This window comes from Ruegeria sp. CK3 (genome assembly GCF_056536565.1).
The window spans coordinates 335145-391171 of record NZ_JBQFPV010000001.1 but is presented as its reverse complement, the minus strand read 5'-3'; the positions used below and the strand labels follow the sequence as shown (position 1 = coordinate 391171).

Genomic DNA, 56027 nt, shown 5'->3' with positions numbered 1-56027 from the left:
TCATCGGTGTGGTCGAGCAGGCCAACGGCGCCAATGGTCGGGGTCGGCAGGATCGCCTGACCATCGGTCTCGTTGTAAAGCGAGACGTTGCCGGACACGATGGGTACGTCCAGCGCGCCAACGGCAGCTCCGATGCCTTGGATGGCGCCCACGAACTGGCCCATGATCTCGGGCTTTTCGGGGTTGCCGAAGTTCAAGTTGTCGGTTGTGGCCAGTGGTTTGGCCCCGACAGCGGTCAGGTTACGATAAGCCTCGGCCACCGCTTGTTTGCCACCTTCGACCGGGTTGGCGCGGACATAGCGCGGCGTTACGTCCGAGGTGAAGGCCAACACCTTGTCGGTGCCATGAACACGCACCATTCCGGCACCCAGACCTGGGGTGCGGGCGCTGTCAGCCATGACCATGGTGTCATACTGCTCATAGACCCACTGCTTGCCCGCGTAGTTGGGCGAAGAGAGCAGGGCGCGCAGACCATCAATCGGGTCGATCTGCGGGACGTCGGCCAATTCCTCAGCCTCGGGCGTCGCAACCCATGGGCGGTCATATTCCGGCGCGGTCGAGGAGAGTTTCGACAGGACCAGATCAGCTTTCACCTCGCCATTGTGCATAATCAGGAAACGGTCTTCGGCGATAGTCTCACCGACGATTGCAAAGTCGAGATCCCACTTTTCGAATACGGCGCGAGCTTCGGCCTCAAGCTCGGGCTTCAGTACCATCAGCATGCGTTCCTGAGACTCGGACAGCATCATCTCATAGGCTGTCATGTTCTCTTCGCGCTGCGGTACGTTTTCGAGGTCCAAACGGACACCTAAGCCACCCTTGTCGCCCATCTCAACGGCCGAGCAGGTCAGGCCTGCCGCGCCCATGTCCTGGATCGAGATCACGGCGCCAGTTTTCATCAGCTCCAGCGTCGCCTCCATGAGGCGCTTTTCGGTAAAGGGGTCGCCAACCTGAACGGTTGGGCGTTTCTCTTCGATGGTATCGTCGAATTCGGCCGAGGCCATGGTCGCACCGCCAACGCCATCACGTCCGGTCTTGGCGCCCAAATAGACGACAGGCATGCCTACGCCAGAGGCCGCCGAGTAGAAGATTTTGTCGCTATCAGCCAAACCTGCGGCGAAGGCATTGACGAGGCAGTTGCCGTTATAGGCCGGATGGAAGCGGACCTCGCCACCGACGCAGGGCACGCCGAAGCAGTTGCCGTAGCCGCCGATACCTTCGACCACGCCGTTGACCAGCTGGCGGGTCTTGTGGTGGCCGGGCTCACCAAAGGACAGGGCGTTCATCGAGGCGATCGGGCGCGCGCCCATGGTGAAGACGTCGCGCAGAATGCCACCAACGCCGGTCGCCGCGCCCTGATAGGGTTCAATGTAAGATGGGTGGTTGTGGCTTTCCATTTTGAAAACAACTGCTTGCCCGTCGCCGATATCGACCACGCCCGCATTCTCACCCGGGCCGCAGATCACCTGAGGTCCGGATGTAGGCAGGGTGCGCAGCCATTTCTTGGAGGATTTATAAGAGCAATGCTCGTTCCACATGGCCGAGAAAATGCCTAGCTCGGTAAACGTCGGCTCACGCCCGATGATCTCGAGGATCATGTCGTATTCCTCGGGCTTCAACCCGTGGGCGGCAATCAGATCAGGTGTGATGGCTGGCTCTTGCATCCTGTTTCGGTCCCCGAGATGGCAATGTTTGGCGCCTTTTAGGGGAAGGGAACGCCGGGGGGAAGAGAAAAGGCACTTTCCGCGCGTTGTCCTGTTGCAAACCGGACAAAGGTGCAAATTGCGGGGATCGGACAGAGCCACAAATAGGGTTCCGGCACGCGACAGAGACAGCCGCGTGCCGGATGAGTTTACTTCTGCTGATCCTGTTGCTGCGCCTGCTGCGCGACGGCACCAGCGGCGGCCCCGACGGCTGCTTTTTGGTCTTCACTCAGGTGTTCCGCATCATCCAGACCGGGAATGGCGACACGCACTTCGCGGCGTGCGAAGTCGATGCCGTTTTCTTTGAAGGCGGCTTTGACGCGGTTGAAGATCTCTTTGCGCAGGGTGAACTGCTTGCCGGGTTTGGCCATGAACTTGCCCCGGATGATCATGCCGACATCGTCAAAGTCGAACACACCCTGAGACTTGAACGGCTGCAGGAAGCCATCCTTGTGGGTCTCGTCCTCCATCATCTCAGCGCCGATCTTCTTGAAGATCTTCTTCACCTTGTTGGGATCGGTGTCGAACGGCACTGTGAACTTCAGCTTCATGATGACCCAGTCGCGGCTGTAATTGGTCAGCTTCTGAATCTCACCATAGGGAATGGTGTGCACCGGCCCGCGATGGTGACGCAGTTGCATGGAGCGGATCGAGATCTTCTCGACTGTCCCTGTGGTACCGCCCACATCGACATATTCGCCCACGCGGAAGGCATCGTCGATAAGGAAGAAAATCCCGCCAACGATGTCAGACACCAGCTTTTGCGCACCGAAACCGATGGCCAGACCCAGGATACCGGCACCAGCCAGAAGCGGTGTGATGTCGAGCCCAAGGGCGCCCAAGGCCAGCAAAACGAAGATCACGGCAATCGCAACCTGAGCCGTCACGCGCAGCAGCGGCAGAACCGTTGCCAGACGCGAGCCACCAGCACCGCCGCCTTCGCCGGCTTCTTCGTCCGGGCTTTGCGCGGCGGTCATCTCTTTCGCCAGTCGGCGGTTGATCCAGAGCGAGACGACCTCGTTCAGGATGTAGCCCACGGCGATGATGATGAAGAACTGCACCAGTTTGCTGCCGGAATCCGCGTCTCCACCAGCGATTTCCTGCAGATCAAGATCCCAGGCATTGGCGATCATCAGGATGACCAGAATACCGGCTAGAACCCGACCGATACGGATGTAGCTGCGCTTGGTTGATTTATAGGCGCGTTCGGCTACCGACCCTTCGCCCTGCATCGGCGGTTGCAGATGCCGGACAAGCCCTCGGATCAGTGTGTCGAGCGCCGGGGCGATCAACAGCCAGAACATGGTGGTGAAATGCGCCCCCTGAACCAGCAGAGCCAGTGATGCCGGGTTGCGCTGAGCCACCAGAAACTCGACCAGCAGCCATGTCGCAGCCGAGACCGCAATGGCGAAGTAGGGGTAATAATGTGCCACTTCCTCGTCGAACTTGGTGTGGTCCGGGTCAGTTCCCAGCATCATCTGCGACAGACCTTCGCGCGCTTTCCATGCGATCAAGCCGATATAGATGTGGATGCCTGCGTTCAGCCAGAAGCCGATACGCGTATCATCCCCCGTGATGCCGTTCAGGCTGTTGAAGTGCAGCAGGAACAGGGTGAAACCGATTAGGATCAGCAACCCGATCAGGTTGCGATGCAGGTATTTGGCCCAGTGATCGTCGATATTTACCAGACGGTAATGGGGTTTGTTCGGCGCCAGTACAAAGCGCGAGGCAGCGGCACCCAGCCGTGGCACCCAGATCAGGTAGAACACAAACGGCCCGGCATAGGTGATTTGCTCGGGCGTCAGCAGGCCGCGCCCAACCGCGCGGATGACCACGTAAAAGACTACAAGCCCTGCGATTTCCCGACAGAAACGACCGAAAAGATACCGGGCAGCGCCCCAGAGATCGCCTTCGGCTTCGGCCTCGGTCTGGACATGCCAGCGGCGGGTCAGAATCTCGAACAGTTTTTCGGCGATGAAGCCCACAACCAGAACACTTGCAACCAGCCCCATCAGAACCAAAGCACCGAATGAGGTGAAGGTGGTTGCAAAATTCTTGATGGCGGTGGCTTGCGCGCTGAAGAGATTGGGGACGGTCGTTATGACATGCGTCCACGAGGCGACCATTTCGCTCCAGACTTCATTCAACTCGGTAATCGGATCCTCGCGATCCTCTGCAGCGGCCGCGTTTTTCTCGGCCACCGCGTCCAGACGTTCTAACAGGATTGAGCGGACCTGATCATCCGACATACGGGCGACCAGATCGTCCACTTGTTCGGGTGTCAGGTCCTCGGGGATATCGACGGTGGCAGGCGCGTTGGAGGTCGACGAGCCCGCAACTTGGGCATGCAGGGGGCCGACCAGTAAAAATAGTGAAAAAATCGCCGCCAGAAGGCGGAGGGGGCTTATCATGGTTCTGTCCTCGAACACGAATTTTTAAACGTTTTTTCGGATCATAGGCAGGTGTCGGAGATTTTCCCAGAAATTTCATCGCTCTGGACGATGAGTTTGGGCAAAACTAAAAAATGAATTCGGGAGAAGCCAAAAAAAAGGCCGAGCACTAAGCTCGGCCATAGTCCAACAGGGAGGTATGAAGATGATGAGCGTTTCAGCATCACCGCCTTCGAGTGCTCATTTAGGGGTCGGTTTGTGAACGTTCAAGAAGTTTTAATCTGATCGTTCAGCATTGCTGCTATGCTTCGAGTGCATAGCTAGAGTTTACCCATCATTTTCAGTTGTTTGCGTTGCGCGATGATCTCGTCCTGAACGAAGTCGCGGAACGCTCCGACCCGCTTGGAATGGCGCAATTCTTCCGGATAAGCGAGGTATACGGGAACGTCCGCGTTTTCGATTTCCGACAGGATCGGAACGAGGTGCGGGAAGTCCTGCGTTACGTAGTCGGGCAGGACGCCAATTCCCAAATTGTGCAACACGCCCTGAAGAACGCCGAAATAGTTGTTCACTGTCAGCAGGGACCCCGGATTGAAGGTCATCAGATGACGCACCATCGCCGCACTTGCGCCCACTTGCGGGGCAGAAGGGGTCTGGCTGATCAGACGGTGTTCTTTGATCTCTTCCAGCGATTTCAGCATCCCGCCATGGGATTCTAGATACTCCTGCGTGGCATAGAGCTTCATTTGGACGGTCATCAGGCGTTTGCGGATCAGATCGGCCTGGCTGGGCTCCTTCATGCGGATGGCAACATCGGCCTCACGCATGGGCAGGTCCAGAACACGTTCCTCGAGCATCAGGTCGATGTTCAGATCAGGGTACTGTTCGTAGAGTTTGGGCAGGCGCGGGGCGAGCCACAGGGTGCCGAAGCCGAATGTGGTGGTCACGCGCAGGACGCCGAACACTTCCTCTTCGCTGTCGCGGATGCGGGCGGCGGCGGCGTCCAGACGTTTGGACATGGCCGAGGTGGCATCAAACAGCAACTCACCCTGTTCGGTTAGAATCAGACCGCGGGCGTGGCGGTGAAACAGGGTTGCATCGAGCGATTCTTCCAGCGCGCGGATCTGACGGCTCACGGCGGATTGAGATAAATTGAGCCTATCCCCCGCATGGGTCAGGCTGCCGGCATCTGCCACCGCGTGAAATATTCTAAGCTTGTCCCAATCCATCGTCGCAACTTTCGTTATCCTCGTGAAGCCCTATATGAAATAGGTAACAAGTACCACAATCAAACCATGAAATCCTTGGGATTCAGGGGATAATGGCTATACAGGTCAATAATTATGACCTAAAATGCGTGAATATAAAGCACACTGATCTGACGAGGGGAGACGTCTGATGAGTCAGCCACACATAACGCTGAACGACCGCTTCGATCTTGAGAAATCACCCGTTCTTTTGAACGGAACACAGGCGCTTGTGCGTCTGATGCTGATGCAGAAGGCCCGCGATCAACAGGCCGGGTTGAACACCGCCGGACTGGTGACCGGCTATCGTGGCTCACCTCTGGGTGCGGTGGATCAGCAGATGATGCGTGCCCAGCGCTATCTGGCTAGCAGCGACGTTACCTTTCAATACGGATTGAACGAGGATCTGGCCGCCACTGCGCTTTGGGGCAGCCAGCAGGCGGGCCTCCGCGGCGATGGCCGGTATGACGGCGTGTTTGGTCTTTGGTACGGCAAAGGGCCGGGGGTCGACCGGTCTGGCGATGTGATGCGCCACGCTAATATGGCGGGCACCGCGCAATATGGCGGTGTGCTGATGGCGATGGGTGACGACCACACGGGTGAAAGCTCAACCGTATTGCACCAATCGGAATGGTCTTTGGTCGATATGTATATGCCCGTGGTCAGCCCTGCAGGCGTGCAGGAGATTCTGGACTACGGCATTTACGGCTTTGCGCTCAGCCGGTTCGCGGGTGTCTGGGTTGGTCTTAAAACGATGAAGGACACGATCGAGGTGACCTCGGTCGTCGATGGCAGGCCCGACCGGATGGGCGTCGTGATCCCCGAGTTCGACATGCCCGAGGGTGGGTTGAACATCCGCCTTGGTGATACGCCGCATCTGCAAGAGGCCCGCGTAATCGACTACAAGCGTTTCGCGGCCGAGACGTTCTCGCATGCCAACAAGCTGGACAAACGTGTCTGGGGCAAGCCGGGGGCCAAGATCGGGTTCGTTGCGGCGGGTAAAAACTGGCTGGACCTGACCCACGCGCTGTCTTTGCTGAACATTGATGAAGCCGAGGCGGAACGGCTGGGCATCACGACTTACAAGATCGGGCAGACGTTCCCGCTGGATATGGCCGGGTTCCATGATTGGGCTGAAGGACTGGACCTGATTGTGATCGTTGAAGAAAAACGCAAGCTGATTGAGGTGCAGGTCAAAGAGGCAATTTTTGACGACCGCCGGGGTCGCCGCGTTTATGGCTGGTACAAGGGCGGCGCCGGAACGCTGCATCGTGAGGAGTTGTTCCCCACACGCGGCGCATTGGACCCTATCATGATTGCCGAAAAGCTGGGTGACATCCTGATTGAAGAGGGGCGCGAAACGGATGGCGTCCGCGCAGGCCTCGCCAAACTGTCAGAGGCGCGGCGTGCAGACAACGCGCAAGAAATCGCGACGCGGTTGCCCTATTTCTGCTCGGGCTGTCCGCACAACAGTTCAACCAAAGTGCCAGAGGGTAGCCGCGCCTATGCAGGCATCGGATGCCACTACATGGTGCAGTGGATGGATCGGGAGACGACCGGCTTCACTCAGATGGGCGGCGAGGGTGCGAACTGGATTGGTGAGGCTCCGTTTTCGACCACCAAACACGTGTTTCAGAACTTGGGTGACGGTACGTATAACCACTCCGGCGTGCAGGCGATGCGCGCGGCGCTGTCGGCGGGCACCAACATCACCTTCAAAATCCTGTTCAACGATGCGGTTGCGATGACTGGCGGGCAGGGGAACGAAGGTGATTTGACCGCTGAACGGATCGTGGACGAGGTGAAGGCCATGGGCGTGCAGCATGTGGCTCTGGTCTATGATGAAAAGGAAGACGTTAGCCTTGGGGCTCTGCCGTCGGGTGTAGAGAGCTTTGAACGCGCTGAGTTGATGAAAGTGCAGGATCGGTTCCGCGAAATCGAGGGCGTCTCGGTCATCGTCTATGTCCAGACCTGCGCGGCCGAGAAACGCCGTCGCCGCAAGCGCGGTGAGTTTCCGGACCCGGACAAGCGTGTCTTCATCAATACCGATATTTGTGAAGGATGCGGTGATTGCGGGGTGCAGTCAAACTGCGTCTCAATCGTGCCCAAGGAGACCGAACTGGGCCGCAAACGCGCGATTGATCAATCCAGCTGCAACAAGGATTTCTCGTGCCTGAACGGGTTCTGTCCGTCCTTTGTTTCCTTGGGAGGGGCAAAGATCCGGAAAGAGGCGACCAAACAGCTTGATCTGCCCGATCTGCCGATGCCTGATCTGCCGCAAATCAAGGGTACGCATAATGTGGTTATCACCGGAATTGGTGGCACAGGTGTTGTGACCCTCGGGGCGATTCTGGCGCAAGCGGCACAGATTGACGGCAAAGGCGCGGGTATGATGGAGATGGCCGGCCTCGCCCAAAAAGGCGGCGCGGTGCACATCCATTGCCGTCTGGCGAACAGACCGGAAGATATTAGCGCCATTCGCGTCGCAACCGGCGAGGCGCATGCGCTGATCGGCGGCGACCTAGTGGTTTCGGCCGGGGCAAAAACTCTGGGCCTGACACGGGCCGGACAGACCGGCGCGGTGGTCAACAACCACAACACGGTGACCGGCGATTTTACCCGCGATACAGAATTCCGTATTCCGGGCGACCAGTTGGAGCTGGCGCTGAAAGCGCGGCTGAAGAACGGGGTGAGCCTGTTCGATGCGACCGATCTGGCCAAGATCGTGATGGGCGATTCGATCTACTCCAACATGATGGTCTTCGGCGCGGCATGGCAGCGCGGTACTCTGCCTGTCAGTCATGAGGCGATCATGACCGCGATTGAGCTGAACGGAACCGCCGTGGAACGCAACAAACGGGCTTTTGATGTGGGTCGCTGGGCTGTTCTACACCCGGAGGAGGCACAGGCGATACTGGCACCTTCCGTCTCGGAATTGCCCAAGACCCTGGACCAAATGATCGACTTCCGGGCGCAGCACCTGACCGACTACCAGTCGGCCCGATTGGCGAAACGCTACCGCAAGCTGGTGGACGGAATAGCAGAAGAAACGCTGCGCGAGGCTGTGGCAAAAGGCTACCACAAGCTGTTGTCCTACAAGGATGAATACGAAGTCGCGCGCCTGCTGCTGACCAGCCGGGACAAGGCCGCAGCCGAGTTCGACGGCGATTTCAACATGACTTTCCATCTAGCCCCGCCGATTTTTGGTGGGGAGGGTAGCAATGGCAGACCGCGCAAGCGCGCCTTTGGGGAATGGATGCTTGGGCCTCTTAAGCTGTTGGCCAAATTAAAGACCTTGCGCGGCACGCCTTTGGATGTCTTCGGCTACTCGGCCGAGCGACGGATGGAGCGCGCGCTGATCAAACAGTACGAACAGGACATGAAAGAGGTACTGCCACTGAGAACGGAAGACACACAGGATGCGATTGTTGCACTGGCCCGTTTACCACTGGATATCCGTGGCTTTGGCCCTGTTTTGATGCAAAACGAAGCCAAAGCTGCAAAACGGCGCGAGGAGCTACTGGCGACGATCCGCAGCGGCGGGCCCGAGATGCGCGCTGCGGCGGAATGAGGCGTCACAAACCTGTCACCTTCGCTAGGCAAAATCTCCGCTTAACGTATAATGCAGGCAGTTAGTTCCGGAGTCCTCAGATGCCCTCGCGCCGTCATGTCGTTCGAGACATTTCTTATGCCCATTCCGCCGAAACCAAGGGCGGTCGGATGGTCATCAAGCTGATGGAAAACACCACAGGCCGCATGCGCCTGATCAAGCGTGCGGACGGGTACGAACAAGACGTCGCCAAGGGGCGCGATTTCTGGGATGTCATGGTCGAACGCTACGGTTTGACGCTGGATGTTGTGGGCGGGGCGCTGTCGAATATCCCGAAGGACGGCCCCCTGATCCTGATTGCCAATCACCCTTACGGCATTCTGGACGGATTGATGATGGGGCATATCCTGTCTGAAACGCGCGGCGATTTCCGGATTCTGGCCCATCGCGTGTTCCGCAAGGCAGAAGATCTGAACCGCATCATCCTGCCGATCTCTTTTGATGAGACGAAAGAGGCGATGAAGCTGAACCTTGAGACCCGCAAGACCGCCTTGAACTATCTTGGCGAGGGTGGGGCGATAGGGATTTTCCCGGGTGGAACCGTCAGCACGGCCCTTACGCCGTTCGACCACCCGATGGACCCCGGTTGGCGGGGTTTTACAGCTCGGATGGTTGCCAAATCGAACGCGACCGTGGTGCCGGTTTTCTTTGACGGCCACACGTCTCGTTTGTTCCAGATCGCCAGCCACTTGCACAACACCCTGCGGATGGGATTGCTGATCAAGGAGTTCAAGAAACGCGTTGATACGCCTGTAAGAGTGGTTATCGGCGAGCCGATTACCCGTGATGTTCTGGACCCACTCAGCAAGGATACGCGCAAGATGATGGATTTCCTGCGCAAAGCCACGTATGAGCTGTCTCCGACACCGCTGAAGTCTTTTGACTACGGCTATGAATTTGAGGAACGGCATCGCGCCTGAAGGGCTTATGGCAGTAGGTATCTTTGATTCCGGTTTGGGCGGTCTGACCGTCCTGAACGCCGCGCAGCAACGGCTGCCCGACGTGGATTTCCTGTATTACGCGGACAGTGCGCATGCGCCTTATGGCGTGCGCGATGCCGAGGATATCTATCAGCTGACCCGAAAGGCGGTTTACGACCTGTGGGATCGCGGCTGCAATCTGGTGATTCTGGCCTGCAATACCGCCAGCGCGGCTGCCCTGCGTCGGATGCAAGAGGAGGGCGTGCCGGAGGGCAAACGCGTTCTGGGGGTCTTTGTCCCCTTGATCGAGGCGCTGACCGAGCGGCAATGGGGCGACAACTCGCCTCCACGAGAAGTTGCCGTCAAGCATGTGGCCTTGTTTGCAACGCCCGCCACAGTCTCCAGCCGCGCCTTCCAGCGGGAACTGGCGTTTCGCGCGATTGGTGTGGATGTCGAGGCACAGGCCTGCGGCGGCGTTGTCGATGCCATTGAAGACGGAGATTTGATTCTGGCCGAGGCACTGGTGCGAAGCCATGTGGATGCGTTGAAACGCAAGATGCCCGAACCTCAAGCTGCCATTCTCGGCTGTACGCACTACCCATTGATGGCCGAGACGTTTCAGGCCGCTCTGGGTGCGGATGTTCAGGTGTTCAGCCAGGGCGATCTGGTGGCCGAAAGCCTGGCCGATTATCTAGAACGCCATCCGACCATGCTGGGTGAAGGGGAAGGTGGCTATCTGACCACCGGCAAGCCCGGTTTTGTCAGTGATCGGGCGACACAATTCCTCCGACGACAAATCTCGTTTGAGGCGGCCTGATTTAGGTCAAGGACGCCTCCCTTCCGATTTTCTAAATCCAAGACCGTCACAGTGGCGGTCATGATATGTGACACATGCAAAGAAGAGGTCTGACATGACCCATAAAATCGCAATTCTGGGCGCCTCGGGCTATACTGGCGCTGAACTGGTGCGTCTGATCGCCGAACACCCGAACATGGAGATCGTGGCTCTGGCGGCGGAACGTAAGGCGGGCCTGTCGATGGCACAGGTTTTCCCGCATCTGCGCCATATTTACCTGCCGGATCTGTGTAAGATTTCTGAGATCGACTTTTCCCAGATCGACCTGTGTTTCTGCGCTTTGCCGCATAAAACCAGTCAGGAAGTGATCCGGGACCTGCCGAAGAATCTGAAGATCATCGACCTTTCAGCCGATTTCCGGCTGCAGGACGCCGATGAGTATAAAAAATGGTACGGCAACCCGCATAGCGCGTTGGAGCAGCAGGAAGAGGCGGTTTATGGCCTTACCGAGTTCTATCGTGACGACATTCGGACCGCACGGCTTGTGGCCGGTACGGGCTGCAACGCGGCAACCGGACAATATGTGCTGCGGCCGCTGATTTCGGCTGGGGTTATTGATCTGGACGACATCATCCTCGACCTGAAATGCGCCGTTTCGGGCGCTGGTCGGTCGTTGAAAGAAAACCTGCTGCATGCGGAACTGAGCGAAGGCGCGAATGCCTATGCCATCGGTGGCACGCACCGGCATTTGGGCGAATTCGATCAGGAGTTTTCGAAACTGGCCGGGCGCACGGTGCATATCCAATTCACACCGCACCTGATCCCGGCGAACCGGGGTATTCTGGCAACCTCCTACGTGAAGGGCGACCCGCAGAGCGTTTACGAAACGCTGGCAAAAGTCTATGCTGAAGAGCCTTTTATCGAGGTTCTGCCGATGGGCGAGGCGCCCTCGACCCACCATGTGCGGGGATCGAATTTCTGCCACATAGGTGTTGTTGCGGACCGGATCGAACGGCGCGCGATTGTGATCGCCGCTTTGGATAACCTGACAAAAGGTAGCAGCGGGCAGGCCTTGCAGAATGCCAACCTGATGTTAGGTGAGGATGAAACCCGAGGGCTGATGATGGCCCCCTTGTTCCCGTGAGGACGGCATGAAAACGCTCAAGAAACGTCGTCGAGTTCAGATCATTCTGGTGGCCGTAGCGGCCCTGGCGGTGTCGACGGCGTTGATTGGGTATGCAATGCGCGATGGCATCAACTTCTTCCGCTCGCCCAGCCAAGTGATCGCAGAGCCGCCCGCGCCGACCGAGGTGTTTCGAATTGGTGGTCTGGTCGAAGAGGGCTCGATCGTGCGGGGGCAGGGCGAAACGGTGCGCTTCGTGGTCACCGATGGCGGAGAGAGTGTTCCCGTGGCCTTTACCGGGGTTCTGCCGGATCTCTTCTCGGAAAATGAGGGCATGGTTGGGACGGGTCGCTACGTGAACGGTGTATTTGAAGCGACTGAAATCCTTGCTAAACATGATGAGACTTACATGCCGAAAGAGGTCATGGACGCCTTGAAAGAACAGGGCGTTTACAAGGATCCTGGCGAAAGCTGAACGCAGCTGCGCTGCGTGCCTCCGGCGGAGGTATTTTTGAACAGAAGAAGTAGGGGCGTTGCGTGCGGATGGCAGGCGGCGCTCTGTTTCGTTTGGGGTTGTTAAGGAGTTTGCAGGATCGTTCCCTCGACTGATGCAGGTGGGGGTCGTGATGCAGACGGTTCGACAGATTGCCGAAGAGATTGTACGTCGGGAAGGCGGGTTTGTGGATGATCCGGATGATCCGGGAGGAGCCACAAATTTCGGCGTGAACATTCACACGATGCGGCGTTTGAGCTTGGATTTGACGCGGGACGGGGTGGTTGATGCCGCGGATGTAAGGGTGCTCAGCCGCGCGCAGGCGGTTGATATCTTTGTGCAGCATTATTTTGAGAAACCGGGGATCGCCGCTTTGCCCGAGGCGATGCAGGCCAGTGTGTTCGACATGTATGTCAATGCGGGCGCGCAGGCAGTGCGCATTTTGCAATCGCTGTTGGTGAAGATGGGTTTTGGCGTTGTGGTGGACGGGGTTATCGGCCCACAAACCATAGGCGCCAGTCAGGACGCAGCGCACCCGAACCCGGTTCAGTTGCGGGACGCTTATGGGGTGGCGCGGCGGAACTATTACTTTCGGCTCGCAGATCGGCGTCCCGCGTCGCGAAAGTATGCGCGTACCCGTGCGGGCGGTAAAGGCGGTTGGATCAGACGGGCGGAAGAGTTCCTGTCTGATCGCTATCACTTGAGCGATGAGGCGTTTCAGAGGAGGGTTGCGAGATGGGATTGATCTCGGGTGTTTTGGGGTTCTTGTTCGGTGGCGGGCGCAACGTGGTGCGCGAAACCGTGGAGGTCTTTCGGGAAAACGCCGATTCGGGTGCCCAGCGCCGAATGGTGGCGCAAACTCAGGCCATGACACAGTTCGGGGCTGAATTTCAGAGACCACCCAAAGGAATGTTCGACCGGTTCATGGATGGGTTGAACCGTCTTCCGCGTCCGGCCTTGGCGCTGGGAACGTTGGGCTTGTTTGCAGCCGCCATGATCGATCCAATCTGGTTTTCGGCGCGAATGCAGGGGATCGCGCTCGTGCCCGAGCCTTTGTGGTGGTTGCTGGGTGTGATTGTCTCTTTCTATTTCGGGGCGCGGCATCAGGCGAAATCGCAGGATTTGCAACGCGAGATCTCAGGCGTGATGGCGCGGACTCCGACGGTTTTGGCTAATCTTGATGCGCTTGGAAATATGCGCGGTGACCGACCCGGTGTGGCAGATACGGGGCCGGATGCCCGCTTGTCGCAAGAGAGCTCGTTGGCTGATGTGAACCCGGCTTTAGAGGATTGGCGACGCGAGCGGGGCTAAGTTGCGACACTATGTGCCCAGAAATCAAACGAAAGTGGTTGGCGATTGCCGTGCCTCCGGCATATATCCTGCCCTATGGTTACAGAGCTAGGTCACTTCGCGCTAATCCTCGCCTTCTTCGTCGCTATCGTGCAAAGCGTGGTGCCCCTGATCGGGGCATCGAAACGCTGGGCTGGATGGATGGCGTTTGCGGAACCGGCGGCAATCTCACAATTCCTGCTGACGGCATTTTCCTTCGGAGCGCTGGTCTGGGCGTTCACTACGTCGGATTTCTCGCTGAGGATCGTGGTTGAGAACAGTCATTCGGCGAAACCTATGATCTACAAAATCAGTGGGACATGGGGGAACCACGAAGGCTCGATGCTGTTGTGGGTGCTGATTGTGACCCTATTCGGTGCGATGGCTGCGTTTTTTGGAGCTGGCCTGCCGCCGACGTTGAAAGCGCGGGTGTTGGCTGTGCAGTCGGCTGTGGCCGTGGCGTTCTTCGCCTTCATCCTGTTTACCTCGAACCCGTTCGACCGGCTGGCGATTGCTCCGTTCGATGGGCGAGACCTGAACCCGCTGCTGCAAGACCCGGGATTGGCGTTCCACCCGCCGTTTCTGTATCTGGGCTATGTCGGCCTGAGCATGGCGTTCAGCTTTGCCGTGGCCGCGTTGATCGAGGGACGTATTGATGCCGCTTGGGGCCGTTGGGTACGGCCGTGGACGCTGGCCGCTTGGGTGTTTCTGACCATCGGGATCGCGCTGGGGTCGTGGTGGGCCTATTATGAGCTTGGCTGGGGTGGCTTCTGGTTCTGGGATCCAGTCGAGAATGCCTCGTTCATGCCATGGCTGCTGGCGGCTGCATTGTTGCACTCGGCCATCGTCGTGGAGAAGCGCGAGGCGCTGAAGAGCTGGACAATCCTGCTAGCGATCATTGCCTTCGGGTTCTCGCTGATTGGGACATTTATTGTGCGCTCGGGGCTTCTGACCTCGGTACATGCCTTCGCAACAGATCCAGAGCGGGGCGTGTTCATTCTGTTGATCCTTGTGTTCTTTATCGGCGGTGCGCTGACGCTGTTTGCGGCGCGGGCGCAGGCGATGGAGGCGAAAGGCGTCTTTGGCATGGTCAGCCGTGAGAGCGCGCTGGTCGTGAATAACGTTCTGCTGGCCGTTAGCTGTTTCGTGGTGTTCGTAGGCACCATGTGGCCGATGGTTGCCGAGATGATGTTTGACCGGAAGCTCTCGGTCGGACCGCCGTTCTTTAACGCGGCCTTCACGCCATTCATGGTGCTGTTGGGGCTGGTCCTGCCGGTTGGCGCGATGTTGCCGTGGAAGCGCGGCAAACTGGGCAAGACAGCGTGGTCGTTGCGCTATGCGTTTGTGTTGGCTGTCGCCCTTGGCGTGCTGGTCTGGGCAATGCAGACGGGACGCAGTGCTTTGGGGCCAATTGGTCTGTTTCTGGGCGCATGGATCACCTTCGGCGCCGTTCTCGATTTGTGGAGCCGGACGGGACGCAACGGCAGCGTGAAACGCCTGTTCCGCTTGCCGGGGGCCGATTGGGGCAAGGCGGTTGCCCACACGGGTCTGGGTGTGACCATCTTCGCCATCGCCGGTCTGACCGCGTGGGAGGTTGAGGATATCCGCGTCGCCCAACCGGGTCAGCCTTTTGAGGTTGGCCAATTCACCTTGACGCTGGAGGATGTCAATCGCGTTCAAGGGCCGAATTATTTCTCGACCATGGCGGATGTGAAGGTGGAGACCAACGGGCGCATGGTCGGGACGCTGCATCCCGAAAAACGCGACTATCCGGTTGCGCGTATGCCCACCACCGAGGCGGCGATTGACTACCGGATCATGCGCGATCTCTATGTGGTGATCGGGGATCAACAGGCGGATGGGGGCTGGGTCTTGCGGACCTACATTAAACCCTTCGCCAACTGGATTTGGGCCGGATGCCTCATGATGGCTTTGGGCGGCGTCCTCAGCCTCTGCGATCGTCGATTCCGTGTAGCGGCTGGCGCACGCAAAGCGCCTTCGGCCGGAGTACCCGCAGAATGAAACGTCTGATCCTGATCCTTATGCTGTTGGCGGCGCCGGGATTTGCCGTGCAGCCCGACGAAGTTCTGGACGATCCGGTCCTGGAACAACGCGCCCGCGACCTCAGCACCGGGTTGCGCTGTCTGGTCTGTCGAAACGAGAGCATCGACGAAAGTAATGCCGATCTAGCGCGCGACCTGCGCTTGCTGGTACGCGAAAGGCTGGTGGCCGGGGATACGGATGAAGAGGCAATTGCCTTCATTGTTGACCGCTATGGTGAATATGTGCTGCTGAAGCCGACGGTTACGGGCTCGAACCTGATGCTGTGGCTAGCCGGGCCGATCATGTTGCTGATTGCGGCCGGTGTCGGCTTGGTCTTTCTGCGCAACCGCGCCAAGGCGCAAGCGCTGGGTGAAAGCGACGGGCTGAGCGACGCCGAAAAAGAGCGCCTGCGCCAAATTCTGAAAGACTGACGCGTGGTTCTGCTTTTCCTCGGCCTGTGAATGCGGCAGTGTCCGCTCACGCACAGGCGCGAGGGAGAGCTTTAATGGATTACGAAACGATCCTGCTGGACATCACGGACGGGCTGGCGGTGCTGACGCTGAACCGCCCCGACAAGATGAACGCGCTGACCACGCAGATGCGGGCCGAGATCACCCACGCGATGAAACACGCGGCCCGAAATGCGCGGTGCATCGTGTTGACCGGGGCCGGGCCGGCCTTTTGTTCCGGGCAGGATCTGGGTGATGCGTCCTCGACCGGAAAGATCGACCTGGAACGCTCGCTGCGCGATGAATACGAGCCGATGCTCGAGACCATCCATGACAGCCCCGTACCTACCATTGCCGCCGTCAATGGACCGGCTGCCGGGGCAGGGGCCAACCTTGCGCTCTGTGCAGATGTGGTGATCGCGACCGAGAGCGCTTATTTCCTGCAGGCCTTTTCCCGCATCGGTTTGCTGCCGGACGCTGGCGGCACATGGTTCATGCCGCGTCAGATGGGGCTGGCCAAGGCCATGGGGGCCGCGTTGTTTGCTGACAAGATCACTGCGCGCCAGGCCGATGATTGGGGGCTGATCTGGGAAGCGGTCGCCGATGGTGCATTTGATGCCCATTGGCGCAGCCGGGCTGCGCATTTGGCCCAAGGGCCGACGGCGGCCTATGGCGCGATCAAACAGGCGCTCCGCGGTACTTATGAGAAGACCTTGCCGCAGCAATTGGCGACCGAGGCACATTTGCAGGGTGAATGTGGACGCTCACGCGACTTCGCCGAAGGTGTGGTGGCCTTCATGGAAAAACGCCCCCCGAAATTCGAGGGGCGTTAACTCAGGCGCGGCGGCGGCGTCGGGCGCGGCGCTCAGGCGCGGCATCGTCGCCGGTACCATCCGAGGCGGATGAGAACGGTCCAAGCGCATCGGTGATCTGATCAAGCGTCGGGCGTGCGCCACGTTCTGTGCTGTCCAGCGCAGCACGCATTTTCTCAAGATGCGCGGACATGGTGCCACAGCAGCCACCGATAATCTTTGCACCTGCGTCGCGGGCCATCACGGCATAGTCGGCCATCAGATCAGGCGTGCCGTCATAGTGGATATGACCATCGACATATTTCGGAATTCCGGCATTGCCTTTCGAGATCAAGGGCCGCTCGGTCCCTTGCGCGGTGAACCCAAGTACAGTGCGCAGGATGTCCGACGCTCCGGTGCCGCAATTCGCGCCAAATGCAATCGGAGGGTTGGGCAGCGTTTCGACCAGAAGGGCCAGATCCGCCGAAGTGACACCCATCATTGTGCGCCCGGCAGTGTCAAAGCTCATGGTGCCGCACCAAGGCATATCGGCCAGAGCGAAGGCCTCGGCCGCTGCGCGGAATTCCTCGGGCGCGCTGATCGTTTCGACCCACAGAACATCGACGCCGCCCTCTTTGAGGGCCTCGGCCTGTTCATGAAATATCTCTACCGCCTCGGAATGCGACAGGCTTCCGACTGGCTCCATGATCTCACCGGTGGGACCGACCGAGCCGGCAACCACGATGGTGCGTCCGGATTTGTCCGCGACCTCACGACCCAACTCAGCACCAATGCGGTTCAGCTCACCAACGCGGTTCTGCGCATCATGCAGCTTGAGCCGGGCTGAGGTGCCACCGAAGGTATTGGTCAGAAACAGATCGCTGCCCGCATCGACCGAGCCCTGATACAGCGCGCGGATCTTGTCCGGCGCATCCACATTCCAAAGCTCGGGTGCGTCGCCCGATTGCAGACCCATGTTGAACAGATTGGTTCCGGTCGCACCATCGGCCAGAATGGCCTCCTTGGTCTCGAGAAGCTGGGTCAACGCGTTTGTCATGGGCTTGGTCCGACGTGTTTGGCGCAAAGCGCCAGTATGAATATGAGACGCCCCGTGTCTCATGACCGGGGCGTCAAATCAAATTCATATTACTCATGAAGATCATGAGGTGGCCGGTGGCTTAGTCCGTCTCGCTCATGACCTGAGCTTTGGCTTCGGGCAGAAGCTCAGCCATTTTGGCACGGATTTCGTCATCTGAGGATAGACCGCCCAGATCGGCAGAGACCTTGCGCACGACGTCTTCGTGACCTGCCTCTTCCATATCGGCGATCACGACGGTTTTGGCGTAGTCGTCCGCTTCAGAGCCGGTTTTCCCCAGCTTTGCCGCCGCCCAAAGGCCCAGCAGTTTGTTGCAGCGGGCCTGGGCCTTGAACTGCATTTCTTCGTCATGGGCAAACTTGGCTTCAAAGGCGTTTTCGCGTTCGTCGAACGTGGTCATTTTATTGGGACCTCATAGCGTGGACATTCCTCATCTAGATAAGAAACGAATTTCGGAATGTATAGCGAAAATGGGCCTTGCGCGACCAAATGCGCTGTGTTGCTGCACGCAGGCTTCGTTGGCAGGTCTTAAGGGTGCGCAATACCTATGAGGAACCTTTCGAAAGCGGATGCTCTGATGGAATGCAACCAGACAACTTGCGGGTTGGGGCGGGCTGTTCTATGAGGGCCGCAGCCGCGCGATCTGCGCGTATTGCCGATATGGAAGGGGCCCCGATGGCGCGTCGCAAGAAAATCTACGAAGGCAAAGCCAAGATTCTGTATGAAGGCCCTGAGCCGGGCACAATCGTGCAGTACTTCAAGGATGACGCCACCGCGTTCAACGCGGAAAAGAAAGACGTGATCGACGGCAAAGGCGTTCTGAACAACCGCCTGTCCGAGTTCTTCATGAATGGTCTCACTCAAATTGGTGTTCCGAACCACTTCATCCGGCGCCTGAACATGCGCGAGCAGTTGGTGCGGAATTGTGAGATTGTCCCCCTCGAAGTGATTGTGCGCAACTATGCCGCCGGTACGATGTCCAAACGTCTGGGCATTGCCGAGGGCACGCAGTTGCCGCGTCCGATTGTCGAATACTGCTACAAGGACGACTCTCTGGGTGATCCGCTGGTCACCGAAGAGCATATTGCGGCCTTTGGCTGGGCCAGCCAGCAGGACATGGACGATATCCTCAGCCTCGCACTGCGCGTGAACGACTTCATGAGTGGTGTCATGCTGGCCGTGGGCATTCGACTGGTTGATTTCAAAATCGAGATCGGCCGCGTATTCGATGGTGATTATCAGCGTCTGATCGTCGCTGATGAGATCAGCCCCGACAGCTGCCGCCTGTGGGATATCGAAACCGGCCAGAAGCTGGATAAGGATGTCTTCCGCCGCGATCTGGGTAACTTGACCGATGCCTATTCCGAGGTCGCGCGCCGCTTGGGTGTTCTACCGCAAAGCAATGTGACCAAGCCGACGCTAATCAACTGATCTCTGCATCTACCTGACGGAATTGCAAAGCGCCGCTCTCATCCGGGCGGCGTTTTTCGTACGAGCGCAGGGTATGTCGTTCGACCCGCAACACCCGTCCGGTCCGTTTTGGGTCACGCCCTTTCATAGCTTTTCAATCTTCGCCGCAAACAGGGTTGTCCCAAAGGCACAACCGCGCTATCCCCCGCGCAACGAAATGGGCCGGCGATCGTGGCCCTCAGGTGGAGTTGCGAAGATGAAGGCACGGGTGCATGTGATGCTCAAGAATGGGGTGCTGGACCCTCAGGGTGAGGCGGTCCGCCACGCATTGGGTGCCATGGGCTTTGATAAGGTCGAAGGTGTGCGCCAGGGCAAGGTCATTGATCTGGAACTCGCAGAAGGCGCGACCGAAGCGGACGTGACCGAGATGTGCGAAAAGCTGTTGGCCAACACTGTCATCGAACGCTACGAGATCGAACTGGTCTGATTGGATGCGGGCGGCGCGTTTGATCACCTATCGCCAGCCGCTGGAGCTGACCACCATTCCCGACCCTGAACCGGCCGAGGATGGCGTTGTCGTCCGAGTGCTGGCCTGTGGCGTCTGCCGATCAGATTGGCATGCGTGGTCGGGGTCGGACCCGGATGTGATCCTTCCGATGACTCCCGGCCACGAGTATTGCGGCGAGGTGGTTGCGGTGGGCAGCCGTGTCCGCCGTTGGAAGATCGGTGATCGGGTGATTGCGCCTTTCATTCTGGCCTGTGGTCATTGCCAGGACTGTGCCCAAGGCAACCAAACCACCTGTGCAGATCAGATCGTGCCGGGATTTACCTGTGATGGTGCTTTCGCCGAGTACATTGCGGTTGCGCATGCGGATGCCAATCTGACGGAATTGCCTGAGACACTCGCGCCCGAGATCGCGGCGGCGCTTGGATGTCGGGTCACGACCGCGTGGCAGGCGTTGGTTGGACGCGCGCAGTTGCAGGGCGGCGAATGGCTTGCCGTGTTCGGCGGTGGCGGAGTAGGCGTCTCAACCCTGTTGTTGGGCAAGGCGCTTGGCGCACGGGTGGTTGTCGTCGATATTTCGGAAGACAAGCTGAGCTACGCCAAATCTCTGGGCGCGGATGCGATTGTAAACGCGGCGACATGCGATGCGCCTGAAGCAGTGAAAGATATCACTGGCGGTGGTGCCCATGTGGCAATCGAGGCGCTGGGGATTGGAGCCACGACCGTGGCGTCGATGCGGTCCTTGCGCAAACTGGGCCGAATGGTTCAGATCGGCATGCCTGCGGGCGATCATGCGGCTATGACGCTGCCGATGGATGTGCTCTATTCCGGCCAGCTTTCTGTATATGGAACACGAGGGATGCCCAGTTGGCGCTATCCGTCGCTTCTGTCGCTGATCACGGGTTCAGATCTTGATCTCAGCCCGCTCGTGACACGACACGTATCTCTGAACCAGGTGAGTGAAGAACTTGCCGCTTTCGACGCTCCTGCACCTCCGGGTGTGGCGGTTGTCACTGATTTTACTTGCTAGGAGGGTCCGCCATGCGCGCAGCCGTCATCGTATTCCCCGGATCAAACTGCGACCGGGACCTTGCCGTAGCCTTTGAACAGGCCGGCTTCGCCGTTGACATGGTCTGGCACAAGGATGCCGCGCTGCCTGAGGGGGTCGACATTGTCGGCGTTCCCGGTGGCTTCTCTTATGGCGACTACCTGCGCTGTGGGGCCATCGCCGCACAATCGCCGATCTGCAAGGCTGTGGTCGATCATACCGAGCGTGGCGGTTATGCCGTTGGTATCTGTAACGGTTTCCAGATCCTGACTGAGACCGGGATTCTTCCCGGCGCGCTGCTGCGCAATGCCGGTCTGAAATACATCTGCAAGACGGTTGGCCTGAAGGTGGAAACCAGCGACAGTGCCTTCACGCAAGGCTACAATGCAGGCGACGTGATCGGCATTCCGATCGCCCACCATGACGGCAACTATTTCGCCGATGACGCCACCTTGTCCGCGCTGAAGGATCAGGACCGGATCGCGTTCACCTATACCGAGAATCCAAACGGGTCGGTCGGGGATATCGCGGGCATCTTGTCGGAAAACCGTCGCGTTCTTGGCATGATGCCGCACCCCGAACGCGCAGCGGATGAGGGGCATGGCGGTACCGACGGGACGGCATTGTTCCGCGCATTGTCCGGCGTTCTGGCCCCGGCGTGACTTGAGGTCGCCGCTCAGCCCGCGTAACTTTCGGGAATGAGTTCAGGCCTTCACTCGATCAAGGACAAAATGACCCGTCCATTTCGCGGCGCCCCGTTGGGGTGGCGGCTGCGGGTGGCCGTTATTTTGGTCCTTCTGACTGCCGTTGCGACGATCTGGGTGACGAACCGGTTGCTGACTGACCGGTTCACCGAGTCGACCCGCAACCGCGCCGAGCTGCGCCTAGCGTTATATTCCGGCAACCTCCTCAGCGAATTGCGACGCAACGCGATTGTGCCGCAGCTTCTGTCTCGGGACCCGACTCTGATCTCGGCGCTGCAATCCAGTGACTATCTGTTGTCCAGCCAACGGCTGATCTCTTTCGTTGAAGAGATCGGGGCAGCGTCCCTGATGCTGATGGATGGAGATGGCGTGACGGTGGCGGCTACTGATCGTAACCGCCTGCTCGAAGGGCATCGCAATGCGCCATATTTTGTGGACGCAATCCGCTCGAACGCGACGATATTTACGGTCAGCCCGCGCGAAACCGGCAACTACAGCTTTATCTACTCCCGCAGGATCGAGGCGAATTCCGAGATCCTCGGCGTGATCGTGGTAGAGGTTGACCTGCAGAAATTCGAACGCGCCTGGGCGGGGATTTCTGATGCCGTGCTGGTGCGAGACAGCACCGGCAACATCATTCTGTCGACCGAGCCGCAATGGCGTGGGCTGGACGAAAGCTCGGCCATGCTGCGGCAGACGCCGGAAAGTGCGATCCAGCGCGCGCTGAGGGCGACGGCCGACTGGTCTGCATTGCCGCCGGATGGTTATCTGGAAGGTGAGGCCGTCATTCGGCTTGAGACACGCATACCGTTCCGCGGTTGGCAAATGGCCTCGTTCACCACCTATGACTCAATCCGCGAGAAGGTGAACAGTGTCCTGGCGCTGGAAATCATGGGCTTTGCGATTCTCCTGGCGGCGGCGTTCTATCTGCTTAGTCGCCGCGCCGCTTCGCGCGTGGTTCTGTTCCAGCGCGAGTCGGCAGAGCTTCGCGCATTGAACGCAAGGCTACAGCGGGAAATCGCTGAGCGCGAACGGGTTGAAAAGACGTTGGATTTGGCGGAACAGACGCTTGCGCAAAGCTCGAAACTGGCGGCCTTGGGTGAGATGTCGGCGGCGGTAAGTCACGAGCTTAATCAACCTCTGGCTGCAATGAAAACCTACCTTGCCGGGGCGCGTTTGCTGCTGCGTAGAAACCGACCGGAAGAGGCCCTTGCCAGCTTTGGTCGCATTGATGGTCTGATCGAACGGATGGGCGCTATTACTCGGCAGCTGAAGTCTTACGCGCGTAAGGGGGCGGATGCGTTTTCGCCAGTAAACCTTAGCGAAGCGCTGGCCTCGTCGCTGTCGATGATGGAGCCTCAGCTGCGGCAGCGCCATGTTAAGATCACGCAGATCCTCCCCGAAGACCCTGTCATTGTGATGGGGGACCGGATGCGGATTGAACAAGTGATGGTCAACCTCTTGCGCAACGCGCTGGACGCCACCAAATCTGTAGCAGAGCCGGATGTCGAGATCATCCTGGCGGCGGGCGATATGGCGGTGCTGACCGTGCGCGACAACGGGTATGGTATTAAGGATATCGAGAGCCTGTTTGAGCCCTTCTACACCACCAAGCAACCTGGTGACGGGGTCGGGCTGGGGCTTGCTATCTCGTCGGGGATCGTAAACGACCATGGCGGACGGCTAACCGCACGTAACGGCCAGAAGGGTGGCGCGGTCTTCGAGATGCAACTGCCACTGGGAAGCGACGGCCTCCAGGCCGCTGAATAACACGAGGGAATAATATGGCACAGGCCATGAAAATCGCCATTGTCGATGACGAACAGGACATGCGCCAGTCGATCAGCCAATGGCTGGCACTGTCGGGATATGACACCGAGACCTTTGCCAGCGCAGAAGACGCGCTCAAGGTTCTGGGGCCGGATTATCCGGGGATCGTAATCTCGGACATCAAGATGCCGGGCATGGATGGCATTCAACTGCTGAAAAAACTGATGGGGGCCGATAGCACGCTGCCCGTTATCATGATCACCGGTCACGGCGATGTGCCGATGGCGGTTGAGGCGATGCGCGTTGGCGCATTTGATTTCCTGGAAAAGCCCTTCAACCCAGATCGCATGTCGGAACTGGCCAAACGCGCCAGCAACGCGCGGCGTCTGACGCTGGACAACCGCGCCCTGCGGCGCGAGTTGTCGGGTGGTACGCAGATCATGAACAAACTGATCGGCGCAAGCCCGGTGATGGAGCGTCTGCGTGAAGATATCCTCGATCTGGGACAGGCGGACGGCCATGTGCTGATCGACGGAGAGACGGGTACCGGAAAGACGCTTGTCGCACATGCTCTGCACGCGGTGGGCAGCCGCGCGGGCAAGAAATTCGTTCTGGTGTCCTGCGCGGCGCTTGAAGAAGAAGTGCTGTCGAAACGCCTGTTCGGCCCGATGATGCCCGAGGATGCGCAGCTTCCCGCGATTGAAGAGGCGCGCGGTGGCACGCTGGTGCTGGAAGACGTTGAAGCGTTGAGCGACACATTGCAGGCCCGCTTGCTGAGCGTGATGAACGAGCAGGGCACCCCTGCGGAAACGCGGATCGTCGCAATCTCGAACCTGCAAGAGGCCGGCAAGACCTCCGAAGACGTTCTGCGTCCGGACCTGTTCTACCGTCTGGCCGCTCTACGCATAACCATGCCGCCTCTGCGACAGCGAGGTGAGGATATCCTGACGCTGTTCACACGCCTTAGTGAGCAGTTCGCAGAGGAATATGGCTGCGACGCCCCTCAGGTCAGTGCGCAGGAAGCGGCGCAACTGTTGCAAGCCCCTTGGCCGGGCAACGTGCGGCAGTTGATCAACATTGCTGAACGCGCGGTGCTGCAATCGCGGCGTGGTTCCGGGACGATTGCGTCCTTGCTGATGTCCGATCACGAGGAAATGCAGCCGGTCATGACCACCGAAGGCAAACCCCTGAAGGAATACGTGGAAGCGTTCGAGCGGATGCTGATCGACAACACCATGCGCCGCCACAAGGGTTCGATCGCGTCGGTGATGGATGAGCTTTGCCTGCCGCGCCGGACGTTGAACGAGAAGATGGCCAAATACGGTCTGCAGCGGTCCGACTATCTTTAAGAACCATGCAGGCGCTTATTCAACGCTCCGATCACTCAGGTGGTCGGGGCGTTTTTTATGGTGAAAAGGCTCGCGCTGGGTTTTTGAACGTATCTTAAAGAGATTTTAACCCGTTATAGGGGAAATCTGTTATACTGCATTCACTTATCGTTGATGCAGATTTGAATCTAGCAGTGGCGTTCCTAGGTTAAACACTCAAATACGCGGGTGTTTGGTCCGCAAAAAAACCGGCGATGCGCCTAATTTGGAGACGTGTATGAAGCCCCTCTCGGCCCTTATTGTCGCTGCGACGATAGCGATGACTGGTCCGGCCTCGGCCGAGGACTGGACGGGGGCCTATGCGGGGTTCAGCTTTGGCTATGCGGATGCGGACGGGTCCGGCGGCGCAGGTGGCAACGATACCGTTTTCGGACCCCATGTCGGGTATGACCGCGATTTCGGCGCCTTCGTTCTGGGCGGTGAGCTGGAGTATAACCGCCTGTCCCTCAACCTTGGTCAGGATCAAGGCAGTGTAGATAGTATCACCCGGCTGAAGTTGCGGGGTGGGTATGATTTTGGCGCGGCAATGGGTTATGTCGTGGTCGGTGCGGCGCGTGTTGAAACCTCGGAAGAGAATGACACAGCGGCGGTTTATGGCATCGGCATTGCCTATCCCATCGGAGACAACTTCGTGATCAGTGGCGAAGCGTTGCGGCAGGATTTTGACGATGTCACCCGCTCGGGCGGTGGGTTGGACACGAATATCTTCAACCTGCGTACAACGTTCCGGTTCTAAGCGCCTTCACTCAGCGGCTTGCTGACCTGCCATTTCGGACGCGAAAGCACAGATCGTCTTCAGAGCCGTTTCGAAGCGGTCATCATCGATGGTCATGGCAACCCGCACGTGTCCTGCAGCGGCTGTACCGAAGCTCTCTCCGGGCATGACGGCAATCGCGTGTTTATCGAGAAGGGCATTTGCAAACCCCTCACCGGTCAGACCGGTCGCACGGATATCCAACATCAGGTACATGGCGCCATCTGCAGGGACGAGGCCGATGGTATTCTGTTCGGCCAGCACCTGTAGCGCGCGGGTCCGGCGACGACGGAAGGGGGCTGCTATTTCATCTTCGAGTGTTGTGCCCGCGTTCAGGGCAAAGCGCGCGGCATCCTGAATGAAGCCTGGGACGCCATAGGTGGTGTGGGTGGCGAGATTGATGAGGTGGCTGATGACCTCTTCCGGGCCAATAACCCAGCCGCAACGTGATCCCGTCATGGCATGGGATTTCGACATGGACCCGACGACCAGCGTGCGGTCGGCCATACCGGGCAGGGCACGCGGAGACAGATGCGCGCCCTTCCATACCTGCGTGTCGTAAACCTCATCCGAGATCAGCCATAGGTCGCGCCTCTGGCACAGCTCAGCGATGTCCTTCAGTGTCTCGGGTGAATAAACCACTCCGGTCGGGTTGTTCGGCGTGTTGATCAGCAACGAGACCGCACCATCGGCCATGGCCTCGATCTGTTCGGCACGCGGTTGAAAGGCATCTTCAGCCGTGGTCTGAACCGCCCGCGCCACAGTGCCGGTTCCGCGAATGGTGCCGGGATAGGTGGCGTAGTAGGGGTCAAGGAACAGCCCGACATCGCCGGGGTTGCACACAGCCATATGAGCCGCAAACAACCCCGCCTGTCCGCCCGGAGTGATCAGGACATTGTTTCGGGTGGTTGATACTCCGGTCCGGGTCTGAACCCGTGCGGCAACCGTGTCGCGCAGCAGATCGGTGCCGGGTACCATGGCATAACCGGTATGGCCGTCGCGGGCCGATCGGTTCATCGCATCCAGGATCGAGGCATCGGTGCCGATGTCATGTTCGCCGATTGTCAGCTGCGTCACGGCGTGGCCTTCGGCGACCATGCGGCGCGCGCGATAGAACACATCCCACCCGTCGCTGCCGCCACCGGTGATCTGCGTGATGCGATCTGACAGTTTCATGATCTTGCCTCGGTTTGTATTTGTGGCGACAGGGGCAGAGCGATCCGAAATTGTCAATCAGCTTCGCGCAGGAAGGGTGGCCTGAACCTTTTTCGTGAGCGATGCACGCACCAGATCGTAAGAGGCGGCAAGGCGGTAGCGCATTTCGTCCTCATTCGCGTCAAAGGGCAGGCGAACCCAGCTGCGGTGGAAATACGGGGCTTTCACACCGACACCCGCATCGATCAGCATCTGCGCGGTTTCGAAATCGGGTGTTTTGACCGACACGCCATCATTGGCGGTCCCGATACAGGCGAACATCTTATCGCCGACCTTCCACGCATCATGCCCGCCGCCCCAGGGGTCCGACCATTCGGCCCCCGGCAGGTCGCGACAAATAGAGTTGACGAAATCCCGGCTCATGCGCGCAGAGTGCTGGAGAAGACGCGCGAACTCAAGCCTTGGCTTGGCGCGTGACGCATGTTATGCCCAGCGGATGGACCGGATGATCTGCACCATTATCTGCTGCATTACCTGCTGAATTCTCAAGCGGGCCGGTTTCTTTCGTTTTCATCCCTGAGACAAGTTGCTAAGCCCGCGCCAACGCGCAAGCTTTAGGAGCCCGAGTGATGACGACAATCAAGCTGCACAACACGCGGACGCGGACGAAGGAGGATTTCGTTCCGATCAAGGCCGACGACGTGCGGATGTATGTCTGTGGACCCACCGTTTATGATCGGGCCCATCTGGGCAATGCGCGACCGGTGGTTGTGTTCGACACGCTCTATCGGTTGCTGCGCCATGTCTACGGTGCGGATCAGGTCACTTATGTTCGTAACTTCACCGACGTGGATGACAAGATCAATGCCACAGCTTTGGCCCGCAAACAGGCCGGGGCCGAGGGGTCCTTGGAGCAGTTGGTGCAGGAACGATCCGATGAGACTATCGGCTGGTATCTGCATGACATGGGCGCGCTTGGGGCGTTGGAGCCGAACGCGATGCCGCGCGCGACCGAGTATATCGCGCAGATGATCGAAATGATCGAGGGGCTGATCGCGAAGGGCCATGCCTACGCCGCGGAAGGTCATGTGCTGTTTGCTGTCGATAGCTGGAAATCGGGGTATGGCAAGCTTTCCGGTCGCTCGGTCGATGACATGATTGCCGGAGCGCGGATTGAGGTTGCGCCTTACAAAAAGAACCCGATGGATTTTGTGCTGTGGAAGCCCTCGACCGATGAGCTTCCGGGGTGGGATTCGTCTTGGGGTCGGGGCCGTCCGGGGTGGCATATCGAATGCTCGGCCATGAGCTACGAACTGCTTGGGGCAAGCTTTGACATTCACGGCGGCGGCAATGATTTGATGTTCCCGCACCATGAAAACGAGATCGCTCAAAGCTGCTGTGCCCATCCCGAGGGTGAGTTTGCGCGCATCTGGTTGCATAACGAGATGCTGCAGGTCGAAGGCAAGAAGATGTCCAAGTCGCTGGGCAATTTCTTCACTGTGCATGACTTGCTGGAACAGGGCGTCCCCGGTGAGGTGATCCGCTTTGTTTTTCTACAGACCCATTATCGCAAACCGATGGACTGGACCGAGAAAAAAGCGCGAGAGGCGGAGGCCACTTTGCGCAAGTGGCGGGCGCTGACAGCGGGCATCGAGCCCGCCGCCAGCGCGGCACCCTCGGTCATCGAGGCGCTAGCGGATGACCTGAATACGGCGGGTGCCATCGCCGAACTCTACCGTTTGGAACGCCAGATCAGCCGGCAAAAGAACGCGTCGAATGAACCTGTGAATATGCACGATGGACTAGTTCAAAATTTCTTGGCGTCTGCACAATTGCTTGGTCTTCTGTTGCCTGAAATGGGCGCTTGGGCGGACACAGCGTCTGTTGATCTGACCTCTCATTCGGATCGACTGGCGACGGCGCGGAACTCTGCGATGCAGAGCAAGGATTTCTCGGAGGTTGATCGGTTAAAGTCAGCCTACGTTGCCGCTGGCCTAGAGGTTCGTATGAGCAAAGAAGGCGTTGAACTTGTCCCTGGTCCGGGTTTTGATCCTTCTAAGTTGGAGGCAATATAGATTACCGTCTCGTCCGGGGCCCACCCGGGCAGCGCCCGACCGCCCCCATGGGCGGGCGCTTCGCACCCAACTGCGGTCGGGCACTGCCCGCACAAGCCAAAGAGCCAGTATGATGACCAAAGAACGCCTCTATCTCTATGACACGACCCTGCGTGACGGGCAGCAGACGCAAGGTGTGCAGTTCTCGACGGCGGAGAAAGTGCAGATCGCGCAGGCTTTGGATGCGCTGGGGGTGGACTATATCGAAGGTGGTTGGCCCGGTGCGAACCCCACGGACAGCGCGTTTTTTGAGGTCGCTCCGAAGACCACCGCACGGTTGACGGCCTTTGGGATGACCAAACGCTCTGGACGGTCGGCCGAGAATGACGATGTCCTGGCTGCCGTTATGAATGCCGGGACGCAGGCCGTTTGTTTGGTGGGCAAGTCCCATGACTACCATGTGACCCATGCGCTTGGCATTTCGCTGGAGGAGAATGTCGAGAACGTCCGCGCCTCGGTCGCGCATCTTGTGGCACGGGGGCGTGAGGCGCTTTTCGATGCCGAGCATTTCTTTGACGGCTACAAGGACAACCCGGTCTATGCAACCGAGGTCTGCCGAGCCGCCTTGGACGCGGGCGCGCGTTGGGTGGTGTTGTGTGACACGAATGGCGGTGCTTTGCCATCCGAGGTCGGGCGCATCGTGTCCGAGTTGGTCGCCGCAGGCCTGCCAGGGGATCGACTGGGTATTCACACTCACAACGACACAGAAAACGCCGTGGCGTGTTCACTGGCAGCTGTCGATGCAGGCGCACGCCAGATTCAGGGCACTCTGAACGGGTTGGGAGAGCGCTGTGGCAATGCCAACCTGACCGCTCTGATCCCGACCTTGCTGTTGAAGGAACCCTATGCCTCGGGGTTCGAGATTGGTGTGAACCCGAACGCGCTGGCCGGTCTGACGCGGGTGAGCCGGATGTTGGACGATATCCTGAACCGTGTGCCGAGCAAGCAAGCGGCTTACGTAGGGGCCTCGGCCTTTGCGCACAAGGCGGGGCTGCATGCGAGTGCGATCCTCAAGGATCCATCGACCTACGAACACATCGACCCGGCGACGGTTGGGAACACGCGGATCATCCCGATGTCGAACCAGGCCGGGCAGTCGAACCTGCGCAAACGGCTGACCGACGCGGGCCTGATGGTTGAAAAGGGGGACCCCGCCCTTGGCCGTATCCTCGACCGGATCAAACAGCGCGAGGCTGAGGGGTATTCATACGATACCGCTCAGGCGAGTTTCGAACTGCTGGCGCGTGATGAGCTGGGGCAGATGCCCGAGTTCTTTGAGGTCAAGCGCTACAAGGTTACCGTTGAACGCCGCAAGAACAAGTACAACAAAATGGTCAGCCTGTCCGAGGCCGTGGTTGTAGTGAAAGTGGACGGTGAAAAGAAGCTCTCGGTCAGTGAATCGGTGGATGATCAAGGCAGCGACAGAGGGCCGGTGAACGCGTTGTCCAAGGCGCTTGCAAAGGATCTTGGGCAGTATTCGCAGGTGCTGTCGGATATGCGTCTGGTGGACTTCAAAGTGCGGATCACCCAAGGCGGGACCGAGGCGGTGACCCGCGTCATCATCGACAGCGAAGACGGGCAGGGGCGGCATTGGTCGACTGTAGGTGTAAGCGCCAACATAGTCGACGCCTCGTTCGAAGCGCTGCTGGAGGCGATCCAGTGGAAGCTGGTCCGCGATAGTGGACGTCGGAAAGCGGCGGCCGAGTGACTGCCGTCTTTGACGACGACGTAAAGGCTTGTGCGGCCCTTGTGCAAAAGGCCGATCCGGACCGGTTTCTTGCCACCATGGCATCCCCCGTCGAAGCGCGGGCCGTTCTGTTTCCGATCTATGCGTTGAATGCCGAAATTGCGCGCGCACCATGGGTCACACAAGAGGCGATGATTGCCGAAATGCGCCTGCAGTGGTGGCGCGATGCGTTGCAGGAAATTGCGGAAGGGCAACAGGTGCGGCGGCATGAGGTGGTGACCCCTCTGTCCCGTGTATTGTCGTCACACTTGGCCGGTTTGCTGGATGAATACGTGGCTGTCAGGCGGTGGGATATCTACCGCGATCCGTTCGAAGATACCGAGCATTTCGAGAATTACATCGATCAAAGCGCTGGCACATTGATGGTGGTCGCTGCGCAATCCCTCGGGGCTGCGGATGAACGTGTTTTGCGCGATTTCGGTTATGCGGTTGGCGTCGCGAACTGGTTTCGGGCCATTCCAGAACTGGAGGCCCGAGGGCGGATTCCGCTGCTCGATGGCACTGAAGACGGAGTACGCGCGTTGGCGGACACTGCGCTGAGGCGGCTGAAATCGGCGCGCAGCAGGCGATCGGAGGTTTCCCGCGCCGCTCGCCCGGCGCTCTATGCCGGATGGCAGGCCGAGTGGGTTTTGCGGAAGGTTCTTACAAACCCTGCGCGGGTCGCGCGCGGGGATCTGGCGCAGGGGGAACTCGGGCGCAGAATCTCTCTGATGTGGACGGCCAGCACGGGCCGCTGGTGATCAGGCGGTGTCCGGCTCGGCCGGGCGCATGACCAACCACAACAGCGCGCCTCCGGCCAATGTGAGCAAGGGAACCATGGCAAGGTTCACAGCCGTCCACCCCTCGACGGGGGACCCACCCGAACAGTTCATCAACCCGCCCGAGGCCAGTGAGGCAAAGGTCACGCCGCCAAACACCAGAAGGTCGTTCATGCCCTGCATCCGGCCACGCTCGCTGACGTCGTGTGAATCGGCCAGCATAGAGGTCGCGCCGATGAAGCCGAAGTTCCAGCCGATCCCAAGCAGGATCAGCGCGATGAAAAAGTTGCCAAGCTCCACGCCCTGAAGGGCGACAACGCCTGCGGCACCGAGAATGGCAAGGCCAAGCGCAACGATCTTTTCAACGCCGAAACGGGCGATCAGGTGGCCGGTGAAAAAGCTGGGGATATACATAGCCAGTACGTGGCCGGTCACTACATCCGCGGCATCATTGGCCGTGTATCCGCACCCGACCACAGCCAGAGGGGTCGAGGTCATTACGAGGTTCATCAGCGCGTAGGACACCATGGCGCAAATGATGGCGACGGCGATCCGAGGTGTCTTCAACATCTCGATACGCGACCGGCCTTTGGGGCTGTCTTCGCTCGCGCGCGGAGGTGTGGGGATGTCCAGAAAGAAGAACAGCGCTGAGCCTATAACGTTGATGCCGATCACGGCCAGATAGGTGCCCAGAAACGGAATGACATAGGCCGTTGAGGTCAGTTTAACGATCTGCGGGCCAATAATGGCAGCCGCTAGTCCGCCCGCCATCACATAGGAAATAGCTTTGGGCCGAAACGCGTCGGATGCGGTGTCCGCCGCCGCAAAACGGTAGAACCCGTGTGCGCTCATGTAGATACCGGTCAGCAGGCTGCCGATCAGGAAGATCGGGAAAGAGCCCAGATACAAACCATATGCTCCGATCAAACCGCCAAGTGCACCGGCGGTTGTTCCGACCAAAAACCCGGCGCGGCGGCCCCAGCGTTGCATGATCGCAGAGATTGGCGTGGCCGCCAGCATCGATCCCAGAACGATGAGCGATATTGGCAGCGTCGCAAGGCAGGCGTTTGTGGCCAGAGATTGGCCGGCCAGCCCTCCGACAATGAACATCATCGGCATTTGCGCGCCCAGAACAGCTTGCGCTGCCACAAGTACGGCAACGTTGCGCTTGGCTTGATAGTCGTTCGGAGTCTCTGAAATCACAGTCATGACGCCATGCGTATCGGCGATCTGCGGCTTGCACAAGCGGGTTGCATACGCGGCAAAGCACCCTAACGTGCGAGTGACTAAGAACACCGGAGCGCACATGTCCGTCGGACGCATCATCGAAACCAACGCCTGTGTGTCCGAAGGGGCCGAGTGGCTGGCCCAAACGTGTCCACGTATGGCCTATGCGATGGAACAGACGGGGCCTCTGCCGCTGCGTCGCAAACCGGATGGTTTTGCACAATTGTTGAGTGCAATCGTCAGTCAGCAGGTCAGCGTGGCCTCGGCCAACGCGATCTGGAAACGGATGCAGGAGGCGAAACTGACCGGCCCGCGCAAGATCATGTGGGCGTCTGATGAGGATTTGCGGGCCGTCGGGCTAAGCCGACAGAAGATCCGCTATGCTCGTGCTCTGGCCGAAGCACGTATTGATTACAGAGCGTTACGCGATGCTCCTGATGCAGATGTTATCTCGACCCTGACCGAAGTGTCCGGAATCGGTGTCTGGACGGCCGAGATTTACGCGATGTTTTCACTTGGCCGCGCCGATGTGATTGCTCCGGGTGATCTTGCCCTGCAAGAGGCTGCGCGGGTTCTCTACGACTTACCCAAACGTCCAACGGACAAAGAGCTGCGACAGATGGCCGAGGCATGGTCGCCGTGGCGGTCGGTTGCGGCGCGGGTTTTGTGGGCCTATTACCGGGTGGCCAAGCAAAGAGAAGGGATCAGATGACACGGGTTTTGAACGCGCTCAGGAAAGAGCCGGTTTCGGGCGACACACGCTCGGTCGTGGTGTTCGTACACGGCTACGGGGCGAACGGGGCCGATCTGTTGGGCCTTGCCGACCCACTGGGCGAGCATTTGCCCGACACGTTGTTCGTAGCCCCCGATGCACCGGAACAAATCCCTGGAATGCCGAACGGGTTTCAGTGGTTCCCGATCCCGTGGATCGACGGCTCGTCCGAGGAAGAATCCCGACGCGGCATGGAGATGGCAAGCGACGACTTCAACGCCTTCCTCGACGCGCTGATGGTGGACGAAGACGTACTGCCTGAGCAGGTCGTTCTGTTCGGGTTCAGCCAGGGCACGATGATGAGCCTGCACGTCGCCCCACGCCGTGAGGACCCTGTGGCCGGGATCGTCGCGTTCTCGGGCCGTTTGCTGGAGCCAGACTTGTTGCCGGACGAAACCGTCAGCCGGATGCCGATCCTGTTGGTCCATGGGGATGCCGATGACGTTGTGCCTCCGCAATCTTTGCCCGAGGCGGCAGAAGCCCTGCAAGCGGCGGATTTCAAAGAGGTCTACGCCCATGTCATGAAAGGCACCGGCCACGGTATCGCGCCGGACGGCCTGAGCGTGGCGCTGGCCTTCATGCGCGACAAGCTGAGCCTGTAGGCGTGATTGCGGTTCGCCCCATGATGCCCGAGGATGTGGCCGACGCCTGCCGCATCCTCAACGATATCATCGCCGCAGGCGGGACGACCGCGCATGAAATTCCCTTTTCAGAGGCGTTGTTTTCACAGAGCTATCTAACCGGGGCCGATAAGATTTGCTGCCACGTCGCATTGGACGACCAAGGCGCGGTGGCCGGGTTTCAGTGGTTGGGAACTCACGATGCCTTGCCCGAAGATTGCGCGGATATTGCCACCTTTACCCGGCGCGATCCTCCGTTGCGCGGCGCAGGGCGTGCGTTGTTTCAAGAAACCTCGAAAACTGCGGCGGCCGTGGGGTTCAAGGCGATCAACGCTACCATACGTGCGGACAATTCGCCGGGCCTCGGCTACTACGAAAAAATGGGGTTCGTTGACTATTCTGTGGACTATGGCCGCCCACTGCGGGATGGCACACCGGTCAATCGAATTTCGAAACGCTTTGATCTTGGAAAGGGCAACGCATGTTGATTGTCACCGGAACCGTCGAAGTCTCGGCCGATCATGTGGAAAAGGCGGCCGAGGCTGCAAAGGTGATGGTCGCAGAAACGGTGAAAGAGCCGGGCTGCCTGATCTATGAGTTCAGTCAGGTACTCGGCCACGCGAACCTCTTCCGGGTCTATGAAGAATGGCAGGATCAGGCGTCGCTAGAGGCGCATTTCGCCGCCCCGCATATGGCGGCGTTCCAAGCCGTATTGGCTGAGGTCGGTGTGATCTCAAGCGAGATCTATCGCGTTGTGAGTGGGGAAAAGCAGTCCTTGCGCTGACGGTTTCAGGCCCAAAGGTGCCCTTCGGCAAATTCGACCGAGTTGCCAGAAGGATCCCGCACGTAAAGGGACCGCGCGCCGTTTGGCCAATCGAACTCGGCATCCAGGGGGATGTTCCAATCCAGCAGATGCTTTCGCATTGCAGCCATCTCATCCCGCGTCAGGACGAGGCACACATGCCCTGGCCCTAGCGCGCCGTGCGGAGGGACAGGCAGGTCTGGGTTTAGCGGTGGCAGCTGGGTATTTTCAGGATTGAATATCAGCAGAACAGAGGCTCCGACCCGATAAAACACGTGGCGGTCCTCAATGCGCTGTATCTTTTCCAGCCCCAGAACCTCACCGTAGAACCGTTCGGCGGCGTCCAGATCATCGACATAAAGCGCCGCTTCCAAGATGGCAGAGGGGGCCGGTATCTCGGGTGTCACCTTCATGCGGTTCAGTTTAGCCCGGCGCGTGCGGTCTGTCACCGTCGGGGGCGTCGATCCCGTTTGCGCTGTGGAGTGGCCTGAATCTGCGGTAACGGTAGGCTGTCCCACTGACCCGTCTTGAGCCCTTCAAGCGTCCAGTCTCCGATGCGACAGCGGATCAGGCGCAGGGTCGGCAGACCAACCGCCGCTGTCATCCGGCGCACCTGCCGGTTTTTGCCCTCGCGAATCGTCAGCTCAATCCAGCTGTCCGGCACGGTCTTGCGTTCGCGGATTGGAGGCATACGGGGCCAGAGGTCCTCGGGCTCATCAATCTGACGTACTTTGGCGGGGCGGGTCAGGCCATCCTTCAACTCGACCCCATCGCGCAGGGCCTTGAGGGCCGCCATATCCGGCTCGCCCTCGACCTGCACCCAATAGGTTTTGGTCATCTTGTGTTTCGGGTCTGATATCTGCGCCTGCAGCTTGCCATTGTCGGTCAGCAACATCAGCCCTTCGCTGTCACGGTCCAGACGACCGGCGGGATAGACGCCGGGCAGGTCGATGAAATCCGACAGGGTGCTGCGCGGCGACTCGGCGTTTGCGCGGTCGGTGAACTGCGGCAGCACATCAAAGGGTTTGTTGAATCGAATGAACCAGCTCATACCTCCGCCATAGCCTGCAAAACACGCTGTGTGCAACCTGTGGATAACTGTCATCTGGCTGTTACGGATTCGGCTTACCCAGTCTGCGACATATTGTGGAAACTCAGGGCTTGTCAGAGTTTTAACACGATATATAGTTATCTTAAGGCCGGGGCGGGTGCTCCCCGCTCTGGTGTCACAAACGGGCAGCTGAGAGCGAGGAGCGATTCTGTGATGGACGGAGACTTCAGGACCGATTTTGTAAGAGAACCGGGTATGCTCAAACAGCATCCGGCCTTGGTTTTGAATGCCGATTACCGCCCTTTATCCTACTATCCCTTGTCTCTGTGGCCGTGGCAGGAGGCGGTCAAGGCGGCCTGGTTGGACAGGGTCGATATCGTGGCTGAATATGACGAAGTGGTCCGCAGCCCGAGCACCGAGATCCGAATACCGTCGGTGGTTGTCCTCAAAGACTATGTAAAACCCAGAAAGCGCGTGGCCTTCACGCGCTTTAATTTATTTCTGAGGGATGAATTCCGCTGCCAGTATTGCGGAAGCCGGGACAACCTGACCTTTGACCACGTTGTGCCGCGCGCCGCCGGAGGGGTGACGAGTTGGCAGAACGTGGTTGCTGCGTGCAGCCCGTGCAACCTGCGCAAAGGCTCCAAATCGCTACGTCAGGCAGGAATGAACCTGCGCAAACCGCCGCGTCAGCCCGATGCAGAGGCCTTGCGCAATATCGGACGGAAATTCCCGCCGAACCACCTGCATGACAGCTGGATCGACTTCCTCTATTGGGACGCGGAACTGGACGAGGCTTAAGCCTTCGCGCGCCACGCGGCCAGCCAGAGCAGAACCAGAACGGCGGAAATGGCTGCGTTCCAACCGGCCATGGACAAGCCAAACATTTCCCACGGGATTTCATCGCATCGCACTAGGGGGGCGGCCATGATCTGATTCATCAGTTGTTCTGCCGACAACCCTCCAATATCGCCGGAGGTGCAGGTTGAGGGGCCTTCCCACCATCCTTGTTCGACGCCCGCGTGAAAGAAGCCAATTCCGGCCGTGATCGTCGCGGCCAAGGCTCCTATCAGCGGTAGCGGGTTGAGTTTTGGCAACACCAAGGCCAGAGCCCCGATCACGACTGCAGCGACATGGGGATAGCGTTGCCAGATGCACATTTTGCAGGGTGCCAGGCCGCCAATATGCTGAAATCCCCATGCGCCCAACAAAAGAGCCGCCGATCCTCCGGCTGCGAGGATCACGTAAGTCGATCGTTTTGTCATAGATATTTAACCGCCAGAAACCCACCAAACAGCAGGATGATGAACAGGGTGAACATAAGCCCGAGGCGCTTTTCGATGAAGTCCCGGATCGGCTCTCCGAACTTCCACAGTAGGCCTGCCACAAGGAAGAACCGCAACGCACGCGCCAGAATCGAGGTCGCAATGAAGTTACCCAGCGGCATGCCGGTCCAGCCGGACATGATGGTGATCACCTTGTAGGGGAAGGGGGTCACACCGGCCGCCAGCACGGCCCAGAAGCCGAAATCGTTGAAGCGGGTGTTGAACTCTTCCATCGCGTCGGCCTTGCCCATGGATTCGAGAATGGGTTGTCCGATGCTTTCATAGGCAAAGGCGCCAATCGCATAGCCCAGCATACCGCCCAGAACCGAGGCCACCAGGGCAACGCCTGCAATGAGCCACGCCTTCGAGGGGCGCGCCAGAATCATCGGGATCATCAGGACATCGGGTGGAATCGGAAAGAACGAGCTTTCGATAAAGGCCACGACGGCAAGCGCCCATAGGGCATGAGGGTGCTCGGCCAGCCGAATGGTCCAATCATACAGGGATCGCAGCATCACACTCTCACAGTCGCGTCTCAGGTCGTGACAGGCAAACCACGGGCGTGCGGAAGGGTCAACTGCCGTGCGGCCAACAATCGACGGGGCAGTGTGTTTTTGCCTCTGGACCTTCCCGGTTAGGGGCGCTAATCCAATGTCCGTGGCCCAAGTGGCGGAATGGTAGACGCAGGGGATTCAAAATCCCCCGGTAGTGATACCGTGCCGGTTCGAGTCCGGCCTTGGGTACCAAAGTAAAAACAGAGGGTTAGGGGAACCTGCTCTCTGTTTTTTCTTTTTCAAGTGATGTCTTGCTACGCATGTGCACCCTTATTGGGCATTTAAACCGCGATCCTCTGAATAAAATGCGTTTTACCTCGCTGCGGGTCAAATGGCTTAGAAGCCGCCGCTCGATGGGGAAAGATTTGAAAACAACCTCATATCTGATGCGAGAGGCGTTCTGTCGAAGGGCTGGCCTTGACTTTCAGCGTATCTGAATGAAACCTCGGACCTGTTGGGAGATATCGGAAAATCTATACAGCTGGCCCTGTTGCAATGCGGATTGATCTGACCTATCGGCACAATCCCCAATGCGGGTCCCGGAAGGGAGGCGTCAGCCTTTTCCCGCCCAAGTCATAATAATGGGAGTTCTTAAATGAAAAACAGCAGCAAGCTTAGCCTCGGCGCGTTTGTGACCGCTGCAATGATGGCACCTGCCGCCTATGCGGAAGAGTTCATCACCATCGGTACAGGTGGCGTAACCGGCGTGTACTATCCCACCGGTGGTGCGATCTGCCGTCTGGTCAACAAAGGCCGCAAGGAACACGGCGTACGCTGCTCGGTCGAATCGACCGGCGGCTCGGTCTACAACATCAACACCATCCGCGAGGGTGAGCTGGAGTTTGGTGTGGCCCAGTCCGACTGGCAGTACCACGCATACAACGGCACATCGAAATTCGAAGAGGCTGGCCCCTTCGAAAATCTGCGCGCTGTATTCTCGGTACACCCTGAGCCCTTCACCGTCGTGGCCCGTGCCGATTCCGGCATCGCCAGCTTTGAAGACCTCAAAGGCAAGCGCGTTAACATCGGTAACCCCGGTTCCGGTCAGCGCGGCACCATGGACGTTGTTCTGGAAGCCATGGGCTGGACTCTGGACGACTTCGAACTGGCATCCGAGCTGAAAGCGGCTGAGCAGTCGGCAGCTCTGTGCGACAACCAGATCGACGCGATGATCTACACTGTTGGTCACCCGTCGGGTTCGATCCAGGAAGCGACCACCGCATGTGATTCCGTTCTGGTGAACGTCACTGGCGACGCGATTGACGGCCTGATCGACGGCAACTCGTACTACCGTACCGCGACCATTCCGGGTGGCATGTACCGTGGCTCGGACGGCGACACCACCACCTTTGGTGTTGGCGCAACCTTCGTGACTTCGGCAGATGTGTCGGAAGATGCTGTGTATGCAGTTGTCAGCTCGGTCTTCGAGAACTTTGACGACTTCAAAAAGCTGCACCCTGCGTTTGCAAACCTGAAGCCCGAAGAGATGATCGCGGACGGCCTGTCGGCTCCGCTGCATCCGGGTGCTGAAAAGTACTACAAAGAAAAAGGCTGGGTTCAGTAAACCAGACCTGAAGCAGGGTGCCCAAGGGCGCCCTGCAACCCAAGCCCGGACCGAACGGGCAAAAATAAGGCCAAAAAGGCCACATGACGGGGAGACATTTATATGAGTTCCGACACGCAATCCAACCGACCGCTATCCGAAGAAGAGCTTCAGGAGCTTGTTGCCTCCTCCGATGCCGGCGGTCGTAACCCGGTCGGTAGTGTCGGGATCTTTCTGGCGATTGTCGCCGCGCTTTGGTCGGTGTTTCAGGTCGTTTTGGCCTCGCCAGTATCAAACGTCGTTTTGCCTGGCAGCGTGGTCAACAACTCGCGCCAGATCCACCTGGCCTTTGCGATGTTTTTGGCTTTTGCGGCCTATCCGGCGCTGAAATCCAGCCCTCGGAGCTATATCCCCGTGCAGGACTGGATTATGGGGCTGCTGGGCGCGTTTGTGGCGCTCTACGGCTACTTTTTCTACGACAAGATCGTGAATGCAGGCGGTCTGGCGGACGACACCGATAAATGGGTCGCGCTGGGTGGGTTGCTGTTGCTGTTCGAGGCCGCGCGTCGTGCGCTTGGCCCGGCCATGGCGATCATCGCGACGATCTTCCTTGCCTATGTCTTCTTCGGCTCGTCCGAATGGGTGCCTGAGGTGATCCGCTGGAAAGGCGCGAGCCTGAAGAAAGCAATGAGCCATATGTGGATCACGTCTGAGGGCGTGTTCGGCATCGCGCTTGGTGTGTCGACTAAATTCGTCTTCTTGTTCGTGCTATTCGGGGCGTTGCTCGATAAAGCCGGGGCAGGGAATTACTTTATCAAGATGGCCTTCGGCGCCCTCGGCCATCTACGCGGTGGCCCGGCCAAGGCGGCTGTCGTGGGTTCGGCGGCGACCGGTCTGATCTCTGGCTCGTCGATTGCCAATGTTGTGACCACCGGTACGTTCACCATTCCGCTGATGAAGCGCGTCGGCTTCTCCAGTGAGCAGGCGGGCTCGGTCGAGGTTGCCTCATCCGTGAACGGCCAGATCATGCCACCTGTCATGGGGGCCGCGGCCTTCCTGATGGTGGAATATGTGGGTATTTCCTACGTTGAGGTCATCACCCATGCCTTCCTGCCGGCTGCGATCTCTTACATCGCGCTGGTCTATATCGTTCATCTGGAAGCCGTGAAGCGGAACATGCCGACGCTGGGCAACCGTGAGGTTCACCTCGCGCGGACCGTGGTCGGAATGCTGTCCTTTTTCATCGTCTTTGCTGGCCTATGCTACGGCTCGCAATACCCGGTCGAAGCGGTCACCAGCATGGTGCCAACGGCCGCTGGCATGGTGCTGAGCCTGATCGTCTGTGCGGTCTATGTAGCGCTGCTTTATCTTGCTGCGCAGGTCCCGGATCTTGAGCCGGATGATCCCAACGCCAAAGAGGTTGAACTTCCCGTCATCGCGGACATCTACAAGGCCGGTCTGCACTATCTGCTGCCGATCATCGTGCTGGTCTACTTCCTGATGATCGAGCAGAAATCACCCGGTCTGTCCGCCTTCTGGGCAACGGCGCTGCTGTTCGTGATCCTGCTGACGCAGAAGCCACTCAAAGCGATTTTCCGGGGAGAGAGCGAGGTCTACAACCGCTTCATCGACGGTGTTGCAGATCTGTGGCAAGGCCTGATCGACGGCGCGCGCAACATGATCGGGATCGCACTGGCCACGGCCACTGCGGGCGTGATCGTGGGCACCGTGACGCTGACCGGTGTGGGCCAAGTGATGGCCGATCTGGTCGAATTCCTGTCGGGCGGCAACCTGATCCTAATGCTGGTGATGGTTGGTATCCTCAGCCTGATCCTGGGTATGGGCCTGCCGACAACGGCGAACTACATTGTCGTCAGCTCACTGATGGCAGGCGTTGTGGTCGAACTGGGCGCGCAAAGCGGGCTGATCGTTCCGCTGATCGCGGTTCACCTGTTCGTGTTCTACTTCGGGATCATGGCGGACGTGACGCCTCCGGTCGGGTTGGCGAGCTTTGCGGCGGCCGCCGTGTCCGGTGGTGACGCGATTCGTACCGGCTTCACGGCCTTCTTCTACAGCCTGCGGACCGTAGCGCTGCCGTTTGTGTTCATCTTCAACACAGACCTGCTGCTGATCGACGTGACATGGGTCGAAGGGATCACCGTCGCCATATTCGCTACGATTGCGATTTTGGTCTTCACAGCGGGCACAATGGGTTATTTCCTGACCCATAACCGCATTTACGAAAGCGTTGCCCTGATCGCGGTAGCCTTTGCGCTGTTCCGGCCAGACTTCTTCATGGACCGCATCTCACCACCCTTTAGCTCAGTCGAGCCAGCCGCCTTCGTGGAAACCATCGGAGAAACGCCTCCGGGCACCGAGGTCCGCGTTGTTGTCAGCGGTCCTGACTTCGACACGCTCGAGATGACCGACACTACCGTTGTCGTTACTGTCGGCGACGAAGAGGGCGGAGCCGCGCGTGTTGACGCCATGGGTCTGCTGCTGTTGGAAGAGGACGGATTGGTCAAACTCGAAGAGCCGCTTTTCGGTTCGCCCGTCGCGGATGAGTTGGGCATTTTCGACTATTACGGCGATGACGCGGTGCGTCTGAGCTCGGTCAGCCTGCCGTCCGGTCAGCCTCCAAAACAGCTGATCTATATCCCGGCGATGCTCTTGTTGGGCCTGATCGCCTTCCTGCAACGCGGCAGGGCCGCCAGACAAGAAGAGGTGGCGGCATGACACAATCGGTTCTCTGCGCCGTAGATATCAGCAATGGTGATCTGGACAGCCCTGTATTGCAGAAAGCGGCCGCACTGGCGAATATGGACGGCGCGCAACTGGATGTGGTGACCGTCCTGCCGGACTATGGTGAAAGCTGGGTCTCAGGGTTCTTCGAGGCAGACCACCACGAAAAGGCGTTGGAACAGGCACAGGTTGAGTTGACCGAGCTATGCGTGGCGACCTTGGGCGCTGAGCGTAATGCCTCCGTCCGGCATGTCGTCGCCACCGGGACCGCCTATCAGGAGATCCTGAAAACCGCAGAAAGTGCGGGGTCGGACCTGATCGTTATCGGTGCGCACAAGCCGGATTTGAAGGACTATCTTCTGGGGCCGAACGCCGCCCGCGTGGTGCGGCACGCAAACGTCTCGGTCTACGTCGTGCGGTAGATCAGTATCCGGTCATCTCCAGATAGCCGCGCCCGGCGTGGCTGCCTGAGACGGTGACCGGGCCTTCCCAGTACTCAAATCGCGTTCCCATCCATGCATCGGGTATTAAACCCGCAACCTCAACGTCCAAGTCATATTCTGGCAGTGCGACGTTCCAGCGTATCGGCACGTCGCGCCCGGCAACCGGCGCGGTTTCAAGCGGCTTGAACGAGGCCGACCCATCAGGCAACGCCCGCGTGGTGCCATCGGCATTGATCCATGTGGCGGCCGTAAAGTCCTGACGATCGCCACGCAGGCGAAAACCCATCAGCTTCTCGCCGGTATCAAAGCTGAGCGAGAACCAATCCCAACCGCTCTGATCCTCGGCCAGTGGTTGCGAGGACCACTCACGATCCAACCACGCCTGACCGGTGACCGTGACGTCTCGGTCTGGCAGGTGCAATGTGCCTTCCACAGCGTAGAACGGTTGCGAGTAGTAGTAGCTCGCTTGTCCGTCGGCGGATTTTACCGAATAGCCAGCGTCCCCATGAAAGACCAACGGCCCTTGGGCGTTCAGCGAAAGGTCATAGCCAAAATCCGCGCCATGTGCCGTTAGGGACAGAGTATCGAAGTTAGGTCCACTCATCCGCCATTCGTCGATCCAGGCCGCAAACGGTTGCGCCGTGACACCGGCCTGTCCAACACCACCGCGCGACAGGCGTTCCGCAAAGAAGTGGCGTTCGGGTGTGGTGACTGCGGCATGGCCCATCCAAATCTGAGGGCTCTGCCAGCCTTCGGTTTCAAAGGGTTTCAGGGCTGATCGGAACAAGGTCCATTGAATGCCATAGTCCTTCCCGCCGTCGCCTTTCAGATTAGCCGTCAAATACCACCATTCGATCCGATACGCGGGATGAGGGCCATGATCTGCGGGGAACTCGAACGTGTAGCCGCGCTGAGGGACTTCGAATCCTTCGGCGGAACCGCCAAGCCCTGCATACCCCTGAGCCAATGCGCCAAAGGGGAAGAGAAGCAGCACCGCAATCAAAAAGGCCTTAGCGTTCATTGGCAAATACTCTCAGCAAGTCGGCGGGTGGCAACCGCAGCAGACGCAGGGCGGGCAGGGCGGCCGCGGCCAGCGCGGCAACGAGGGTCAGCAGGAAGAGAATCAGCCAGTCCCATGGGAAGACAAACATAGGCAGCCGCCAGCCGAAGGCCTCGACATTGATTACGGCCAGCAGCACCCAGGCGAGGATCAGACCGAGTGGCAGCGCAAGGCAAGCCGTCATCGCGGCCAGTATGGCACTGCGCGACAGCTCCAGCCGTGCCAATTGTGCTCGGTCTAGTCCGAGCGCCCAAACCGGAGCGATCTGGGGCAGGCGCTGCGTCCAGAGCGTCAGGAGGCTGGTGAGGATGGCAAACCCGGCAACCCCAAGTGTCAAGACATTCAGGGCTGAGGTTACCACAAAGGTCTTCTCGAAGATCGCGCGGGATTGGGCCTTCATCGCCGCTTGTTGAACAACGGCATGAGGCGCAAGCTCGAACCGCTCGCGCAGGGTCTGCGCCAACTCGGTTGCGCGGTTTGGGTCCAGGCGAATGCCGAACCGCCGCGCCTCTTGCCCCGGTGCGATCAGGTCCAGTTGAGCCATCGAAACAATCGCCTGTCCGGTTGGGTTGCCATAGTCCGAGTAAACACCTGCGACGGGCAATTGGTGGTTCGGACCAAGGCGCAGCACATCACCGGGCCAGAGGTCAGCGCGTCGTGCAAGCTGTTCGTTGATCAACACAGCGTCACCCGACATGACCCGATCCCAACTGTCATCTGCACGCGCGATCAATGGCCAATACTGGCGGTAGGTCGGGTCGTCGACCACGCCATACAGGAACAACGGCCCGGTTTCATGCGCCAATTCTACGTTGCGGATGGGGAGGATTGCGGTGACTTGCGGCTCTAGCCACTGGGTAATCTCGCGCCCTTGTTGGTCGCTCTCAGTGGTCAGGTATAGCTCGGAGGTCAGTCGTTGATCCAGCCAGCCGACAAAGGTGAGGCGGAAGCTGGAGACCATGGTTCCCACGCCGATATTCGCCGCCAAGGCCAGCAGCAGCGCCATCAGAGCGAGCGACAGACCGGGCAGTTGCGCGCGCATGTCTGCCCAGACCCATTGCGCAACCGGGCCTTTGGCGCGACTGGCGCAGAGGTTTAGCGCTACAGACAGACTAATCGGCAACAGCAAGGCCGCCCCCGTCAACAGGCCTGCCAATAGTGCGAAGCCGCCGAGGAGGCCTCCGACCATGGTGTAGGCGAGGCCTCCGAAGACAAGCAGCGCCAAGCCGCAGTAGGCCGCCAACCGTTGGCCTTGCCCGCTGCCGCGCCAGGCTTGCAGGCCCGGACCTGCCAACAACGGCATGCGGGACAGGCGCCATAAGGCTTGCGCACTTGCGATCAGAGTGCCTCCGAGCGCCATTCCTAGTCCAGCCAACGCCCATGCGGGTTGGAGAGTCAATTGCCCGGTCACAGGTGCGCCGTAGAGGCCGCGCAATGTGGCGGCCACATCTGGTAAAAGCGCTCCGGCGAGGAAGAAGCCTAGGATCAAGCCGATGATGCCTCCGATCAGGGCCAGCAGGGTCAGCTCAGCCAGGATCAACCAAACCAGCCGCCGCATCGAGACACCAAGCGCCCGCAACGTTCGGATCATGCCGCGACGCTGCGCAAAAGCCAGACCGACTGTTCCATTGACAATGAACAGCCCCACGGCAAAGGACAGCATTCCAAACGCGGTCAGGTTCAGGTGGAAGCTATCGGTCAGCTGCGCGGTATCGACTTGTGAAGTGGGGCTGACCCGGTCCAATTCGGGTACGATTTCCGACAGTGGAGGGACCGAGCGAGGTTGGCTCGGTAGAACGACAAGGCGAGAGATCTGACCGGGCGCCCCGAGCAAGGTTTCGGCAACTCCAATGTCAGTCAGGATGACATCGGGTGGAAGCTCGGTTGTTATCAGGACCGGCGGCAGATCGTCTTGCGACTGCAATAGGGTGGCTAACTCAGCCGAGGCCAGCAAGCGGCCCGGTGCTGTCAGGATATCAGCGGGATCCGTTTCGGCCTCAGCCTCGGTGATCGCAGGCAGGGCCGGATAGGCGACCATGTCGACGCCTAACACGCGCAGCGTTCGGCCGTGGATGCGATAGGGCCCCTCGAGCACCGCTGCGACCTGCCAACCGGCGCGGCGCAGGTCGGCATAGCGGGCCAATGGGATCGCGCCGGAAGGGTCGCGCAGCTCATCAAACTGGCCGAGGGCAAGCTGCGCATTGGCACGGGCGTAACTGGCGCGGGCCTCAGCATTGATCGCCTGAACCGCCGACCAAAGCCCGGTTGCCAACGCGATCCCAATTAGAAGCGTTGCAAGCTGCAACCAATGGCTTCGCCAATGAGATAACAGCGCCTGTATTATGGCAGCCGTCATTGAATACGCCCGCCTGCCAGATGAACTCTGCGATCCAGTTGGCCTGCGATATCTTGCGAATGCGTCACCAATAGCAGCGCGGCACCTGACTCAGTCACGAGGGACAGCATCAGATCCAGAACGGCCGCACTGGCGGTTTCATCCAGATTGCCCGTCGGCTCATCCGCGAGCAGCAGCTTGGGCCTGACGGCCATCGCGCGCCCGATGGCGACGCGTTGCTGCTGACCGCCGGACAAACGCTCGGGGAAGCGGGACAGAAGATCGCTCAGGCCGAGGCGATCGGCCAGATGCGCCTCCCAATCTGGATCATGACACCCGGCCAGCCGCGCGTGGAAGGACAGGTTCTGTGTGACCGTCAGCGATGGGATCAGGTTGAACTGCTGAAATACTAGCGAGACGTGTTTCCGTCGCAGCCCGGCGCGCCCGGCATCATCCAGACCCGACAGAGCAATACTGTCCAACGTGATCTCTCCGGCGTCGAAATGATCCAGCGCGGCCGAGAGGTTCAGCAAGGTGGATTTGCCGCTGCCGCTTTCACCGGTCAGCGCCAAGGTTTGGCCGTGGTCCAGCGACAGCGAGACATCCTGCAGCACAGGCCGTCCACCGGGATAGGTCTTGTGAACATGTTCAATCGACAACAGCATGATCCGCCTCGCTTTTTGTCCTAGATGTGCAACTGTTTGATCCGCTGTCCAGTGCCGACTAGGTCTTGATACGTGACATCGGCCTGTGCCCTTGTGCTTGCGGGCCGCAAAGGTCATGCTGAGACGACCTTACCGCAGCTTGATTCAGGACGTAAAAACATGACCTTGCTACATCAGATTGTCTGGGGAAGCACGTTTCTGGGCCTTTGTTTTCTGGTCGAAATCCTGCTTTTGACATGGTGTACCGTGGTGATCATGAAGATGGAAACCAATCTGGAAAAGAGAGGCGTGTTTATGGGCACGGCGATGCCGATTGCGGTGGCTCTCGTTTTCATTGTCGCGATCCACACCATTCAGGTTTGGATTTGGGCGATCGTCTGGGTGTTGCTCGACGTTCTGCCGGATTGGAACACCGCGATTTACTTTTCCTTGGTGACCTTCACGACCCTGGGCTACGGCGACATTGTTCTGGGTGAGGCACTTCGGATTTTCGGGTCTTTCGCTTCCGTGGCGGGGCTGTTGGCCTTTGGCCTGTCGACCGCTTACATGGTTGCCATGATGACGCGCGTATTTCAGGACCGAATTTTCTCTTAAAGAATAGGGGCAAAGAGCCGCGCCAGAGGGGCACCAAAACGGATATGGGCTGGTTGCTGGGGCATGGATCGCGTTAGCTCATAGCAGTTCTCGAAATCGGCTGAGAGCATCTCACTGACGGCTTCCGCCGCGCGTGGGTCGAAGAACAGCGCCATCGCCTCAAAATTCAGCCGGAATGAGCGGTTGTCCAGATTTGTCGTTCCAACCGCAGCCAGGGCATCGTCGACCACAAACGCTTTTTGATGCATGAACCCGTCAGTGTAGCGGAACACCCGCACGCCGCAGTCTCGGATTTCATCAAAATAGGCGAAGGCGGCCAGCCAGGGCAGGCGGTGGTCGATCACGTCTGGTAAAAGAATACGGACGTCGACCCCGCGCATGGCCGCGTGCTGCAGGGCAGTCATGATGTCGATGTCCGGCACAAAATAGGGCGAGGCGATCCATAACCTTTCCTTGGCCTCGGCGATGGCGGCAAAGAACAGCATTGCGCCGGTTTCGGTGTCATCTCCCGGCCCGGTTGCCACCAATAGGGCGTTCATGTCCTGCTCGGCCTCGCTTCCTGCCCAATCAAGGTGGTCAATCAGATCCTCATCGCGCGCCCAGTGCCAGTCTTCGCAGAAAATCAGCTGTAGCTGCCGCACGATGTGGCCGGTCATCTTCAGGTGGGTATCTCGCCAATGGCCGAAACGCTCGCTTTGGCCCAGATACTCGACCCCTACATTGTGGCCGCCGATGAATCCGGTTTCGCCATCAATGATTACCGTTTTGCGGTGATTGCGATAGTTCAGCTGAAACCGGAAGTTCGGGCCACGTTGTTCTTTGGGGTCGGCTACATCTATCCCAGCCTCGCGCATCGTTTCGAGATATGTGGGAGGAAGGCCGTAGCTGCCGACGGCATCTGTCATGAACCGAACGTGTACGCCGCGCTTGGCTGCGGCGATCAGCTTTTTCTGCAGCTCTTGCCCAAGTGTATCATCCCGGACGATGTAGAACTGGATCAGGATGTAGTTTTTAGCGGAGTCAATCGCCTTGAAAATCGAATCAAACGTGGCCTGCCCATCGACCAGCAACTCAGCCCCGTTCCCGCGTGAGACGGGCAGGTGGGCCAGAACCTCAAACGGACGTGGGTTGAGTGTCATAGTCGAGGGATCGGGTTTCGAATAGTCGGCAAAGGTCTTGATGCCCTCGACGACACGCTCGCTTTCCTGCCGCGCGATGCGGTAGCCGCGAAAGCGGTGGTGGCCTAGAAACAAATACATCGGTACCGCAAAGAAGGGGGCCGAGATCAGGAAGACCACCCAGCCCACTGCACCCTGAGGGGTACGCGCGGTTTGCGCCGCGCGTAGCGAGAACACGCCTGCTGTCACGTAGAGACAAAAAACGAGGGCAGAAACAAGCAATGTCCACATAGGGTTGAGGGCCTCCGGCGCAGGTTAGTTAGCGCCAGTGTAGATGCGAGACCAGTCCTGCGCCATATCCACAATGACCCAGCCCATGTCGGGGCCTTTATCCAACCCATCAACCAAGCGCCCAATTGGGCTTTCGCGGTCATAGGCCCATTCCCGTTCCGCATCCGTGTGGTGGACAAGGACCCCAAGACGCGGACCATCACCGGCCGTAGTCCACTCCATCATGGCGAAGTCGCCGTCCGAGTTACCCCCGGCCAGAATGGGGCGCTTGCCGAGTGTGCGTTCGATGTTGATCGGCTTGCCCTCCTTGTCGTCGATAAAGGCGATGCCCGGTTCCTTGACGATGGTTGGAACACCATCGACCTGCGCATAGCTGGTGGTGCCATAAGTGCCGAGGATTTGCTCGGGCGGAATGCCATAGGCCTGTTCGGCAAAGACCCGCATGAAATGAAGACCGCCGCCTGAAACGATGTAGGTCGTAAATCCCTCATCACGCAGATAGCGCAACAACTCGACCATTGGTTGGTAGGTCATCTGATCAAAGGGTAAACCGGTATCGGGGTGCTGCGTATTGTCCAGCCAATCGGCTACCGCGGTCTGAAACGCCTCGACGCTGACGCCGGAATGCGAGGCGTTGACGACCTCGATCAACGCGTCGTGACCGCCTTTTAGGATGGTCGCAAGATCACCCTCGGCGGCGGCTTTCAAGGTCGGAGTGGTCAGGATGCTTGGATCCTGCTTGGCCATTTTCGCCAGCCGATCCATAGCAAAGATGAATTGGAAATAGACAGGCTGTTCCGCCCAAAGCGTGCCATCATTGTCAAAGACCGCGACCCGATCTGCAGGGGTGACATAATCCGGGCCGTCAGGGTCGGTCACGGCCTGGACAAACTCTACAATCGCGGCTTTCGAGTCACTTTGCGTCCAGCTGGGCAGGGGGTCCGCCAGCGACGCAAAGGGGGCAACAGACAAAAGGGCGCTAAGAACAGCGTGTTTCATGAAATTCTCGGTGGTTTTTGAATGGAAAAGGGCCGCCCCAACACGGGCGGCCCGGTTTATTTGGGCGCCGATCTTAGTTGTTGGTCGGCGTTGTCAGCTTCTCCATCACCTGATCAAGGTTGAAGCTTGCCGCTTTCTGGCGCGGTGGGAATTCCTCAAACGTGCTCAGGAACGTACCGACATATTGCTGGGCGGGAACCAGGAAATAGGCCCGATCCAACAGCCAGTCATAGTATGTGTTCGAGGTCCGGTATGCGCGCTCATACGGGTCGCGTCGCAGGTTGATGATCAACGGGATGCGCAGCTCGGTCCAGGGTTCGATCCAGGCGCGCAGTGTTGCCCATGCTTTCTGCTCCAGGAAGATCAGCTTCCAGTCTTCAAAACGAAGCGCCGTCAGGTCACCATCGTCGGAGAAGTAGAAGATCTCTTTCCGGGGGCTTTCGGTGGACTCACCGGTCAGCAAGGGCAGGATATTGTAGCCATCCAGATGCACCTTGTAATCGCGGCCCATACCAGACGAGCTATAGCCCGCTTTCAGCTTTTCCTTGATGTCCGGATCGCCGGCAACCGCAAGGTAGGTGGGCAGCCAGTCCATATGGTGAACGATCTCGTTGGTGACAGAACCGGCCTCAATCTGGCCCGGCCAGCGCACCATCGAGGGCACACGCCATCCGCCTTCCCAGTTGGTATTCTTCTCACCCCAGAAAGGCGTCGCGGCGGCATCCGGCCATGTGTTCATGTGCGGGCCGTTGTCGGTGGAGTAGTGAACGATCGTGTTGTCGGCGATGCCAAGCTCGTCCAGCAAATCCAGCAGTTGCCCGACATGCATGTCATGTTCAATCATGCCTGCGGTGTACTCATCGGCCACACGACCCGAGATTTCGTTGGCCTTGGTGCGCATCTCGTCCTTGACGTGGGTCCGGAAGTGCATACGGGTCCCGTTCCACCAGACATAGAAGGGCTGACCCTGCTCATGCGCTCGGGTGATGAAGTCGATTGCGGCCGCCACGGTCTCATCATCTACGGTTTCCATGCGCTTGCGGGTCAGAGGGCCGGTGTCCTCGATCGTGCCATCGGATTTGGATTTGATCACGCCACGTGGGCCATACGCCTCGCGGAAGGTGCGGCCATCGGCCAACACGCGATCACCGGGATAGTCTTCGTTTTCCGGTTCTTCCTCGGCATTCAGGTGATAAAGATTCCCGAAAAACTCATCAAATCCATGGTTTGTCGGTAGGTGCTCATCCTTGTCACCCAGGTGGTTCTTGCCGAACTGACCGGTCACATAGCCGTGGTCTTTCAGCAGGCCGGGAATGGTCGGATCCTCGACCTGCATCCCCAGATCAGCACCGGGAAGGCCAACCTTGGACAGACCGGTCCGGAACACGGACTGACCCATGATGTAGGAGGACCGGCCCGCGGTACAGGACTGCTCACCGTAATAGTCGGTGAAGATCATGCCTTCTTTGGCAACGCGGTCGATATTGGGTGTCTGATATCCCATCAGACCCATCGTGTAGGCCGAGATATTGGACTGACCAATGTCGTCGCCCCATATCACAAGAATATTGGGCTTTTGATCCTGCGCCCAAGCCGGCAGGGCAAGGGCAACGGCAACCGTCGCAACAGCGACCCTGCGCACTGCACTGCGCCAATTGTTAGCAATCATTCGTGGAGGTGACATGTAGTACTCCTCAGTAAAACGGGAATTAATGGCCCGGTAATTTTATCGTTAATGGCAGCGGCCGACTTAAGAAAAGACCGCGAGCAAGGTGTTGATTGTCGGACAAAAAACTATCTATTGGTCCGAGAATCGAACAGAACTAGATTAGGCTATGAAACGTATCGAAAACTTATCATATGATCGCTTTGAAAGATACTAATGTTTGATGTTGATGAGGATATCCGAACGCTGACCCAGTCGGATTGGTTTGGCGCGCGCGGCCACAAATTTCAGAGCGATCTTATGACCTGCGCCGTGCGAAAAACCTTTGATGCGGGGGAAACGCTTTATCTCTACGGCGATGAGGCAAATGGAATTCACGCGGTTCTCAGCGGCGCCGTGCAAATCACCGCACCGGCTGATGACGGGCAGGAATTTGTCGTTCATCGCGATGGGCGTGGGTTTTGGGTTGGTGATTTGGCGCTGTTCGCCGAAGCACGGCGCCTGATCAGTGTGATGGCGACCCAAACAACCCGGGCCTTGTTCTTTCCCACCTCACGGGTCGAGAGGCTGGTACAAGACAACCCGGAATACATACGCGATTTCTACGCCTTGACGCGCGAGAACATGAAAACCTCCCTGCGCATCATGGCCAATCTGGCTGTCACGGGCACCGAGAAGCGCCTTGTTTTGCGTCTGTTGCATCTGGACGAGGGTGCTGCGAAAGCCGAGGGGTGGATCATCGTATCGCAAGAGGAGCTGGCTGCGATGGTCGCGGTTTCTCAGCCGACCTTGCATCGGAACCTGCATCGTCTGGTGGATCTGGGACTGGTTGAACTCGGCTATGGGCGCCTGCGCCTCATCGACCGCAGCAAACTGATTGCCAATTGCCAGAGCTGATCTAGGGGTTAAGCGGAGGCAAAGCATCCTTGTCGCGCGGGACCGCATCTTTCATTGAGGTTAGGCTTTGCAGGGCAGTCCTCCAGTCTTCGGATTGATCGCGACCGGAGTACCGGGCAGAACCGATACGGGTCAGGCAGTCCTCCAGCTTCTCCGCATTCTTAGAGTTGCCGCCACGCGATCTCCAAAGCTCCAACGCGGTATAAGTCGCATTTAAATCATTAGCTTGTACGGCGGTCTTCAAAGCGTCTTCAGCATATCTCCGCGACGCCAGATACCGACCACGGCGTGCCTCTCTCAAACCGCTGATGCGCGGGGAAAGAAAACGCCACAAAGCACCAATTGCGAGAACGGCGATCGCGGCGAAGGCAGCGATCTTCAGAACTTCGTCCAGACTGGGCGGCTGCCATTTCGGTGGTGCAAGCGTCAGCTCTGTCGCGGGAACTGAGGCGGTTTCGACTTGGTTGGTCTGCAGGTTGAACCAGTCGATGGAAACCTCGGGCAACTGCACGACACCTTCTTGCTGCGCGATATACACGACCTCTTCCTGACGTTGGCCGGACAACACGCCACGTTCCTCGGTTTCTGAAATCCGGGGTTCTTTGGGATAGGCGCGCAGCAGTGGGCTTTGCTGTTGCGGTGTCAGAACCGGGATCAACAGCGGCGTTGTGCCAGAGATACGCGCAGTCAATTCGCGCGTGATGGCATCACCGGCCTGCATGTCGGTTGGGCCTTCGAGTTTCTGCTCGAGTGTAAACGCGGTTGCGATGATCAACGGATCGAGGCCTTCCGCGCCAGCCGGTATTTCGGCCGTGATCTTGACCGGAGGCAGGTCGACCGTGACTTGAACCGGAGCATTCGTGTTGGGATCGGCATAGGTCACAGCAACTGACTGCGCGTCGAAGGTGATGTCGCCGGTAATCAACGGATACACACGGTAGCTGCGCTGAACGCCCGACCATGTCTCTCCGTTCATGGTCTCGCTGACCGGCCCCGAGGCCCGTTCGGGCAGGCGCACTAAGAGGTTTTGTTGCTCTAGAGAGGGCAATTCCGGCGGTTGCGGCATGAAGGTCGGCACCAGAACCTTGATCCGAACAATCGCTGGTTGGCCGACGATGACGGGCTCCTCCGGAGCCTCCACGGTGATCTGCGGGGCGGTTTCTTCGTTGCCTTGCGCGAAGACGGATACAGGGAAGAGGAGAATGAAGAGGAGCGCGTATCTCATTCCGTTTGCTCCTGATTTTCCAACAGGAAGCGGTTGCGCAGGAAATCCTGCATGTCGGTATCAATGGTGCTTATCCATTGCTTCGCATTCAACGTTTGCGGTCCGTCCTTAGGCGCTTGAACCGTGGTTTCACTGCCCCGCGCGTCGTCATTGTCGAACACTGTATCGTCCGCGCCGATGCCAGCTTCCTCGCCCGTGTCGGATTGCTCCCGGGTCGTTTCGACATAGTCCAAGATGGCCTTGGACACCTCAAGGTTATGTTGCGCCTCTGGCCAATCCGGTTTCCGTTCCAGAGCGGTTTCAAACGCTGCGATTGCCGGGCGGTATTCGCGGTTTCGGATACGGGCCATACCTTCGGCAAAAGCAGCCTCGGCCGTGTTCAAACCGGCGAATATCTCAGAGGCCTGTTCATATTGACCGTCTTTGAGATACGCATAGCCCTTGTGATATGGGTCATCAAAAAGTTGGGCCGCGTCTCCAAACCGCTTCTGGTTCATCGCAATTTGCCCCTGCTGATCCGGTGTCACGAACCAATCCCGCCAACCTTCGGCGCGTGCGCCCGAGGGCGGAAGGACGAACAACGCCAAAAGAGCCCAACGGATCACCCAACCCTTTCGGAACCACAAAAGCGACAGCAGCGCAGCGGGCCAGGCCAGCATCCAACCCTTGTCTTGCCAGTCCAGCCGATCGTCATCGTCCAGCGCTAGCGCTGCGGTATAGGCCGACTGAATTTGGCGTTGCAGCCGAGAGATATCCCGGTCGTCATCCGTGAACGCAACAGTCGAAGCGCCTTGGACATTTCCCAACTGCGCAATCCGGTCGCCGTCGGGCAGCATGGTCAGGAAGAAAAGATCATGGGTTGAGTTGCTTAGAGCAGGAACCTGAGACGGGTCGAGATCGTCCAGAGCAAATAAAACCGCACCCGGGCTCTCGCTTTCGTCCAAAATGGATTGCGCCAGCGTCAGGGCATCAGCGGCAGCATCACCTTGTTTCGGCATCACGGCCGGTGTCAGCCCCTCAAGCAGCGGGCGCAGAATGTTGGCGTCTTCGGTCAGAGGCGCGACGCGGTGTGGGGTACCGGCATATGCGATCAAGGCGGTGCGCGCTCCGGCGCGTTCGGTGATCAGGTCGGCGATTTTGAACTTGGCACGGTCAAGGCGCGAAGGTGCAAGATCGGTGGTCTCCATGCTTTCGGTAACCTTGAGAGCGATCACCAGTGGCGCGGTATCCGCGATCAGCGGATTGGGAGCGCGCGACCAAGTCGGCCCCGCCGCCGCGAGAGTGACCAGCGTAGCGATGATCATGGCGACGTCGATGGGGTGAATTCGACGGTTCTCCTCCGCGCCCAATTGCAGGGCGGCAGCAAGATGTGGTGCGATCCCGACCGCCTGGGCAGATTGACGGGTGGGCTTGGGTCTGATCCTCCACCACAGGAACGCCATGGGGATGAGGAGCAACAGGTAATACACTCGAATAAAATGGAAATCCGTAAGGTCCATTGTCAGATAACTCCCTTTTTTCGGTGGGAGAAATGGAACCCGGCTGTGCTGATCAGAATGGTCATCAGCGCCAGCAGCAAAGGAATATGGGACAAGCTTTGACGGGGTCGATAGCTTTGGGTTTCAACGGTTCGTGGGTTCAACTCATCAATGCGCGCGTAGGTCTGCGCCAAAGCTGTTGTATCGTCGGCAAAGAAATACTCTCCGCCCGTCCTGTCGGCTATGTTTTGCAGGGCCTGCAGGTCGACGCGATCTTCGCCAGAGGCGTTCGGGTCTCCGACGCCAATCGTGTAGATGACCACGTTTTTTTCGGCAGCAATGCCTGAGGCGTTTACCGGCGTCATGCGGCTTGACGTATCGGCCCCATCGCTGAGAACGATCATCAGGCGCTGGTCAACCTCGCTTGACTCGAACGTGCGTATTCCAAGGCCAATAGCATCGCCAAGCGCCGTGTTTGGACCAGCCATGCCGACTTGCGTTTGATCCAAGAACCCATTCAAACTATTGAGGTCTTCGGTGAACGGGGCTTGAATGAATGCGCGGGTTCCAAAGATGATCAGGGCCATCCGGTCGCCATCTCGTTCGGCAATAAACTGCTTTAGAACGCCTTTTACGGCATCCAGTCGTTGCATCGGCGCGCCAGAGTCAGTCTGAAAGTCGCGCTGATCCATCGAGCCTGAGATATCCAAGGCAAGAACAACATCCCGCGCGGATTTCTCGATCACAATTGGCTCGCCCAAACGCTCCGGTCTAGCGAGGGCCAGAAGTAAAAAAAACCATATAACGATGATACTGGCTGTTTGCAGTCTGGCTCGGTTGCGGATCACGGAGCCAGATTTGGGCTCAACACCAGCGGCTCGCGCGATACGGCGAAAAAAGGGAATGCGGACGGCGGCCGTCTTCTCACGCCGAGGTGGGGCAAGGAAATACACCGCTGCGGGCAATGGCAGCAAGAGAAAGACCCAGGGCGCGGCGAAGGAAAACATCATGCGCTCCGATACGGTTTGTGAGACTTGACCCAATGCCGGGCCATTTGCCTGAGGTCTTCGTTCGAAGGGTTTGTCTTGTAAGGCGCTTCGGTCAGCGCAAGGCTTAACTCTTGGTTTAACGGTTGGATATCTGATGATTCGTTCAGGAACTTAATCCACTCGTCACCATATAGACTTGCGACCTGGTCCCTTGGGTATGTGGCCAAAGCCGTCCGCCGGAGCACCTCGGCGATCTTTGCGGACGGGATATCCGGCACCGAAAGCTCG

Annotated in this window: 53 protein-coding genes and 1 tRNA gene (2 of these 54 cut by a window edge); 31 read left to right on the top strand and 23 right to left on the bottom strand. The window is 58.8% G+C overall.

Going from position 1 to position 56027, the window contains the following annotated elements; translation table 11 throughout:
• The 3 genes from purL to ACR0C3_RS01970 all read right to left on the bottom strand — a co-directional run.
• On the bottom strand, positions 1-1664 hold the 5' portion of the coding sequence (purL, locus tag ACR0C3_RS01980) for a phosphoribosylformylglycinamidine synthase subunit PurL (protein ID WP_170548958.1). It extends 496 nt beyond the left edge of the window; the window shows 1664 of its 2160 coding nt (coding positions 1-1664); its start codon is at positions 1662-1664; its stop codon lies beyond the left edge, outside the window.
• 188 nt (positions 1665-1852) lie between these two features.
• Positions 1853-4114, bottom strand: coding sequence for a mechanosensitive ion channel family protein (locus tag ACR0C3_RS01975; protein ID WP_480756886.1), 2262 nt, complete (start codon positions 4112-4114; stop codon positions 1853-1855).
• Between the two features lie 299 nt (positions 4115-4413).
• Positions 4414-5322, bottom strand: coding sequence for a LysR family transcriptional regulator (locus ACR0C3_RS01970; RefSeq protein WP_170373615.1), 909 nt, complete (start codon positions 5320-5322; stop codon positions 4414-4416).
• A 169-nt stretch (positions 5323-5491) separates the two neighbouring features.
• On the opposite strand from ACR0C3_RS01970, the gene ACR0C3_RS01965 reads away from it, so the two are divergent.
• The 10 genes from ACR0C3_RS01965 to ACR0C3_RS01920 all read left to right on the top strand — a co-directional run bounded on the left by ACR0C3_RS01965 (position 5492) and on the right by ACR0C3_RS01920 (position 16936).
• The gene (locus ACR0C3_RS01965; protein ID WP_480756884.1) at positions 5492-8911 is read left to right on the top strand and encodes an indolepyruvate ferredoxin oxidoreductase family protein; all 3420 of its coding nucleotides are present in this window, start codon (positions 5492-5494) and stop codon (positions 8909-8911) included.
• Positions 8912-8991: 80 nt separating this feature from the next.
• Positions 8992-9870 carry a lysophospholipid acyltransferase family protein gene (locus ACR0C3_RS01960; protein WP_480756882.1) on the top strand — a complete coding sequence of 293 codons (879 nt, stop codon included), beginning with the start codon at positions 8992-8994 and terminating at the stop codon, positions 9868-9870.
• A gap of 7 nt (positions 9871-9877) precedes the next feature.
• A complete protein-coding gene (locus tag ACR0C3_RS01955; RefSeq protein ID WP_480756881.1) occupies positions 9878-10687 on the top strand; it encodes a glutamate racemase in 810 nt (269 codons plus the stop codon).
• Positions 10688-10781: 94 nt separating this feature from the next.
• Positions 10782-11810, top strand: a complete 1029-nt coding sequence (gene argC / locus ACR0C3_RS01950; protein ID WP_480756879.1) for an N-acetyl-gamma-glutamyl-phosphate reductase — start codon at positions 10782-10784, stop codon at positions 11808-11810.
• A gap of 7 nt (positions 11811-11817) precedes the next feature.
• Entirely contained in the window at positions 11818-12264 is a 447-nt protein-coding gene (gene ccmE, locus ACR0C3_RS01945) for a cytochrome c maturation protein CcmE (protein WP_170467093.1), read from the top strand.
• Positions 12265-12415: 151 nt separating this feature from the next.
• Positions 12416-13027 carry a holin-associated N-acetylmuramidase gene (locus ACR0C3_RS01940; protein WP_480756877.1) on the top strand — a complete coding sequence of 204 codons (612 nt, stop codon included), beginning with the start codon at positions 12416-12418 and terminating at the stop codon, positions 13025-13027.
• A complete protein-coding gene (locus ACR0C3_RS01935; protein ID WP_480756875.1) occupies positions 13018-13593 on the top strand; it encodes a holin family protein in 576 nt (191 codons plus the stop codon). The genes ACR0C3_RS01940 and ACR0C3_RS01935 overlap by 10 nt, the downstream gene beginning before the upstream one ends.
• A gap of 75 nt (positions 13594-13668) precedes the next feature.
• Positions 13669-15633, top strand: coding sequence for a heme lyase CcmF/NrfE family subunit (locus ACR0C3_RS01930; protein WP_480756873.1), 1965 nt, complete (start codon positions 13669-13671; stop codon positions 15631-15633).
• Positions 15630-16085: a cytochrome c-type biogenesis protein gene (locus tag ACR0C3_RS01925; protein WP_170467085.1), complete on the top strand. Its 456-nt coding sequence runs from the start codon at positions 15630-15632 to the stop codon at positions 16083-16085. The genes ACR0C3_RS01930 and ACR0C3_RS01925 overlap by 4 nt, the downstream gene beginning before the upstream one ends.
• 74 nt (positions 16086-16159) lie before the next feature.
• Positions 16160-16936 carry an enoyl-CoA hydratase-related protein gene (locus ACR0C3_RS01920; protein WP_480756872.1) on the top strand — a complete coding sequence of 259 codons (777 nt, stop codon included), beginning with the start codon at positions 16160-16162 and terminating at the stop codon, positions 16934-16936.
• A 1-nt stretch (position 16937) separates the two neighbouring features.
• Here ACR0C3_RS01920 and bmt read toward each other — a convergent pair whose 3' ends face one another.
• Together bmt and ACR0C3_RS01910 are read right to left on the bottom strand one after the other, a co-directional pair.
• Positions 16938-17951 carry a betaine--homocysteine S-methyltransferase gene (bmt, locus tag ACR0C3_RS01915; RefSeq protein ID WP_480756870.1) on the bottom strand — a complete coding sequence of 338 codons (1014 nt, stop codon included), beginning with the start codon at positions 17949-17951 and terminating at the stop codon, positions 16938-16940.
• A gap of 121 nt (positions 17952-18072) precedes the next feature.
• The gene (locus ACR0C3_RS01910; RefSeq protein WP_170548922.1) at positions 18073-18390 is read right to left on the bottom strand and encodes a DUF1476 domain-containing protein; all 318 of its coding nucleotides are present in this window, start codon (positions 18388-18390) and stop codon (positions 18073-18075) included.
• 275 nt (positions 18391-18665) lie between these two features.
• On the opposite strand from ACR0C3_RS01910, the gene purC reads away from it, so the two are divergent.
• Positions 18666-19421 (top strand): phosphoribosylaminoimidazolesuccinocarboxamide synthase, encoded by a 756-nt coding sequence (purC, locus tag ACR0C3_RS01905; protein WP_170467720.1) that lies wholly within the window; start codon positions 18666-18668, stop codon positions 19419-19421.
• Here the strand turns inward: purC and ACR0C3_RS01900 are convergent.
• Positions 19414-19548, bottom strand: coding sequence for a hypothetical protein (locus tag ACR0C3_RS01900; RefSeq protein WP_480756869.1), 135 nt, complete (start codon positions 19546-19548; stop codon positions 19414-19416). The two genes, purC and ACR0C3_RS01900, sit on opposite strands and share 8 nt — an antisense overlap.
• A gap of 108 nt (positions 19549-19656) precedes the next feature.
• Here ACR0C3_RS01900 and purS point away from each other — a divergent pair, with 108 nt between their 5' ends.
• The 6 genes from purS (at position 19657) to ACR0C3_RS01870 (ending at position 25551) form a co-directional block, all read left to right on the top strand.
• A complete protein-coding gene (gene purS, locus ACR0C3_RS01895; RefSeq protein WP_170430345.1) occupies positions 19657-19887 on the top strand; it encodes a phosphoribosylformylglycinamidine synthase subunit PurS in 231 nt (76 codons plus the stop codon).
• A gap of 4 nt (positions 19888-19891) precedes the next feature.
• Positions 19892-20935 carry a zinc-dependent alcohol dehydrogenase family protein gene (locus ACR0C3_RS01890; RefSeq protein ID WP_480756868.1) on the top strand — a complete coding sequence of 348 codons (1044 nt, stop codon included), beginning with the start codon at positions 19892-19894 and terminating at the stop codon, positions 20933-20935.
• Between the two features lie 11 nt (positions 20936-20946).
• The gene (gene purQ / locus ACR0C3_RS01885; RefSeq protein ID WP_170467079.1) at positions 20947-21615 is read left to right on the top strand and encodes a phosphoribosylformylglycinamidine synthase subunit PurQ; all 669 of its coding nucleotides are present in this window, start codon (positions 20947-20949) and stop codon (positions 21613-21615) included.
• Between the two features lie 36 nt (positions 21616-21651).
• Entirely contained in the window at positions 21652-23427 is a 1776-nt protein-coding gene (locus ACR0C3_RS01880) for a sensor histidine kinase (RefSeq protein ID WP_480756867.1), read from the top strand.
• A 14-nt stretch (positions 23428-23441) separates the two neighbouring features.
• Positions 23442-24776 carry a sigma-54-dependent transcriptional regulator gene (locus ACR0C3_RS01875; protein ID WP_170373631.1) on the top strand — a complete coding sequence of 445 codons (1335 nt, stop codon included), beginning with the start codon at positions 23442-23444 and terminating at the stop codon, positions 24774-24776.
• Positions 24777-25032: 256 nt separating this feature from the next.
• Positions 25033-25551: an outer membrane beta-barrel protein gene (locus ACR0C3_RS01870; protein WP_170675993.1), complete on the top strand. Its 519-nt coding sequence runs from the start codon at positions 25033-25035 to the stop codon at positions 25549-25551.
• A 6-nt stretch (positions 25552-25557) separates the two neighbouring features.
• Here ACR0C3_RS01870 and ACR0C3_RS01865 read toward each other — a convergent pair whose 3' ends face one another.
• Complete coding sequence (locus ACR0C3_RS01865; protein WP_480756866.1) at positions 25558-26745, bottom strand: pyridoxal phosphate-dependent aminotransferase; 1188 nt, start codon at positions 26743-26745, stop codon at positions 25558-25560.
• A gap of 57 nt (positions 26746-26802) precedes the next feature.
• Complete coding sequence (locus ACR0C3_RS01860) at positions 26803-27147, bottom strand: MmcQ/YjbR family DNA-binding protein (RefSeq protein WP_170675995.1); 345 nt, start codon at positions 27145-27147, stop codon at positions 26803-26805.
• Positions 27148-27353: 206 nt separating this feature from the next.
• Between ACR0C3_RS01860 and cysS the strand changes: the two genes are divergently transcribed.
• From cysS to ACR0C3_RS01845, 3 genes are all read left to right on the top strand, one after another.
• Entirely contained in the window at positions 27354-28799 is a 1446-nt protein-coding gene (gene cysS / locus ACR0C3_RS01855) for a cysteine--tRNA ligase (RefSeq protein WP_480756864.1), read from the top strand.
• Positions 28800-28911: 112 nt separating this feature from the next.
• Complete coding sequence (gene cimA, locus ACR0C3_RS01850; RefSeq protein ID WP_480756862.1) at positions 28912-30546, top strand: citramalate synthase; 1635 nt, start codon at positions 28912-28914, stop codon at positions 30544-30546.
• The gene (locus ACR0C3_RS01845) at positions 30543-31325 is read left to right on the top strand and encodes a squalene/phytoene synthase family protein (protein ID WP_480756860.1); all 783 of its coding nucleotides are present in this window, start codon (positions 30543-30545) and stop codon (positions 31323-31325) included. The genes cimA and ACR0C3_RS01845 overlap by 4 nt, the downstream gene beginning before the upstream one ends.
• On the opposite strand, the gene ACR0C3_RS01840 is transcribed toward ACR0C3_RS01845, so the two are convergent.
• Positions 31326-32552, bottom strand: coding sequence for an MFS transporter (locus tag ACR0C3_RS01840; protein WP_480756935.1), 1227 nt, complete (start codon positions 32550-32552; stop codon positions 31326-31328).
• Between the two features lie 97 nt (positions 32553-32649).
• Between ACR0C3_RS01840 and ACR0C3_RS01835 the strand changes: the two genes are divergently transcribed.
• Genes ACR0C3_RS01835 through ACR0C3_RS01820 form a run of 4 tightly spaced genes read left to right on the top strand, consistent with a single transcriptional unit; the run spans position 32650 to position 34746 of the window.
• A complete protein-coding gene (locus ACR0C3_RS01835; RefSeq protein WP_480756859.1) occupies positions 32650-33282 on the top strand; it encodes a DNA-3-methyladenine glycosylase family protein in 633 nt (210 codons plus the stop codon).
• Positions 33279-33944 carry an alpha/beta hydrolase gene (locus ACR0C3_RS01830; protein WP_170479682.1) on the top strand — a complete coding sequence of 222 codons (666 nt, stop codon included), beginning with the start codon at positions 33279-33281 and terminating at the stop codon, positions 33942-33944. Before ACR0C3_RS01835 ends, ACR0C3_RS01830 begins: the two co-directional genes overlap by 4 nt.
• Positions 33945-33946: 2 nt before the next feature.
• Positions 33947-34450, top strand: a complete 504-nt coding sequence (locus ACR0C3_RS01825) for an N-acetyltransferase family protein (protein ID WP_480756858.1) — start codon at positions 33947-33949, stop codon at positions 34448-34450.
• The gene (locus ACR0C3_RS01820) at positions 34444-34746 is read left to right on the top strand and encodes a putative quinol monooxygenase (RefSeq protein WP_170665175.1); all 303 of its coding nucleotides are present in this window, start codon (positions 34444-34446) and stop codon (positions 34744-34746) included. Before ACR0C3_RS01825 ends, ACR0C3_RS01820 begins: the two co-directional genes overlap by 7 nt.
• 5 nt (positions 34747-34751) lie before the next feature.
• On the opposite strand, the gene ACR0C3_RS01815 is transcribed toward ACR0C3_RS01820, so the two are convergent.
• Positions 34752-35177 (bottom strand): VOC family protein, encoded by a 426-nt coding sequence (locus ACR0C3_RS01815; RefSeq protein ID WP_480756856.1) that lies wholly within the window; start codon positions 35175-35177, stop codon positions 34752-34754.
• Between the two features lie 32 nt (positions 35178-35209).
• Positions 35210-35815 carry an rRNA large subunit pseudouridine synthase E gene (locus ACR0C3_RS01810; RefSeq protein ID WP_480756854.1) on the bottom strand — a complete coding sequence of 202 codons (606 nt, stop codon included), beginning with the start codon at positions 35813-35815 and terminating at the stop codon, positions 35210-35212.
• 213 nt (positions 35816-36028) lie between these two features.
• On the opposite strand from ACR0C3_RS01810, the gene ACR0C3_RS01805 reads away from it, so the two are divergent.
• Complete coding sequence (locus tag ACR0C3_RS01805) at positions 36029-36616, top strand: HNH endonuclease (RefSeq protein WP_170458136.1); 588 nt, start codon at positions 36029-36031, stop codon at positions 36614-36616.
• Here ACR0C3_RS01805 and ACR0C3_RS01800 read toward each other — a convergent pair.
• Together ACR0C3_RS01800 and ACR0C3_RS01795 are read right to left on the bottom strand one after the other, a co-directional pair.
• Positions 36613-37080: a disulfide bond formation protein B gene (locus tag ACR0C3_RS01800; protein WP_480756853.1), complete on the bottom strand. Its 468-nt coding sequence runs from the start codon at positions 37078-37080 to the stop codon at positions 36613-36615. The two genes, ACR0C3_RS01805 and ACR0C3_RS01800, sit on opposite strands and share 4 nt — an antisense overlap.
• Entirely contained in the window at positions 37077-37655 is a 579-nt protein-coding gene (locus ACR0C3_RS01795) for a YqaA family protein (protein WP_480756851.1), read from the bottom strand. The genes ACR0C3_RS01800 and ACR0C3_RS01795 overlap by 4 nt, the downstream gene beginning before the upstream one ends.
• Positions 37656-37800: 145 nt before the next feature.
• Between ACR0C3_RS01795 and ACR0C3_RS01790 the strand changes: the two genes are divergently transcribed.
• The 4 genes from ACR0C3_RS01790 to ACR0C3_RS01775 all read left to right on the top strand — a co-directional run bounded on the left by ACR0C3_RS01790 (position 37801) and on the right by ACR0C3_RS01775 (position 42401).
• Positions 37801-37886, top strand: a tRNA-Leu gene (locus ACR0C3_RS01790).
• A 403-nt stretch (positions 37887-38289) separates the two neighbouring features.
• Positions 38290-39258, top strand: a complete 969-nt coding sequence (locus tag ACR0C3_RS01785) for a TAXI family TRAP transporter solute-binding subunit (RefSeq protein ID WP_170373646.1) — start codon at positions 38290-38292, stop codon at positions 39256-39258.
• Between the two features lie 102 nt (positions 39259-39360).
• Entirely contained in the window at positions 39361-41973 is a 2613-nt protein-coding gene (locus tag ACR0C3_RS01780; RefSeq protein ID WP_480756850.1) for a TRAP transporter permease, read from the top strand.
• Positions 41970-42401 (top strand): universal stress protein, encoded by a 432-nt coding sequence (locus tag ACR0C3_RS01775; RefSeq protein WP_170641507.1) that lies wholly within the window; start codon positions 41970-41972, stop codon positions 42399-42401. The genes ACR0C3_RS01780 and ACR0C3_RS01775 overlap by 4 nt, the downstream gene beginning before the upstream one ends.
• A 1-nt stretch (position 42402) precedes the next feature.
• Here the strand turns inward: ACR0C3_RS01775 and ACR0C3_RS01770 are convergent, their stop codons facing one another.
• Genes ACR0C3_RS01770 through ACR0C3_RS01760 form a run of 3 tightly spaced genes read right to left on the bottom strand, consistent with a single transcriptional unit; the run spans position 42403 to position 46482 of the window.
• Positions 42403-43443: a lipocalin-like domain-containing protein gene (locus ACR0C3_RS01770; RefSeq protein ID WP_480756848.1), complete on the bottom strand. Its 1041-nt coding sequence runs from the start codon at positions 43441-43443 to the stop codon at positions 42403-42405.
• A complete protein-coding gene (locus tag ACR0C3_RS01765) occupies positions 43433-45838 on the bottom strand; it encodes an FtsX-like permease family protein (RefSeq protein ID WP_480756846.1) in 2406 nt (801 codons plus the stop codon). Before ACR0C3_RS01765 ends, ACR0C3_RS01770 begins: the two co-directional genes overlap by 11 nt.
• Complete coding sequence (locus tag ACR0C3_RS01760) at positions 45835-46482, bottom strand: ABC transporter ATP-binding protein (RefSeq protein WP_480756844.1); 648 nt, start codon at positions 46480-46482, stop codon at positions 45835-45837. Before ACR0C3_RS01760 ends, ACR0C3_RS01765 begins: the two co-directional genes overlap by 4 nt.
• Positions 46483-46641: 159 nt before the next feature.
• On the opposite strand from ACR0C3_RS01760, the gene ACR0C3_RS01755 reads away from it, so the two are divergent.
• Complete coding sequence (locus tag ACR0C3_RS01755; RefSeq protein ID WP_170373652.1) at positions 46642-47076, top strand: potassium channel family protein; 435 nt, start codon at positions 46642-46644, stop codon at positions 47074-47076.
• Here the strand turns inward: ACR0C3_RS01755 and cls are convergent.
• The 3 genes from cls to ACR0C3_RS01740 form a co-directional block, all read right to left on the bottom strand.
• The gene (cls, locus tag ACR0C3_RS01750) at positions 47073-48485 is read right to left on the bottom strand and encodes a cardiolipin synthase (protein WP_480756842.1); all 1413 of its coding nucleotides are present in this window, start codon (positions 48483-48485) and stop codon (positions 47073-47075) included. The genes ACR0C3_RS01755 and cls overlap by 4 nt on opposite strands.
• A 24-nt stretch (positions 48486-48509) precedes the next feature.
• Entirely contained in the window at positions 48510-49484 is a 975-nt protein-coding gene (locus ACR0C3_RS01745) for an HAD family hydrolase (RefSeq protein ID WP_480756841.1), read from the bottom strand.
• Positions 49485-49557: 73 nt separating this feature from the next.
• A complete protein-coding gene (locus ACR0C3_RS01740) occupies positions 49558-51168 on the bottom strand; it encodes an arylsulfatase (protein ID WP_247748279.1) in 1611 nt (536 codons plus the stop codon).
• 198 nt (positions 51169-51366) lie between these two features.
• Between ACR0C3_RS01740 and ACR0C3_RS01735 the strand changes: the two genes are divergently transcribed.
• Positions 51367-52047 (top strand): Crp/Fnr family transcriptional regulator, encoded by a 681-nt coding sequence (locus ACR0C3_RS01735; protein ID WP_480756839.1) that lies wholly within the window; start codon positions 51367-51369, stop codon positions 52045-52047.
• A gap of 1 nt (position 52048) precedes the next feature.
• Here ACR0C3_RS01735 and ACR0C3_RS01730 read toward each other — a convergent pair whose 3' ends face one another.
• The 4 genes in view from ACR0C3_RS01730 to ACR0C3_RS01715 are tightly spaced (at most 2 nt apart) and all read right to left on the bottom strand, a layout consistent with a single transcriptional unit that may run on beyond the window.
• Entirely contained in the window at positions 52049-53272 is a 1224-nt protein-coding gene (locus tag ACR0C3_RS01730) for a hypothetical protein (RefSeq protein ID WP_480756837.1), read from the bottom strand.
• The gene (locus tag ACR0C3_RS01725; RefSeq protein WP_480756836.1) at positions 53269-54771 is read right to left on the bottom strand and encodes a VWA domain-containing protein; all 1503 of its coding nucleotides are present in this window, start codon (positions 54769-54771) and stop codon (positions 53269-53271) included. The genes ACR0C3_RS01730 and ACR0C3_RS01725 overlap by 4 nt, the downstream gene beginning before the upstream one ends.
• 2 nt (positions 54772-54773) lie before the next feature.
• On the bottom strand, positions 54774-55760 hold the full coding sequence (locus ACR0C3_RS01720; RefSeq protein WP_480756835.1) for a vWA domain-containing protein: 987 nt from the start codon (positions 55758-55760) through the stop codon (positions 54774-54776).
• Positions 55757-56027, bottom strand: the 3' portion of a protein-coding gene (locus ACR0C3_RS01715) for a DUF4381 domain-containing protein (protein WP_170764212.1). It continues 203 nt past the right edge of the window; only the last 271 of its 474 coding nucleotides appear in the window; the start codon falls outside the window, past its right edge — the gene reads right to left on this strand; its stop codon occupies positions 55757-55759. The genes ACR0C3_RS01720 and ACR0C3_RS01715 overlap by 4 nt, the downstream gene beginning before the upstream one ends.

Bases quoted from the DNA above. Each gene is read 5' to 3' on its own strand.
- ACR0C3_RS01975 (WP_480756886.1), bottom strand. From the start codon at position 4,114: ATGATAAGCCCCCTCCGCCTTCTGGCGGCGATTTTTTCACTATTTTTA.
- ACR0C3_RS01970 (WP_170373615.1), bottom strand. From the start codon at position 5,322: ATGGATTGGGACAAGCTTAGAATATTTCACGCGGTGGCAGATGCCGGC.
- ACR0C3_RS01965 (WP_480756884.1), top strand. From the start codon at position 5,492: ATGAGTCAGCCACACATAACGCTGAACGACCGCTTCGATCTTGAGAAA.
- ACR0C3_RS01960 (WP_480756882.1), top strand. From the start codon at position 8,992: ATGCCCTCGCGCCGTCATGTCGTTCGAGACATTTCTTATGCCCATTCC.
- ACR0C3_RS01955 (WP_480756881.1), top strand. From the start codon at position 9,878: ATGGCAGTAGGTATCTTTGATTCCGGTTTGGGCGGTCTGACCGTCCTG.
- argC (WP_480756879.1), top strand. From the start codon at position 10,782: ATGACCCATAAAATCGCAATTCTGGGCGCCTCGGGCTATACTGGCGCT.
- ccmE (WP_170467093.1), top strand. From the start codon at position 11,818: ATGAAAACGCTCAAGAAACGTCGTCGAGTTCAGATCATTCTGGTGGCC.
- ACR0C3_RS01940 (WP_480756877.1), top strand. From the start codon at position 12,416: ATGCAGACGGTTCGACAGATTGCCGAAGAGATTGTACGTCGGGAAGGC.
- ACR0C3_RS01935 (WP_480756875.1), top strand. From the start codon at position 13,018: ATGGGATTGATCTCGGGTGTTTTGGGGTTCTTGTTCGGTGGCGGGCGC.
- ACR0C3_RS01930 (WP_480756873.1), top strand. From the start codon at position 13,669: ATGGTTACAGAGCTAGGTCACTTCGCGCTAATCCTCGCCTTCTTCGTC.
- ACR0C3_RS01925 (WP_170467085.1), top strand. From the start codon at position 15,630: ATGAAACGTCTGATCCTGATCCTTATGCTGTTGGCGGCGCCGGGATTT.
- ACR0C3_RS01920 (WP_480756872.1), top strand. From the start codon at position 16,160: ATGGATTACGAAACGATCCTGCTGGACATCACGGACGGGCTGGCGGTG.
- bmt (WP_480756870.1), bottom strand. From the start codon at position 17,951: ATGACAAACGCGTTGACCCAGCTTCTCGAGACCAAGGAGGCCATTCTG.
- ACR0C3_RS01910 (WP_170548922.1), bottom strand. From the start codon at position 18,390: ATGACCACGTTCGACGAACGCGAAAACGCCTTTGAAGCCAAGTTTGCC.
- purC (WP_170467720.1), top strand. From the start codon at position 18,666: ATGGCGCGTCGCAAGAAAATCTACGAAGGCAAAGCCAAGATTCTGTAT.
- ACR0C3_RS01900 (WP_480756869.1), bottom strand. From the start codon at position 19,548: ATGAAAGGGCGTGACCCAAAACGGACCGGACGGGTGTTGCGGGTCGAA.
- purS (WP_170430345.1), top strand. From the start codon at position 19,657: ATGAAGGCACGGGTGCATGTGATGCTCAAGAATGGGGTGCTGGACCCT.
- ACR0C3_RS01890 (WP_480756868.1), top strand. From the start codon at position 19,892: ATGCGGGCGGCGCGTTTGATCACCTATCGCCAGCCGCTGGAGCTGACC.
- purQ (WP_170467079.1), top strand. From the start codon at position 20,947: ATGCGCGCAGCCGTCATCGTATTCCCCGGATCAAACTGCGACCGGGAC.
- ACR0C3_RS01880 (WP_480756867.1), top strand. From the start codon at position 21,652: ATGAGTTCAGGCCTTCACTCGATCAAGGACAAAATGACCCGTCCATTT.
- ACR0C3_RS01875 (WP_170373631.1), top strand. From the start codon at position 23,442: ATGGCACAGGCCATGAAAATCGCCATTGTCGATGACGAACAGGACATG.
- ACR0C3_RS01870 (WP_170675993.1), top strand. From the start codon at position 25,033: ATGAAGCCCCTCTCGGCCCTTATTGTCGCTGCGACGATAGCGATGACT.
- ACR0C3_RS01865 (WP_480756866.1), bottom strand. From the start codon at position 26,745: ATGAAACTGTCAGATCGCATCACGCAGATCACCGGTGGCGGCAGCGAC.
- ACR0C3_RS01860 (WP_170675995.1), bottom strand. From the start codon at position 27,147: ATGAGCCGGGATTTCGTCAACTCTATTTGTCGCGACCTGCCGGGGGCC.
- cysS (WP_480756864.1), top strand. From the start codon at position 27,354: ATGACGACAATCAAGCTGCACAACACGCGGACGCGGACGAAGGAGGAT.
- cimA (WP_480756862.1), top strand. From the start codon at position 28,912: ATGACCAAAGAACGCCTCTATCTCTATGACACGACCCTGCGTGACGGG.
- ACR0C3_RS01840 (WP_480756935.1), bottom strand. From the start codon at position 32,552: ATGACTGTGATTTCAGAGACTCCGAACGACTATCAAGCCAAGCGCAAC.
- ACR0C3_RS01835 (WP_480756859.1), top strand. From the start codon at position 32,650: ATGTCCGTCGGACGCATCATCGAAACCAACGCCTGTGTGTCCGAAGGG.
- ACR0C3_RS01830 (WP_170479682.1), top strand. From the start codon at position 33,279: ATGACACGGGTTTTGAACGCGCTCAGGAAAGAGCCGGTTTCGGGCGAC.
- ACR0C3_RS01820 (WP_170665175.1), top strand. From the start codon at position 34,444: ATGTTGATTGTCACCGGAACCGTCGAAGTCTCGGCCGATCATGTGGAA.
- ACR0C3_RS01815 (WP_480756856.1), bottom strand. From the start codon at position 35,177: ATGAAGGTGACACCCGAGATACCGGCCCCCTCTGCCATCTTGGAAGCG.
- ACR0C3_RS01810 (WP_480756854.1), bottom strand. From the start codon at position 35,815: ATGAGCTGGTTCATTCGATTCAACAAACCCTTTGATGTGCTGCCGCAG.
- ACR0C3_RS01805 (WP_170458136.1), top strand. From the start codon at position 36,029: ATGGACGGAGACTTCAGGACCGATTTTGTAAGAGAACCGGGTATGCTC.
- ACR0C3_RS01800 (WP_480756853.1), bottom strand. From the start codon at position 37,080: ATGACAAAACGATCGACTTACGTGATCCTCGCAGCCGGAGGATCGGCG.
- ACR0C3_RS01795 (WP_480756851.1), bottom strand. From the start codon at position 37,655: ATGCTGCGATCCCTGTATGATTGGACCATTCGGCTGGCCGAGCACCCT.
- ACR0C3_RS01785 (WP_170373646.1), top strand. From the start codon at position 38,290: ATGAAAAACAGCAGCAAGCTTAGCCTCGGCGCGTTTGTGACCGCTGCA.
- ACR0C3_RS01780 (WP_480756850.1), top strand. From the start codon at position 39,361: ATGAGTTCCGACACGCAATCCAACCGACCGCTATCCGAAGAAGAGCTT.
- ACR0C3_RS01775 (WP_170641507.1), top strand. From the start codon at position 41,970: ATGACACAATCGGTTCTCTGCGCCGTAGATATCAGCAATGGTGATCTG.
- ACR0C3_RS01770 (WP_480756848.1), bottom strand. From the start codon at position 43,443: ATGAACGCTAAGGCCTTTTTGATTGCGGTGCTGCTTCTCTTCCCCTTT.
- ACR0C3_RS01765 (WP_480756846.1), bottom strand. From the start codon at position 45,838: ATGACGGCTGCCATAATACAGGCGCTGTTATCTCATTGGCGAAGCCAT.
- ACR0C3_RS01760 (WP_480756844.1), bottom strand. From the start codon at position 46,482: ATGCTGTTGTCGATTGAACATGTTCACAAGACCTATCCCGGTGGACGG.
- ACR0C3_RS01755 (WP_170373652.1), top strand. From the start codon at position 46,642: ATGACCTTGCTACATCAGATTGTCTGGGGAAGCACGTTTCTGGGCCTT.
- cls (WP_480756842.1), bottom strand. From the start codon at position 48,485: ATGTGGACATTGCTTGTTTCTGCCCTCGTTTTTTGTCTCTACGTGACA.
- ACR0C3_RS01745 (WP_480756841.1), bottom strand. From the start codon at position 49,484: ATGAAACACGCTGTTCTTAGCGCCCTTTTGTCTGTTGCCCCCTTTGCG.
- ACR0C3_RS01740 (WP_247748279.1), bottom strand. From the start codon at position 51,168: ATGTCACCTCCACGAATGATTGCTAACAATTGGCGCAGTGCAGTGCGC.
- ACR0C3_RS01735 (WP_480756839.1), top strand. From the start codon at position 51,367: ATGTTTGATGTTGATGAGGATATCCGAACGCTGACCCAGTCGGATTGG.
- ACR0C3_RS01730 (WP_480756837.1), bottom strand. From the start codon at position 53,272: ATGAGATACGCGCTCCTCTTCATTCTCCTCTTCCCTGTATCCGTCTTC.
- ACR0C3_RS01725 (WP_480756836.1), bottom strand. From the start codon at position 54,771: ATGGACCTTACGGATTTCCATTTTATTCGAGTGTATTACCTGTTGCTC.
- ACR0C3_RS01720 (WP_480756835.1), bottom strand. From the start codon at position 55,760: ATGATGTTTTCCTTCGCCGCGCCCTGGGTCTTTCTCTTGCTGCCATTG.